This window comes from Pseudomonas sp. KH_046_1 (assembly GCF_057839025.1).
Window position 1 is genome coordinate 4694858 of record NZ_CM174481.1, and the last position, 57671, is coordinate 4752528.

Consider the following 57671-nt stretch of genomic DNA (forward strand, 5'->3'; position numbering starts at 1 on the left):
ACATCGCCGGTTTCCGGAATCCATTGGAATTCCAGGCCGCCGATGGTTTCGTTCGGCGCGTAGTGAACGTAGGCCGCGTCTTTCGACAGCTTCCATTCGTTCTGGCCGGGAATAGCGAAGTAGTCGTAAGGCTTGGCGGTGCCGGCAACATTGACGTGGCCGTAGCGCGAAGCTTCTTCGATGGCTTTCTGCGACCAGATACCGGTGTCGATATAGTCGGCAGAGCCGGTTTCCGGCAACAGGTTCAGAGGAATCTGAGCAAATTGCTGGCTGGCGCCACCTTGCAGAAACAGCACTTTATAGTTCGAGGGGATATTCAGCAGATCACGCAGATCCTGCTCGGCTTTGGTGGCGATGGACACGAACTCATCGCTGCGATGGCTCATTTCCATGACCGACAGACCCTTGCCGTGCCAGTCGAGGAGTTCACCCTGGGCGCGCTGCAGGACAGCTTCGGGAAGCGCCGCAGGACCGGCACAGAAGTTATAGGCTCTCTTGCTCACATCCAATCTCGCTCTGATTTGGTGGTATCACGCAATAAATCACATTATCAGCCGACACCGGGTCCCTGTTGAAACAGGGGTCTGTGGGAGCGAGCCTGCTCGCGATTGCATCACCGCGATACTTCAGACGTACCGCGGCGCCTGCATCGCGAGCAGGCTCGCTCCCACAAGGGATCTCCAGTGGTGTCGATATTTCATTACGGACAAACAACAAGGGGGCGAATTTTCATCCGCCCCCTGCTTACCCGCTTATTCCTGTGGTTCTTCGTCAGCGGCGGCGTCGAGTTGCTGGTCTTCGGCAACGTCGTCGATCACGACTTCACCGACAAACCCTTCACCCTCTTCACCTTCCAGCTCTTCACCCTCGACTTCCGACGGCTCCTGAACCCGCTCCAGCCCGACCAGTGTTTCGTCGTTGGCCAGTTTGATCAGGGTCACGCCCTGGGTGTTACGACCCAGGCTGGACACTTCGTCGACACGGGTGCGCACCAGGGTGCCCTGGTCGGAAATCAGCATGATCTCCTCGCCATCGAGTACCTGGACCGCACCGACCAGACGGCCGTTACGTTCGTTGCTGACCATGGCGATAACGCCCTGACCGCCACGCTTGTACTCAGGGAACTCGGTGATCGCCGTGCGCTTGCCGTAGCCACGCGCCGAAGCGGTGAGGATCTGGCTGCCTTCTTCCGGGATCAGCATGGAAATCAGCTTCTGCCCTTCCGGCAGACGCATGCCGCGCACACCGCGGGCGGTACGGCCCATGGCGCGAACGTCGGATTCCTTGAAGCGGGTGACCTTGCCGCCGTCGGAGAACAGCATCACTTCGCGCTCGCCATCGGTGATGGCCGCGCTGATCAATACGTCGCCTTCATCCAGCTCCAGCGCGATCAGGCCGACGCTGCGTTGACGGCTGAAGGATTCCAGCGGGGTCTTCTTCACGGTGCCGTTGGCGGTGGCCATGAAGATGTAGTGACCTTCGGTGTATTCCTCGACCGGCAGCATGGTGGTGATGTATTCACCATCATCCAGCGGCAACAGGTTGACCAGCGGACGACCACGGGCAGCGCGGGACGCTTCTGGGATTTCGTAGGTTTTCAGCCAGTACACCTTGCCCTTGCTGGAGAACAGCAGCAGCGTGGTGTGGCTGTTGGCAACCAGCAGGTGAGCGATGTAGTCCTCATCCTTGACGCCGGTCGCCGACTTGCCTTTACCGCCACGACGCTGGGCCTGGTACGCAGCCAGCGGCTGGGTCTTGGCGTAGCCACCGTGGGAAATGGTCACGACGCGCTCTTCTTCCGGGATCATGTCACCCAGGGTCAGGTCGAGACGGGCATCGAGGATTTCGGTGCGGCGCACGTCGCCGTACTCGGCGCGAATCACTTCCAGCTCTTCGCGGATCACTTCCATCAGGCGCGTGGCGCTGTTGAGGATGCGGATCAGCTCGCCGATCTGGTTGAGGATCTCTTGATACTCAGCCAGCAGCTTTTCGTGTTCCAGACCGGTCAGGCGGTGCAGACGCAGTTCCAGAATGGCTTGCGCCTGCTCTGGCGACAGGAAGTACTTACCGTCGCGCAGACCATATTGCGGATCGAGGTTTTCCGGACGGCACGAATCGGCGCCGGCACGCTCGACCATTGCCACCACGGCCGAGGATTCCCAAGGGGTGCTGATCAGCGCTTCCTTGGCTTCCGACGGCGTTGGCGACGCCTTGATCAGGGCGATGACCGGGTCGATGTTCGACAGGGCAACCGCTTGACCTTCAAGGATGTGACCACGCTCGCGCGCCTTGCGCAGTTCGAACACGGTACGACGGGTCACCACTTCACGGCGGTGACGAACGAAGGCTTCCAGCAGGTCCTTGAGGTTCAGGATCCGCGGACGGCCGTCGATCAGCGCGACGATGTTGATACCGAACACTGCTTGTAGCTGGGTCTGGGCGTAGAGGTTGTTGAGGATGACCTCAGGCACTTCGCCGCGACGCAACTCGATCACGACGCGCATACCGTCCTTGTCGGACTCGTCGCGCAGTTCGGTGATACCTTCAAGCTTCTTCTCTTTGACCAGCTCGGCGATCTTCTCGATCAGACGCGCCTTGTTCAACTGGTAAGGGAGCTCGGTGATGACGATCTGCTGACGGCCACCGACCTTGTCGATGTCTTCGATCATCGAGCGGGCGCGCATGTAAATGCGCCCGCGACCGGTGCGGTAGGCTTCGATGATGCCGGCGCGACCGTTGATGATCGCGGCGGTCGGGAAGTCCGGACCGGGGATGTATTGCATCAGTTCATCGACGGTCAGCTCGGGGTTGTCGATGAGCGCCAGGCAACCGTCGATGACTTCACCGAGGTTGTGCGGCGGAATGTTGGTCGCCATGCCCACGGCGATACCGCTGGAGCCGTTGACCAGCAGGTTGGGAATACGGGTCGGCATGACCGCCGGGATCATTTCGGTGCCGTCGTAGTTCGGCACCCAGTCCACGGTTTCTTTATGCAGGTCAGCCAGCAGCTCATGCGCCAGCTTGGTCATGCGCACTTCGGTGTATCGCATGGCCGCGGCGTTGTCGCCGTCCACCGAACCGAAGTTGCCCTGGCCGTCTACCAGCAGGTAGCGCAGGGAGAATGGCTGTGCCATCCGAACGATGGTGTCGTACACCGCGGTATCACCGTGCGGGTGATACTTACCGATCACGTCACCGACAACACGGGCAGATTTCTTGTACGGCTTGTTGAAGTCGTTGCCCAGCTCGCTCATCGCGAACAGCACGCGCCGGTGCACGGGCTTCAAGCCATCGCGCGCATCCGGCAGTGCCCGCCCGACAATTACGCTCATCGCGTAGTCGAGGTAGGACTGCTTCAGCTCGTCTTCGATATTGACCGGGAGGATTTCTTTGGCCAGTTCGCCCATGAGAAGCCTGATTCCTTTTTCTGGTGAAACTTCGTCAGGACCAACGAAGCTCGCCGCTGCAGGCTCAGTGCCATGCATTGGCTTACAACAAATCAACGAGTTATGCCATGGATCTGCGCAGTACGGGTCGCCACTTCGGGCAACCCTGGAAACCGCCGGATGTTATCACAAGAGCCGCCACGCACCTATCCCCCAGATGCGCATGGAGAGTAGTTAGTTGACCGGTGACAGGCTTGAAGGGGACGAGAGAGGCTTAGAGCTGTGTTGAATGGAGAATTTGTGGCTGATTCTGGTTGATTTGTTGGCTTTGAGGGCCTCTTCGCGGGCAAGCCCGCTCCCACAGGTTTTGTGAACACCATAAAACACTGTGGGAGCGGGCTTGCCCGCGAAAGCGATTGAATAGACGCCAGCGATGATCAATGCAGACGCTTACGGCACATCAACTGCGCCATTTTCGCCGTATCCGGGCGTTCGACGATGCCTTTTTCGGTGACGATCGCATCGATCAGATCCGCCGGCGTCACGTCGAACACCGGGTTAAAGGCATGGACATCAGCGCCGACTCGCTTGCCACCGACCTCCAGCAACTCGCGACCATCACGCTCTTCAATCGGAATGTCATCGCCACTGGCCAGATTCATATCGATGGTCGAACTCGGTGCCACCACCATGAAGCGCACACCATGGTGCATGGCGTTGACGGCCAGCTGATAGGTGCCGATCTTGTTGGCCACGTCGCCATTGGCGGTAATCCGGTCCGCGCCGACGATGACCCAGGTAGGGCCTTTGGTCTTCATGATATGCGCCGCGGCGGAATCGACATTGAGGGTCACGGGAATGCCTTCATTGGCCAGTTCCCACGCGGTCAGCCGCGATCCCTGCAGCCATGGGCGGGTTTCGTCGACATAGACCTGCTCGACCATACCCTCGATGAAAGCCCCACGAATCACCCCCAGCGCGGTACCAAAGCCGCCCGTGGCCAGCGCGCCGGTGTTGCAGTGGGTGAGGATCGCCTGAGCGTTGCCCTGATGCTTGCGGATCAGGTCCACACCCAGTTGCGCCATGGTCAGATTGGCTTCGCGATCACTTTCGTGAATGGCGATGGCCTCGGCCTCCAGCACCTCCAGCGGATCGGCATTGTCCTTCAGGCGATCAAGCCGGTCGTGCATGCGGCCCAGCGCCCAGAACAGGTTGACCGCAGTAGGACGGGAATCGGCCAACAGCATGAAATCCTCTTCCAGCGCAGCGTACCAGTCGCCACCTTCGGCAATCCGGGCGCGGGCCGCCAGTACGATGCCATAGGCTGCACTAATGCCGATGGCCGGCGCGCCACGCACCACCATCGAGCGAATGGCCTCGGCCACGCCAGCGGCGCTGGTGTAGGCAATCCAGGTTTCCTCGAACGGCAAAATACGCTGATCCAGCAGATGGAGAGCGCCATCACGCCAATCGATGGCCTTTACCTTTTCCGCAGCCAACAGTCGATCGCGCATCCCTCACCCCGCACTCATGAACAAAAGCCGCCGATTATAGCGATCCCCCGCGAAGACGCTCGGGTATACTTCGCCATCCTATACAAAAGCACTGGAACCGACCCTCGATGCCGAACACTGCCGCTGCGCTCGACCTGTTATTGCTGCCGACCTGGCTGGTACCCGTCGAACCCGCTGGTGTTGTCCTCAAGGAACATGGCGTGGGCATCCGTGATGGACGCATCGTGTTTATCGGCCCACGTTCCGCCGCGCTGAAGCTTAACGCAACCGAAACCCGCGAATTGCCCGACATGCTGCTCAGCCCCGGCCTGATCAATGCCCACGGGCACGCGGCGATGACGCTGTTCCGTGGCCTGGCCGATGACCTGCCATTGATGACCTGGCTGGAAAACCACATCTGGCCCGCCGAAGCCAAGTGGGTCGACGAGGACTTCGTGCGCGACGGCACGGATCTGGCCATTGCCGAGCAAATCAAAGGCGGCATCACCTGTTTCTCTGACATGTACTTCTTCCCGAAGGTTGCCAGCGAGCGCGTGCACAACAGCGGCATTCGTGCGCAGATCGCGATTCCGATCCTCGATTTCCCTATTCCGGGTGCAGCTACAGCGGACGAAGCCATTCGTCAGGGCGTTGAACTGTTTGGCGATCTCAAGCACCACGAGCGCATCAAAATCACCTTCGGCCCCCATGCACCCTACACCGTGGGCGATGATAACCTGGAAAAAATCCGGGTAATTGCCGAAGAACTGGACGCCTCGATCCACATGCACGTACATGAAACGGCGTTTGAAGTGCAGCAATCGGTCGAGCAGCGCGGTGAACGCCCGCTGGCCCGACTGGCGCGCCTGGGCTTGCTCGGGCCACGCTTCCAGGCGGTTCACATGACCCAGGTCAGCGAAGAAGACCTGGCGCTGCTGGTAGAAAGCAACAGCAATGTGATTCATTGCCCCGAGTCGAACCTCAAGCTGGCCAGCGGGTTCTGCCCGGTCGAGCGTTTGTGGCAGGCCGGGGTCAATGTTGCGGTCGGCACCGATGGCGCGGCCAGCAACAATGACCTGGACCTGCTCGGCGAAACCCGCACCGCGGCTCTGCTGGCCAAGGCTGTCGCCGGCTCGGCCACCGCACTGGATGCCCATCGTGCCTTGCGCATGGCCACCCTCAATGGCGCCCGGGCACTGGGTATCGAGGCCGAAGTCGGCTCGCTGGAAATCGGCAAAGCGGCGGACATGGTGGCTTTCGATCTCTCGGGCCTGGCTCAGCAGCCGGTCTACGACCCGGTTTCGCAGCTTATATACGCTACCGGCCGGGACTGCGTGAAACACCTTTGGGTTGCCGGCAAGCAGTTGCTCGACGACCGTCGCCTGACACGCCTGGATGAACAACAGCTTGGCACTGTCGCGAAGGCCTGGGGCCAGCGCATCAGTGGCCGCACCGAATCGTAAGCACCCTGGAGCACAATCCGGGGCAACAGGATTTTTCAAGTTTTAGAGGACTTAAACCATGAGCAACGTCGACTACGCCGAAATCGCCAAATTCGAGGCCCTGGCCCATCGCTGGTGGGACCGCGAAAGCGAATTCAAACCGCTGCACGACATCAACCCGCTGCGGGTCAACTGGATTGACGAACGCGTCAACTTGGCCGGCAAGAAGGTCCTCGACGTCGGTTGCGGCGGCGGCATCCTCAGCGAAGCCATGGCCCAGCGCGGCGCGACCGTGATGGGTATCGACATGGGCGAAGCGCCGTTGGCGGTTGCCCAGCTGCATCAGCTGGAGTCGGGCGTGAGCGTCGAGTACCGGCAGATCACCGCCGAAGCCCTGGCCGAGGAAATGCCCGAGCAGTTCGACGTGGTCACCTGCCTGGAAATGCTTGAGCACGTGCCGGACCCGTCGTCGGTCATCCGTGCCTGCTTCCGTATGGTCAAGCCCGGCGGCCAGGTGTTCTTCTCGACCATCAACCGCAATCCGAAGGCGTACCTGTTCGCCATCGTCGGCGCCGAATACATCATGAAGCTGCTGCCGCGCGGCACCCACGACTTCAAGAAATTCATCCGCCCTTCCGAACTCGGCGCCTGGAGCCGCATGGCCGGCCTGACCGTCAAGGACATCATCGGCCTGACCTACAACCCGCTGACCAAGCACTACAAACTGGCCTCCGACGTGGACGTCAACTACATGATCCAGACCCTGCGCGAGGAGTAAGCCGATGCCAATCAGAGCAGTTCTTTTCGACATGGACGGCACCCTGCTCGACACCGCGCCGGACTTCATTGCGATCTGTCAGGCGATGCGTGCCGACCGTGGCTTGCCACCGATGAACGACAAGCACATCCGCGACGAGATTTCCGGCGGCGCCAAGGCGATGGTCGCGGTGACCTTCGCCATGGACCCGGAATCGCCGGGGTTCGAGGAACTGCGCCTGGAATTCCTGGAGCGCTACCTCGTGGGTTGTGCAGTCCACAGCAAACTGTTCGACGGCATGGGCGAACTGCTGGCGGACATCGAGAAGGCCAACCTGGTCTGGGGCGTGGTCACCAACAAGCCGCTGCGCTTCGCCGAGCCGATCATGCAACAGCTGGGGCTGGCTGAACGCTCGGCGCTGCTGATCTGCCCGGATCATGTAAAAAACAGCAAACCGGACCCGGAACCGCTGATCCTCGCCTGCAAGATGCTCGACCTGGACCCGGCCAGCGTGCTGTTCGTCGGCGACGACCTGCGCGACATCGAGTCGGGCCGCGATGCCGGCACCAAGACTGCTGCGGTGACCTTCGGCTATATCCACCCGGATGATAATCCGCGGCATTGGGGTGCGGATGTGGTGGTCGATCATCCGCTGGAGTTGCGCAAGGTGCTTGATAGCGCGCTTTGCAGCTGCTGAGTCGAATCGCTTTTTTGTAGGAGCGAGCTTGCTCGCGAATAATCTGAGAACGCCGCTGGGTGTCAGGCTTTACGCGTAATCGTTGACGACCATCGCGAGCAAGCTCGCTCCTACAAGGGCAGCGCCTGTCTTCTGATTTGTTGAGGTTTTTTATGTTTGATTATTCCGCCCGCCCCGAACTGCTCAAGGATCGGGTCATTCTGGTCACCGGCGCAGGACGCGGCATCGGCGCCGCAGCGGCAAAAACCTACGCGGCCCACGGCGCAACCGTGCTGTTGCTGGGCAAGACCGAAGCCAACCTGACCCAGGTCTACGACGAAATCGAAGCCGCCGGCCATCCACAACCGGCGGTGATCCCGTTCAACCTCGAAACCGCACTGCCCCATCAATACGATGAGCTGGCGGCGATGATCGAAAGCGAATTCGGGCATCTCGACGGCCTGCTGCACAATGCTTCGATCATCGGCCCGCGCACGCCGATCGAGCAGCTTTCCGGCGAAAACTTCATGCGGGTCATGCAAGTCAACGTCAATGCCATGTTCATGCTCACCAGCACACTGCTGCCGCTGCTCAAGCTGTCGCAGGATGCCTCGGTGGTGTTCACCTCCAGCAGCGTCGGCCGCAAGGGACGTGCGTACTGGGGCGCTTACGGTGTCTCCAAATTCGCCACTGAAGGCCTGATGCAAACCCTGGCTGACGAAGTCGATACCGTGGCCCCGGTACGCTCCAACAGCATCAACCCGGGCGCTACCCGCACCAGCATGCGCGCCCAGGCTTACCCGGGCGAAAATCCGCTGAACAACCCGACGCCCGAGGAGATCATGCCGGTCTACCTCTATCTGATGGGCCCGGACAGCACTGGTATCAATGGCCAGGCGTTCAACGCCCAGTAACGACCGCACGTCGCTTTTTGGTGCCGCGCCAGCTTCCTGTCGCGGCACTCGAAGGCTCCCGGACTCGAGCCAGGCATCTGTCAAACAAACGTCACACTCTGCACTACACAGGTAGCGAACGAACATCAACCGCTTGATTTAAAACAGATTTTATTCGGATGAACCGAATGGCACGACTTTCGCTCTAAGTTTGCTCAGACACGCAACGTGAAAGCAGACGGGGGTGAAGCTTGAGTGCTGAGATTACTCATCTTCTACAAAGCGGATTAAACTTGTACGAAATGTCCTACGGGACTGACGGACCAGTACGACGCGCAGCCCTAAGCCGCTCTCACCCTGCTTGTAAGACAGCCTTACTGCTTAGGGGCGCACGCCTTATGAAACCACCTTCCCAGACCAACGCAATTGACTTCGATAGCGCCAAATTGCAGCGCCTGGGCTTTGGTCAGCAGCCGCCTCTTCTGGAAAGGCCTGTCAGTCTTGCGCAATTGCGCCAGCAACTGAGCCTGCAGTTGCAAACCAGTCTGGAGCCGCAACGCATTCTTGGGACTTTCTATCGCGAAATTCAGCGATTGGTGCCGTTGGACGCCTTGTGCTACCTGCACAAGAGCAGTGACCTGCGCCTGGAGTTCGGCCAACGCGGCCACCATTCCATCAGTTACAGCCTCAGCCACGAAGGCGAACACCTGGGTGAGCTGACTTTCCGTCGCAATCAGCGTTTCAGCGAACAGGAACAGGGCAATCTCGAATCACTGCTGGCCGCGCTGCTTTTCCCGATGCGCAACGCGCTGCTTTACCGTACCGCCACCCAAAGCGCACTGCGCGACCCGCTTACGGGCACCGGCAACCGCATCGCCATGGACCAGACGCTGCAAAGGGAAATCGAGCTGTCCCGGCGCCATCTGCAACCGTTGTCGGTGCTGATGCTGGACATCGATCATTTCAAGCAAGTCAATGACACCCATGGTCACAGCACTGGCGATGACGTACTCAAGGCGGTCGCCGCCACGATCAAAAACCAGCTGCGCAACGTGGACATGGTGTTTCGCTATGGCGGTGAAGAGTTCCTGATCCTGCTGTCCAATACCAGCCGCGAGGCCGCGGCCATGGTCGGTGAGCGGCTGCGGTTTGCAGCGCAGTCTGAAGAGTACCTGGCCGATGGTCATACGATCGTGCTGACGGTCAGCCTCGGCTGTTCGACCCTGTTGCCCGGCGAGTCTGCCGAAAGCCTGTTGCGACGGGCAGACAGCGCGTTGTATGTGGCCAAGCGCGAAGGTCGTAACCGGCTGGAGATGGCGGGCTGATTTTTCAGTCACCACACAAACCAATGTGGGAGCGAGCCTGCTCGCGCATGGGATCTGACCGTCAACAATGATGTTGACTGACAGTCCGCATTCGCGAGCAGGCTCGCTCCCACAGTTTTTTTCAAGCAGCGATTGAATCAGCCTTCAGCCAATGCCATCCGCTCACGCACGACCGGTGCCCGCTCTGCGTGCTCCAATTGCATGCAACGTTCGAGAAACAGGTGCATGTAGTCGTAACTCTTGCAAACGGCCTGACGCAACTCCACCTGCAGAGATTTGCTCGGGTTGGTGCCCGCCAATGTGCAGATGATCTCCAGGGCTTCCCATGGATGGGCATCGTCGTACTGGGCATGCATCTTCAGCCACTTCATCGCCCGCTTGCGATCTTCCTCGGGGAACGAGGCGGCGTAGATACCGTTGGAACAAACCACCGCCGACCATTCCCCGGTCGCCCCTTCAATGGCGTAGTTGGTGGCGGCAATCGCAACGATCAGCGAATCGGCGGAACTGGTGTGCCAGCACCAATGGCTCAGGGCGTGAAGCTCGGGGGGGACCTGCTGGGCCTGCAGCTCTTCGAGGCTGACACCGTGCGCGCGACTCCAGTGCACCCAGTAATCGGCGTGGTTCAATTCGACGCGGATGTTGCGCATCAGCCAGCGACGGGCCATGTCTTCGCCGGGATGACGGGCAAAGCGGGTCTTGGTCAGGTTTTGTGCCATATACAACGCGAACTGTTCGACCACCGGCCAGCCACCGATCAGGTACTGGCGCATGGTCTTCGCACTGAGCTTGTTGTCTCGCATGCGTTGGTACAGTTCGTGTTCGACAACCCGGCGCTTGCTCTCGCTGCAATCCTGGATCAGGCGCTGGGCCCATGCAGGGTAACTTGCAGCTTCCATGAGCGGTCCGGTTCGGATGAATGTGTCGATCACTGTCGAGCTCCTTTTGATTGTGATTGTGAGACCGGCAGGAATTTCAACGGAACGTGCCAGGCGCCTTGAATAACAGCGGCTGAGGTCTGGCAGGACGACTTAACAAGCTATCGCCGGTAAACAACTGCGGGCGTTCAATCACATACCCTTGAGCGTAATCCACCCCGATCTCCAGCAATGCCTGCTCGATCTGGGGCGTTTCGACAAACTCGGCAATCGTGCGCTTACCCATCACATGGCCAATGTGATTGATCACTTCGACCATGGCGCGGTTAATCGGGTCGTCCAGCATATCCTTTACGAAACTCCCGTCGATCTTCAGGAAGTCTACAGGCAAATGTTTCAGGTATGCGAATGAGGACATTCCGGCACAAAAATCATCCAGTGAAAAATGGCACCCTAAGCCTTTGAGTTCATTAATGAATCGAATGGCGCTGCCAAGATTTGAAATAGCGCTGGTTTCAGTAATTTCAAAACAAATCATTTCAGGCGGAATCGAATACGTCACAAACTGTTCGCGCAAGAAGCCCAGGAACGCCTCATCCCCGATCGTCGTGCCTGACAGATTGATCGCACACATGGCCAGCGGCCCGGGGCCTTGCTCGGCCCGGCATTGGGCAATGATCTTGAACACGTTCTGCACCACCCAACGATCCAGCGAGCTCATCAGGCCATAACGCTCGGCAGCTGGAATGAAGCTGTCAGGCAAGATCATCCGCCCGGCTTCATCATGCAATCGCAGCAGAATTTCAATGTGCCCGCCGCCCTGATCGACATGCCCCAAGGGGGCAATTTCCTGGGCGTACAGGCAGAAGCGGTCCTCCTCCAGCGCCATGTGCAAACGCTGCACCCAGGCCATTTCGCCGAAGCGCAGGGACAATTCCGAGTCATCCGGATGATAGACCTGGACCCGGTTCCGGCCCTTTTCCTTGGCCATGTAGCACGCCATGTCGGCAGCACGTAGCGAGGTTTCGAGCGTCGTCGGATTCTGTGCGACATGGACCAGCCCGATACTGACAGTGGTCACGAAAGGCCGGCCCTTCCAGACAAAATGCAGATTCTGCACAGTCTGTCGCAGGCTTTCGGCAATTTTCTCCGCCGCTTCCGGTGCGCAGTTTTCCAGCAGGATGCCGAACTCGTCGCCGCCAAGGCGCGCCAGGGTATCGCCTTCGCGCAACCCGGATTGCAACAAGGCACAGATATGCCGCAACAGTTCGTCGCCCGCCGCGTGGCCGCTGGTATCGTTGACCAGTTTGAACTGATCCAGATCGAGGAACATCAGGGCATGGCGACCCGCGTAGCGGGTCAGGTTATGCAGCGCCTGTTCCAGGCGATATTCGAACTCTCGGCGGTTGGCAAGCCCGGTCAAGGCGTCGTGGGTCGCCTGCCACGACAGATTGGCGATGTATTGCCGCTCCTGGGTCATGTCATGCAGCACCAGCACCGTCCCGCTGACTTTGCCGGCATTGCGGATCGGCGCGCCCACCAGCGTGACCGACACCGTGCTGCCGTCCAGGCGTTGAATCAGCTTGGAGTGTTCACTGCCGCCACTGAGCTGGCCGCTGAGAATATGCTCGATCAGGGTGAAACCGTCGGTCTGGGCATTTTCGTCCAGCAGGTTGAACAGCGCCGCCAGCGGCAACCCCGTCGCCTGCTCGGCCTTCCAGTGGGTCAACGCTTCGGCCGCCGGATTCATGTAGGCAATCGCACCGGAAACATCCGTGGTGATCACGCCGTCGCCAATCGATTGCAGGGTGATCTGCGCCCGGTCTTTCTCCAGCTGCAGCGCATCGGCGAAGGCATGGCGCTGCTTGAGCAGTTTATGGGTGCGCATCAAGGCCAATGCAATCAAGCCCAGGGCGGTGGCGAGGTTGGTCACCAGCAACAGTCGCAGGATCATCCGCGAGCCTTCGCCCAAGGCATCGCTGAAGGCCTTCGCCGCCGGCGTCACACTTTCGTTGATGACGAATATCTGATCCTTCCAGCGCTTGATATCGGCATCGGTGGCCTGCCTGGCGGTGATGCGCTGATGCATCTCCCGCGCAATGGTATCGAGTTGCACCAGATACGCGTCGCCCACCCTCCAAAGGTCGATGGCTTTCTGGTGGTAACTGAAGTGCCGGAAATTCAGGTACAGCCAGATCACACTGGTGATGTCATCCGGATGGTTGCCGCCCTTGAGGATCGCCACACGTGCCGCCTCGATGTTCGGCGGCCGCTGATCGAGCGCCACACGTAATTCATGCCCGCCCTGAGGCACGGAAATGGCGTTCTGGTATTTATGAAAAATCGCTTCGTCGCCGCTGTCGGCGTAGAGGTTGAGGTAATAGATGGCGTCTTTCTGGCCCTTGGACCACAGGCTTTCGCCAGCAACATAGCCACGAACCGCCGACAGCACGTAAAGGCTAACGCCGCCCAACAAGGCTTGAAACACTACAACGGCGATAAATGGCCAGACAATGCCCAACAACCGTGGCGTTCCGAGAGTCCGCGTTTGATTCATGAGGTCCCTTGCATTAGCACTGCTTGCTCGTCTTCCGGACGAAATCGCTGTAGCTAGACTAGGTTGCGATTCCAATCCCGGCAAGCGACACGCTATGCCCGGTGGGAGTATCGCGGCCGCTGAATCCGGTCGCGGCGATGTTTTTTTATAGTAATGAAGTAGCGTCCTGTAACCTTGATATCATCTCGCTACAACCGCTGCAAATGACCGTAGAGCTTGGCGTACAGACCACCCTCGGCAATCAGCTGCTGATGATCGCCATCCTCGGCAACTTGCCCGCCGTCGAACACCAGCACACGGTCAGCCTGTTTTACCGCCGAAAGTCGGTGGGCGATGATCAACGTGGTGCGGTTGCTCAGGAAACGCGCCAGTGCCTGGTGCAGGTTGTATTCGGTGGCGGCGTCCAGCGCGGAGGTGGCTTCGTCGAGGATCACCACCTTGGGTTCGGCCAGTACCATCCGGGCGATGGCCAGGCGTTGACGCTGCCCACCGGACAAACGCACCCCGGAGCGCCCGACGATGCTGTCCAGGCCATTGGGCAAATCCCGGACCGTGCCGTGCAATTGGGCGATTTCCAGTGCCTGCCAGCAGGCCTCGTCACTGCGTTCGCGGCCCATGGTCAGGTTGGCCCGGATGGTGTCGTTGAACAGCGCCGGATGCTGCAGGACCACCGCAACATTTTCCCGCACGGTTTCCAGGCCGATCTCCTGCTGGGTCGAACCGCCGAAGCGAATGGTGCCGGCCAACGGCGTATACAAGCCCAGCAGCAGTTGCACCAGCGTGCTCTTGCCGCCGCCACTCGCACCGACGATCGCGACCTTTTCGCCGGGGGCGATGGACAGGTTCATCTGGTTCAGGACCAGTTCATCGCCGTAACCGAAGCTCAGCCCTTGTACTTCCAGCCCGACCGTTTCACGACCGACAAATGGGTCGACGCCGCCCGGGTATTCCGGCTCATCGGCTCGGGACAGCAGTTCGTTGATCCGCGACAGCGCACCACCGGCAGCGTAGTAGGCATATTGCAGGTTCAGCAGTTGTTCCACCGGACCGATCATGAACCACAGGTAGCTGAACACCGCGAGCATCTGGCCGATTGAAAGGTCGGAAAACAGCACGGTGAGCATCGCCGCGGCCCGGAAAATATCGATGCCGAACTGGAACAGCAAACCGCTGGCCCGATTCGACGCATCGGTTTTCCATTGCGAATTCACTGCATAGTCACGCACGTCCCGGGCGCGTTGCCCCAAGCGACCGAGGAAAAATCCCTGGCGGTTGCCGGCGCGAACTTCCTGGATGGCATCCAGCGTTTCGGTCAGCGCCTGGGTAAAGCGCGAAGTGCTGTCGTTCTCGAGTTTCTTCAGGTGCTTGACCCGCTTGCCCAACTGCACCGTGGCGTAGATCACCAGCGGGTTGAACAGCAGAATCAGCAGTGCCAGTTTCCAGTGCATCCACATCAGAATGCCCGCCGTACCGACCAGGGTCAGCATGGCCACGAGGAAACGGCTGAGGGTTTCGCCGACGAATTTGTCCAGCGTGTCCAGGTCCGTCACAAGGTGCGTGGTCACCGTACCACTGCCCAGGCTTTCATATTCGCCAAGGGAAATACGCTTGAGACGCTCGATCAGGCGAATGCGAATGCGGTAGACGATGTCCTTGGCCAACCCGGCGAACAATTTCGCCTGCACCACGTTGAACAGCAACGCCATGCATCGCAGGGTCAAGGTTACCAGCAGCATCAGGCCGATGTAGCCCGCGGCTTTCTGCCAGCCTTCGGGCAGCGCGTGGTTCATGATCTTCAGCGCGGCATCACCGTGCCCCAGCAACACCTCGTCCACCAGCAACGGCAGGAGCAAGGGAATCGGCACGCTGCACAAGGTCGCCAGCACGGCCACGCCATTGGCGATCCACAGGGATTTTTTGTGATGCAGGGCCAGGCGGCGGATTTCCGCCCAGCTCAGACGGTCGACACGTTTAACGGTAGCAACATCATCGGGCAGGTCATGCACAGGCAGCACGCTCCAGCCAGCGGCCGAGCAGCGGGGACAACTCGCTCAACGGCTGATAGCCATTGGTCAATAACGCCAACTGCCCATTTCGCTCAGCCAGCAACGTAGGAAAACCGGCGATGCCCAGGTCCTGAACCCAAGTGAAATCGGCAGATGTCGCGGCGTGCGTATCGGCACGGTCAAACGCGGCAGCGAATTCAATTCGTGGTAGACCGGCCTGCTCTGCCAGCTCCACCAGGACACTGGCGCGCGTGACATCGCGACCTTCAGCGTAAAAGGCGTGCTGAATCAGCCCGAGCAGTTTCCACGCACAATCCGGCGCCAGGTTGCGTGCAGTCACCAGCGCCCGGCAGGCAGGTTCGGTGTCGTAGACAAAACCGTCAGGCAACGCGCCTTCGCGCTTGAACGGCTGACCGGTAGCCTCGGTGACCGCCTGCCAGTGTTCAAGAATGTAGCGCCGGGTGGTCGGTTCCAGCGCGGCGCCACTGCCGGTGCGCAAACCACCCACCACCAGATGCACGTCCACACCGGCGGCCGCCGCCTGCTCTACCAATGCGTTTGCAACCGGAGCAAAGCCCCAGCACCAGGAACACATCGGGTCCATCACATAGAGCAGGCGCGCAGACATGGTTCAGACCTCGGAGGATGCTTGCTTGTAGTTGAAGCCGATCGGGTGAGGCTGGTTACGAGCCTTGGCCAGTTCGATCTGCTTCTGCCGGTCGATCGCACTGCGACGGGTCTTCTCGCTCAGCTTATCCCAGCAATGCGGGCAACTGATGCCGGCCACGTAATGCTCGGACGCGCGGTCTTCCACGCTCACCGGCGTGCGGCAGGCATGACATTGATCGTAGTCGCCTTCGCTCAGGTCGTGACGAACGGTCACGCGGTTGTCGAACACGAAGCAGTCGCCCTGCCACTTGGTTTCTTCCTGCGGCACCTCTTCGAGGTACTTCAGGATGCCACCCTTGAGGTGAAAAACCTCACCGTAGCCCTCGCTGAGCATGTAGCTCGAGGCCTTCTCGCAGCGGATGCCGCCGGTGCAGAACATCGCGACCTTCTTGTGCACGGCCGGGTCGAAGTTGGCTTTGATGTAATCGGGAAATTCGCGAAAACTGGTGGTTTTCGGGTCGATGGCGCCTTCGAAGGTACCGATCGAGACTTCGTAATCGTTACGGGTGTCGATCAACAGCACTTCCGGATCGCTGATCAGGGCGTTCCAGTCTTGCGGATCGACGTAGGTGCCGACCTTTTTGTTCGGGTCCACGCCTTCCACGCCAAGGGTGACGATTTCTTTCTTGAGTTTGACTTTGGTGCGATAGAACGGCTGATCGTCGCAGTACGACTCTTTATGGTCGATGTCGTCCATGCGCGGGTCGTTCTTGAGCCAGGCCATCAGCCCGTCGATGCCTTCGCGGCTGCCGGACACGGTGCCGTTGATGCCTTCTTCGGCAATCAGCAGGGTGCCTTTGATGCCGTTATCGACCATCGCTTGCAGCAGGGGCTCGCGCAGGGCGACGTAATCTTCCAGGGTGACGAACTTATACAGTGCCGCCACGACAATCTGTTGTGTCATGGGTAAATCTCCAGGTGGCTACCCTCGTAAGGGGTGAACCGGATGCGAAAAAAAACGCGCCGGGTTAGCGGCGCGTTGGGCATTCTAACAAAAAACCGGGGTTTAGTGCTTGCTGCCGCCAGCACAGGTCGGCGAGGCCGGGGCCGCGTCGATCTGTGCCCATTCCTCTGGCGTGTACGTATGCAGCGCCAACGCATGGAACTCGCCCATCAGCTCGCCGAGCGTGCCGTAGACCTTCTGGTGGCGCTTGACCCGGTTCAGGCCTTCGAACTGCGCGCTGACCACCACAGCCTTGAAATGGGTTTGCAGCCCACGGCTGTGCATGTGGCTCTCATCCAGCACTTGCAGATGCTCGGGCTGAAGCAGGCCCAGCGTCGATTCGATGCGTTGTTGCATGGTCATACCGAACTCCGCTTAAGGCTTTTTCTTGGCTGGAGCGGCCGCGTCTTTCGGCGTCAGCTCGGCGGTCATGTCAGCCAGCAGTTTGTTGACCACCGGCACCGCGCTTTCCAGCTTGGCCTGGGTCATCTGGGCCGATTGCTGGGTCAGCTGAGGCATTTTTTCCAGGACTTTCTTGCCCAGTGGCGACTGGTAGAACGCAACCAGGTCCTTGAGCTCGGATTCGGTGAAGTTGGTGGTGTAGAGCTTGACCATGTCCGGTTTCAGCTTGTTCCAGCCAATGGCCTGGTCCAGAGCGGCGTTGGCCTTGGCCTGGTAGGTTTCCAGCACGGCTTTTTTCGACTCAGGAGCTTTGGTTTGTTCGAAACGCTGGGCAAACATCTGCTGTACTTGCATGTACACCGGGGTGCCCAGTTTGTCAGCGTGCGCCATGGTCAGGAAAGCCTCGGCACTGGCGTTATGGCTGGCGGTGTCGGCAAGAACCTGGCCGCTGGCGCAGACCAAAGCAACGGCGGTACAGATGGCACGAAGACGAGTCATCGAGTTTCCTTTTCTAGCTGGCGAGGTAAGACCCCAAGGGCGTCCATTCTGCGCCTAAAAAAGTGTGTCGCTCAACCCCAAGCCTTGTCGCACCTGATTTAGAGGGGTTGAATGGTCAAATTCAGACTGATGGAACCACGGCCGTCGATCACGGCCTAAACTGCGCAATCGGACCTACAGGAGTGAGCAAGATGAGCCGTATCGAAACCGACAGCCTCGGCCAGGTTGAAGTCCCGGATGAAGCCTATTGGGGCGCTCAGACGCAACGCTCGCTGATCAACTTCGCCATCGGCAACGAACGCATGCCGCTGGCTGTGTTGCATGCCCTGGCGCTGATCAAGAAAGCCGCGGCGCGGGTCAATGATCGCAACGGCGACGTGCCCGCCGATATCGCCCGCCTGATCGAGCAGGCGGCCGACGAAGTGCTCGCCGGCGACCATGACGACCAGTTTCCGCTGGTGGTCTGGCAAACCGGCAGCGGCACCCAGAGCAACATGAACGTCAACGAAGTGATCGCCGGTCGCGCCAACGAGTTGGCCGGCAACCCCCGTGGCGGCAAGTCCCCGGTGCACCCCAACGATCACGTCAATCGCTCCCAGAGTTCCAACGATTGCTTCCCCACCGCCATGCACATCGCGGCCGTCCAGGCGGTACAACAGCACTTGCTGCCGGCGATCAGCGAACTGTCCGGCGGACTGGCCGAGCTGGCCGCCCGCCACATTAAACTGGTCAAGACCGGCCGTACGCACATGATGGATGCGACACCGATCAGCTTCGGCCAGGAAATCTCGGCTTTCATCGCGCAACTCGATTACGCCGAGCGGGCGATCCGCAGCGCACTGCCCGCGGTCTGCGAGCTGGCCCAGGGCGGAACGGCCGTCGGCACCGGACTGAATTCACCCCACGGCTTTGGTGAGGCCATCGCCGCAGAATTGGCCGCCCTCTCCGGTTTGCCGTTTATCACCGCGCCGAACAAGTTCGCCGCACTGGCCGGTCATGAGCCGCTGACCACGCTGTCCGGCGGGCTGAAAACCCTTGCCGTGACGCTGATGAAAATCGCCAACGATCTGCGCCTGCTGGGTTCCGGCCCGCGCGCCGGCTTCGCCGAAGTCAGGCTACCGGCCAATGAGCCGGGAAGTTCGATCATGCCGGGCAAGGTCAACCCGACCCAGTGCGAAGCACTGTCGATGCTGGCCTGCCAGGTGCTGGGCAACGACGTCGCCATCGGCTTTGCTGCCAGTCAGGGCCACTTGCAGCTGAATGTGTTCAAACCGGTGATCATCCATAACCTGCTGCAATCTATCCGCTTGCTGGGGGATGGCTGCAGCAACTTCCAGCAGCACTGCGTGGCCGGTCTGGAACCGGATGCGGAAAAAATGGCTGAACACCTGGAGCGTGGCCTGATGCTGGTGACGGCGCTCAACCCGCACATCGGCTATGACAAATCGGCGGAAATCGCCAAGAAGGCCTACAGCGAAGGCCTGACCTTGCGCGAGGCGGCGTTGCAGCTCGGGTATCTGACTGACGAAGAGTTCGATGCGTGGGTGAGGCCGGAGAATATGCTGGAGGCTGGGGCCAAGGGCTGAATGCTGTAGCGCCTGATAGTCCGTCTTCGCGAGCAAGCCCGCTCCCACAGGGATCTGATGTGCGACGAAGATCCAATGTGGGAGCGGGCTTGCTCCGGGCGGCGATCCGACGAAGAACGATAACGCGGTCTAACTGGCTGCCAACCGCACCTTCCGCGCCTTCAGCCCCGCAATCAACGAAGGCCCCAACGCCACCAGCGCCGACCCCAGCACCACCAGCACCGCGCCGCCATATCCCAGACCATTGATCGTCTCGGCATGCACATAGTCGGGCCACATCCACGCAGCCATGGCAACCGCGGCAAAGGTCACCAACGGCGTGATGGCCAGCGTCGCGCTGACCCGGGAGGCTTCCCAATGGGCCAGGGCCTCGGCAAACGCGCCATAGGCTATCAGGGTGTTGAGGCAGCACGCCAGCAGCAACCATCCCTGCAACGGGTTCAATTGCAACGCTTCGAGCGGATGCACCCACGGAGTCAACAGCGCCGCGCAAAACAGGTAGATCACCATCATCACCTGCAGCGAATTCCACACCGTCAGCAATTGCTTTTGCCCCAGGGCATAGAAGGTCCAGACCGTGGACGCCAGCAGCACCAGCAGCACGCCGGCGGTGTAGTCGGTCAGCGACGTGAGCAACTCACTCAAGCGCTGATTGAAAAACAACGCAAAGCCGATCAGCAGCACCAGCAGGCCAATCCCCTGCCCCAGGCTGAAACGCTCCTTGAACACAAACAGACTGGCGATCAGCAGCATGATCGGGCCCATCTGCACCACCAGTTGCGCCGTGCCGGGGCTGAGCAGGTTCAGGCCCATCAGATACAACACATAGTTACCGACCAGGCCGAGCACCGCCATCAGCACCAGCCAGCCACCACGAGGACCGAGCACCTTACGGCTGGGCAGGCGCCTGGTGGCCGCCAGGTAAATGAACAGGCAGCCGCCGGATACCAGCAGGCGAAACCAGGTCACCGTCACCGGGTCCATTACCAGCAACACTTGTTTGAGCTTGATCGGCAGGATTCCCCACAACAACGCGGTCAACAAGGCCAGGAACAGACCGTAACCCCAGCGACCCGATGAAATGTGCATGTGAACCCCAACGCCAACTGACAGGAGCCGTCATTCTAGGCCCGCAGCCGTGACGTACACAGGCACAGTTTCGGTCTGGCCGCGAATGAAACTGTGCGGGTCGCAATCTTCAGGTGATGTTTTTTGACCGCGGCGCGCCCATCGCGAGCAGGCTCGCTCCTACAGGAATCTGTTGTGCGACACGGATCCCATGTGGGAGCGAGCCTGCTCGCGATGGCTATCTAACTGGCAACGAGAAATATCGAGGCTTAACGCACCGCCTCAAACAACCCCGTAGCCCCCATCCCGCCACCCACGCACATAGTGACGATGCCGTACCGCAGATTGCGTCGCTGCAATTCACGAACCAGATGCCCGACCTGGCGCGAGCCGGTCATGCCGAACGGGTGACCGATGGAAATCGAACCGCCGTTGACGTTGTACCGGGCATTGTCGATTTCCAGCCGGTTGCGGCTGTACAGGCACTGCGAGGCGAACGCTTCGTTGAGCTCCCACAGGTCGATGTCGTCAATCCGCAAGCCTTTGGCCTTGAGCAGTTTCGGTACCGAAAACACCGGCCCGATACCCATCTCGTCCGGCGCGCAACCGGCCACGGTAAAACCGCGGAAGAACGCTTTCGGCTTGAGTCCCAGCTCCAGCGCTTTTTCCAGGCTCATCACCAGGGTCATGGACGCGCCGTCGGACAGCTGCGAAGAGTTGCCCGCCGTGACCGAGCCATCTTCGGCGAACACCGGTTTCAATCCGGCCAGGCTTTCCAGGGTAGTGTCCGGGCGGTTGCAGTCATCGCGGTCGACGATGCCGTCGAGGATCTGTGCCTGACCTGTGGCCTTGTCCTCGACTCGGTACTTCACCGCCATCGGCACGATTTCATCGCTGAACAGCCCGGCGGCCTGAGCCTGTGCGGTACGCTGCTGGCTTTGCAGCGCGTACAGGTCCTGCTCTTCACGGCTGACACTGTACCGACGCGCGACGATTTCAGCAGTCTGGCCCATCGGGAAGTAGATGCCCGGCACCTGCTCCTTGAGCAACGGGTTGATCAGGTTGTCGGTATTGACGCTCTTCATGGTCAGGCTGATGGACTCGACGCCACCGGCGACGATGATGTCGCTGCAACCCGAAGCGATCTGGTTGGCGGCAATGGCAATCGCCTGCAGGCCCGAGGAACAGAACCGGTTGAGGGTCATGCCGGCCGTGCCGATACCCAGGCGCGAGAGCACCGCGACGTTGCGACCGATATTGAAACCCTGGGCGCCTTCGTTGGAGCCGGCGCCAACGATGCAGTCCTCGACGCTCGCCGGATCGATACCGGTGCGCGCCAACAGTGCATCGACACAGTGTGCCGCCATGTCGTCCGGGCGGGTCATGTTGAATTTACCGCGAAAGGATTTGGCCAGGCCGGTCCGCACGCTGTCGACGATCACCACTTCACGCATGGCATACCTCATTGTTGTTATCGGTTGAGAGTGGACCGAGCATAAGTCCAGCGCTTCGCCGACCGCGACAATCATTCACCTCGCGTATGCGTAACCATCGCCTCAATCCTTGTCCTTACGCTTCTTGTGCTCTTGCCGGTCGGATGTTTCGAAAGCCTCTTCCAGTGCCCGGTTGATGGTGCGCAAGACTTTGACCCGTGCCCAGCGCTTGTCGTTGGCTTCCACCAGGGTCCATAGCGCAATCTCGGTGCTGGTACGGTCGACCATGTCGCCGACCGCCGCGCGATAGTCATCCCATTTTTCACGGTTGCGCCAGTCATCTTCAGTGATCTTGAAGCGCTTGAAGGGAATCTTTTCGCGCTCCTCGAAGCGCTCCAGTTGCGTCTGTTTGTCGATGGACAGCCAGAACTTGACCACGATCACACCGGCGTCGGTGAGCTGTTCTTCGAAATCGTTGATTTCACCGTAGGCACGCAGCCAGTCTGCCGGGCTGCAAAAACCTTCAATGCGCTCCACCAACACCCGGCCATACCAGGAGCGGTCGAACACGGTGAACTTGCCCCGGGCCGGCAGGTGCCGCCAGAAGCGCCACAGATACGGTTGCGCCCTTTCTTCCTCGGTGGGCGCGGCAATCGGCACGATGCTGTACTGGCGTGGATCAAGCGCTGCCGCTACCCGGCGGATCGCCCCGCCCTTGCCAGCCGCGTCGTTGCCCTCGAACACCGCCACCAGCGCGTGGCGGCGCATGCGCTTGTCACGCATCAACCCGGAAAACCGCGCCTGCTCGGTGATCAGCTGTTCTTCGTAATCATCCTTGTCCAGGTGCAGGGTCAGGTCCAGGCTGTCGATCAGGTTCACTTGATCGACACTGGGAAACACTGGCGCGGCGCTGACCTTTTCCGGATGGATCGTCGGCCGCTTCAATGCGCCCTGCAGGCCCGCCAGCAGAATCCGTCCCACAGCCAGGCTGCGATAATGGGCATCCGCCCCGGCGATCACATGCCAGGGTGCATAGTCGCGGCTGGTGCGGCGCAGCGCCCGTTCACCAAACTTCACGAACCTGTCGTAGGTTTGCGACTGCTGCCAGTCCAGCGGGCTGATGCGCCAGCTGTGCAGCGGGTCGTCGGCCAATGCCTTGAGGCGTGCCTTCATTTGTTTCTTGGAGAGGTGAAACCAGAACTTGAAGATCAGCGCACCTTCATCGCAGAGCATCTTTTCCAGGCGCTCGGCGGCATTGATCGCCTGGTCAAGTCGCGGATCCTTGAACTCGCCATGGACCCGCCCCTGCAGCATCTGGCTGTACCAGTTGCCGAAGAAAATCCCCATGCGCCCCTTGGCCGGGAGCATCCGCCAGTAACGCCAGGCCGGTGGCCGCGCCAGTTCTTCGTCGGTTTGCTGATCGAACGTGCGGACCTCGATCAGGCGCGGGTCCATCCACTCGTTGAGCACCTTGATCGTCTCGCCCTTGCCGGCACCTTCGATGCCATTGATCAAAATGATCACCGGGAAGCGGCGTTGCTGCTGCAACTCGAATTGCGCTTCGAGCAACGCTTCGCGCAGGGCCGGGATTTCGGCGTCGTAGGTTTCTTTGTCGATGGCGTGATCGATTTCGGCGGATTCAAACATGAGCGGCTCCCTTCCAGATGTGAGCAAGACTAGCGGATTGAACTGAAGGCCAGCAGAGATTTTCCCGATGGCCCCCTCGCCACAAAGAGCTTGGCCACGCCGTCGATCGGCTAGAATGGCGGCCTTGCCGTTGCCGAGCCTGCCATGAAACCTGTATTGCCCCACGCCCAGCTCGACTGGGACGACCAAGGTCGCCCGTATTCACGAGTGTTCGACGATGTGTATTTCTCCGACCAGTCGGGGCTGGACGAAACCCGCTATGTCTTTATCGAACAGAACCGTTTGGCGGAGCGCTTTGCGGCCTTGCCCGGGGGCGGGCGGCTGGTCATCGGGGAAACGGGGTTCGGCACCGGGCTGAATTTCTTGTGCGCCTGGCAGGTGTTCGAGCAACACGCCGCGGCCGGTGCGCGGCTGCATTTTGTCAGCGTCGAGAAGTACCCGTTGAGCCCCGACGACTTGCAACGGGCCCTGGCGCTGTGGCCGGAACTCAAGGTGTTTGCCGATCAACTGCTTGAGCAATACGTGGCCATCCATCAGGGCTTTCAGCGCCTGACGCTGGACCACGGCCGCGTGACCCTGACGCTGCTGATCGGCGATGCACTGGAGCAACTGCCGCAACTCGATGCCCGAATCGACGCCTGGTTCCTCGACGGTTTCGCCCCGGCGAAAAACCCCGACATGTGGACCGCCGAACTGTTTGCCGAGCTGGCTCGCCTGGCCGCGCCCGGTGCTTCCATCAGCACCTTCACCAGCACCGGCTGGGTGCGGCGCCTGCTCAACGCCGCCGGTTTCAAGATGAAACGCACCCCCGGCATCGGCCATAAATGGGAAATCCTGCGCGGCGAGTTCCTCGGCTGGCCCCAGGAAACGCCGGCCCCGGCCCTGGATAAACCCTGGTTTGCCCGCCCGGCCCCGCTGACCGGCGAGCGCCAGGCACTGGTGATCGGTGCCGGCCTGGCCGGTTGTGCCAGCGCCGCCAGCCTCGCCGCGCGGGGCTGGCAAGTGACAGTGCTGGAGCGCCACGACGACATCGCCCGGGAAGCCTCGGGCAACCCGCAGGGCGTGCTCTACCTGAAGTTATCCGCCCATGGCACGGCGCTGTCGCAAATGATCGTCAGCGGTTTCGGCTACACCCGACGCCTGCTCGAACACTTGCAACGGGGTCGCGACTGGGACGATTGCGGCGTGTTGCAACTGGCTTTCAACGCCAAGGAAGCCGAACGCCAGGTGCAATTGGCCGCGGCGTTTCCAGCGGACTTGCTGCACCTGCTGGATCAACCCGAGGCCCAGGCCGTGGCCGGTATCGGGTTGGCACAGGGGGGCCTGTTCTATCCCGAAGGCGGCTGGGTTCACCCACCGGCGCTGTGTCAGTGGCAGGCTGCGCATCCACAGATTCAATTGCTCACCCATCACGATGCGCTGGAACTGCGCAAAGTTGAGGGCCGCTGGCAAGCGTGGGACGGCGAGCGTTTGCTTGCCAGCACACCCGTGGTGGTGCTCGCCGGTGCGGCTGAAATCCAGCGTTTCCCCGAGAGCGCCGGGTTGCCGCTCAAGCGCATTCGCGGGCAAATTACCCGCCTGGCGCAAACCCCGCAAAGCCAGGCCCTGAGTACCGTGGTGTGTGCCGAAGGCTATGTCGCCCCCGCGCGCTTGGGTGAACACACCCTGGGGGCCAGTTTCGATTTCAAGAGCGATGATCTGACACCGACCACGGCAGAACACCTGGGCAACCTGGCCATGCTCGAAGAGATTTCCCACGATCTGGTCGAACGGCTGGAGATCGAACACCTCGACCCCGAGCATCTCCAGGGTCGCGCTGCATTTCGCTGCACCAGCCCCGACTACTTGCCAATCGTCGGCCCATTGGCCGACACCCAGGCGTTCGCTGAGGCTTATGCAGCGCTGGGCAAAGACGCCCGGCAGGTGCCGGACGTCGAATGCCCATGGCTTGACGGTTTGTACGTCAACAGCGGTCACGGCTCGCGCGGCCTGATCACCGCGCCCCTGTCCGGAGAACTGCTGGCAGCCTGGCTGGACGACGAACCCCTGCCGCTGCCCAGGAGCGTGGCCGAAGCCTGCCATCCCAATCGGTTTGCCTTGCGGCGCCTGATCCGGGGCAAGTAGTCGATACAGCAGCCGAAGTCGCCCTCATGGGGCGATTCGGCCGTGGTCAGTCGCGCATATAACTCATCGATCTAAAACTCCCCTTACCGAGGAGGGTCACTTTCTGAGTACCCGCCGTTTTGGCGCGGTATCGATCGACCCTCCCCAACGGAAAAACCGGTAAGGAATTTATGTGCGGATTAGCTGGCGAGTTACGTTTTGATCATCAACCTGCAGACCTTGCAGCCATTGAACGAATCACCCATCACCTGGCCCCTCGCGGCCCCGACGCCTGGGGCTTTCATAGCCAGGGACCGATTGCACTGGGCCACCGGCGCCTGAAGATCATGGACCTGTCGGACGGCTCGGCGCAGCCGATGATCGACCCGCAACTGGGCTTGTCCCTGGCCTTCAACGGAGCGATCTACAACTTTCCGGAACTGCGCGCGGAACTTGAAAGCCTGGGTTACGCCTTCTATTCCGGTGGAGACACCGAAGTGCTGCTCAAGGGCTATCACGCCTGGGGCGAAGCCTTGCTACCAAAACTCAACGGCATGTTTGCCTTTGCCGTTTGGGAGCGCGATGCCCAACGCCTGTTCATCGCCCGCGACCGTCTCGGCGTGAAGCCGCTGTACCTGTCGCGCACCGGCCAGCGCCTGCGCTTCGCCTCGGCCCTGCCGGCATTGCTCAAGGGCGGCGACATCAATCCGATCCTCGACCCTGTGGCGCTCAATCACTATCTGAATTTCCACGCCGTGGTCCCGGCACCGCGCACCTTGCTGGCGGGCATTGAAAAACTGCCGCCGGCCACCTGGATGCGCGTCGAAGCCGATGGCCGCACCGAGCAGAAAACCTGGTGGACCCTGCCCTACGGCCCTCACGCCGATGAGACGGATCTAACCCTCGAAGACTGGCGCGACCGTGTGCTCGACAGCACCCGCGAAGCAGTAGCGATTCGTCAGCGTGCGGCGGTCGATGTCGGTGTTCTGCTGTCCGGTGGTGTCGATTCAAGCCTGCTGGTGGGCCTGTTGCGGGAAGTCGGCGTGGACAATCTGTCGACCTTCTCCATCGGCTTCCAGGATACCGGCGGCGAGCGTGGGGACGAGTTCCAGTATTCGGACCTGATCGCCCAACACTACGGCACTCAGCATCACCAACTGCGCATCGACGAAAAGGAAATCATCGAACAGCTGCCCGCCGCGTTCCGCGCCATGAGCGAACCGATGGTCAGCCACGACTGCATCGCCTTCTACCTGTTGTCTCGGGAGGTGGCCAAACACTGCAAAGTCGTCCAGAGCGGCCAGGGCGCCGATGAACTGTTCGCCGGTTACCACTGGTATCCGCAAGTGGACGGCGCGAGTGATCCGTATGCCGCGTATCGCGAAGCGTTTTTCGACCGCAGCTACGACGACTACGCCGCTACCGTCCAACCGAAATGGCTGACTGCGCATGACGCCGCCGGTGACTTCGTCAAAGCGCATTTCGCCCAGCCCGGTGCCGATGCGGCGGTGGACAAGGCTTTGCGTCTGGACAGCACGGTGATGCTGGTGGACGACCCGGTCAAACGCGTCGACAACATGACCATGGCCTGGGGCCTGGAAGCGCGCACGCCGTTTCTCGACTACCGCCTGGTGGAGCTGTCGGCACGGATTCCGGGGCGTTTCAAACTGCCGGACGGTGGCAAGCAAGTCTTGAAAGAAGCCGCGCGGCAAGTGATTCCCAGTGAAGTGATCGATCGCAAGAAAGGTTACTTCCCGGTGCCGGGCCTCAAGCATTTGCAGGGCGATACGCTGGAATGGGTGCGCGAGCTGCTGCTCGATCCCAGCCAGGATCGCGGCCTGTTCAACCCCGCGATGCTCGACCGTCTACTGACTGATCCACAGGGGCAATTGACACCGTTGCGCGGCTCGAAGCTGTGGCAACTGGCGGCCCTCAACCTGTGGCTCAGCGAACAAGGAATCTGACCGATGAAACCTCACGCCACGGCTTTCAGCCAACGCCTGTTGCGCGGCCAGTCGCCTTCCTACGAACGCTTGCAGGCACGTCTGGCCGAGGATCGCTGTGAACTCGGCGGGGCGCCGATTGCCGTGCATTGCGGCTGGGGCCGCTTGCTGATCGGCCATACCTTTGCCGATGCCGCGAGCCTCGCAGGTGAATTGCTCAACGAGCAGCCCGGCGAGCGGGACATTGCCCTGTACGTCGCCGCGCCCCAGCAAGTGCTGGGGCTGGAGCCGACGCAGTTGTTCCTCGACCCGTCCGATACCTTGCGCCTGTGGTTCAGCGACTACCGTCAGGCGACCCGGGTGTTTCGTGGTTTTCGCATTCGACGCGCGCAAAGCGATGCCGACTGGCAGGCGATCAATCAGCTGTACCAGGCCCGCGGCATGCTGCCGATCGATGCCACCCTGCTCACTCCGCGTCATCTGGGCGGCCCGGTGTATTGGCTGGCCGAAGACGAGGACAGCGGCGCGGTCATCGGCAGCGTCATGGGCCTCAACCACCACAAGGCCTTCAACGATCCGGAAAACGGCAGCAGCCTGTGGTGCCTGGCGGTCGACCCGCATTGTGCGCGGCCGGGTGTCGGTGAAGTGCTGGTACGGCATTTGATCGAGCATTTCATGAGTCGCGGGCTCGCCTGCCTTGACCTGTCGGTGCTGCACGACAATCGCCAGGCGAAAAGCCTTTACGCCAAGCTCGGTTTTCGCAACCTGACGACCTTCGCCATCAAGCGCAAGAACGGCATCAATCAGCCGCTGTTCCTCGGGCCCGGCCCGGAAGCCGCGTTCAATCCCTATGCGCGGATCATTGTCGAGGAAGCGCACCGTCGTGGCATCGATGTGCACGTCGATGACGCCGACGCCGGGATGTTCACCCTCAGCCATGGCGGGCGCCGGGTACGCTGCCGCGAATCCCTGAGCGACCTGACCAGCGCCATCAGCATGACCCTGTGCCAGGACAAAAGCCTGACCCACAAAGTGCTCAAGGCTGCCGGGTTGAACCTGCCGGCGCAGCAACTGGCGGGTAACGCCGATGACAATCTGGCGTTCCTCGATGAACACCAGCGCGTGGTGGCCAAGCCACTGGATGGTGAACAGGGCCAAGGGGTGGCGGTGGATCTGCGTACCATCGAGGAAGTACAGCAAGCCATAGAAGCCGCTCGCCACTTCGACAGCCGCGTGCTATTGGAAAGTTTCCACGAAGGCCTGGACCTGCGCATTGTGGTGATCGGTTTTGAAGTGGTCGCCGCCGCCATTCGCCGGCCGGCCGAAGTGGTGGGAGACGGCCAGCACTCCATCGGTGCATTGATCGAAGCCCAGAGCCGGCGACGACAAGCAGCCACGAGCGGCGAAAGCAAGATCCCGCAGGACCAGGAAACCCAGCGCACCCTGCGTGCCGCCGGATACGACTACAGCAGCATTCTGCCGGCCGGTGAGCACCTGTTCGTGCGACGCACGGCGAACCTTCATACCGGCGGCGTGCTTGAAGACGTCACGGCGATCCTGCACCCGACGCTGGTGGACGCAGCCATCCGCGCGGCCCGGGCACTGGACATTCCCATGGTCGGCCTCGACCTGATGGTGTCCGCCGCTGACCAGCCGGACTATGTGTTTATCGAAGCCAACGAACGGGCCGGGCTTGCCAACCACGAACCGCAGCCGACGGCGGAGCGGTTTGTGGACTTGTTGTTTCCGTACAGTCAGCCGGTGGTCTCTTAGCCATGTGTTGTCTGGACTGGCCCTTTCGCGAGCAGGCTCGCTCCCACATTTGATCGCGTTCCCCCTGTAGGAGCGAGCCTGCTCGCGAAGGCGGCCGTACAGGCGATAACCAATCAGGAGTCTCCATGACCAGCAAAATCCCCGAACCGGACCTCGGCTATCTGCAAAAAGTCCTGCTGGAAATGCTCGCCATTCCCAGCCCCACCGGGTTCACCGATACGATCGTGCGCTACGTCGCCGAACGCCTTGAAGAACTCGGCATTCCCTTCGAGCTGACCCGTCGCGGCACCATCCGCGCCACGCTCAAGGGCAAGAAGAACAGCCCCGACCGCGCCGTTTCCGCTCACCTGGACACCATCGGCGCGGCGGTGCGTGCAGTGAAGGACAACGGCCGCCTGACCCTCGCGCCCGTCGGCTGCTGGTCCAGCCGCTTCGCCGAAGGCAGCCGGGTCAGCCTGTTTACCGACAACGGCGTGATCCGTGGCAGCGTCTTGCCGCTGATGGCTTCCGGGCACGCATTCAATACCGCCGTTGACGAGATGCCGATCAGTTGGGATCACATCGAGTTGCGCCTGGACGCCTACTGCGCCACCCGTGCCGACTGCGAGTCGCTGGGCATCAGCGTCGGCGATTTCGTCGCCTTCGACCCGCTGCCTGAGTTCACCGAAAGCGGCCACATCAGCGCCCGCCACCTCGACGACAAGGCCGGGGTGGCCGCGCTGCTGGCGGCGCTCAAGGCCATTGTCGACAGTGGCGAAGAGCTGATGATCGACTGCCATCCGCTGTTCACCATCACCGAGGAAACCGGCAGCGGTGCCGCGGCGGCGTTGCCCTGGGACGTCAGTGAGTTCGTCGGCATCGACATCGCACCGGTCGCGCCTGGCCAACATTCCAGCGAGCACGCGGTAAGCATCGCGATGCAGGATTCCGGCGGGCCGTATGACTATCACCTGTCGCGCCACCTCCTGCGCCTGGCCAGCGACAACGAGTTGCCGGCACGCCGGGACCTGTTCCGCTACTACTTCAGCGACGCCCATTCAGCGGTGACCGCCGGCCACGACATTCGCACCGCCCTGCTCGCCTTCGGCTGCGACGCCACCCACGGTTACGAACGCACCCATATCGACAGCCTCGCCGCCCTGAGCCGCCTGCTCGGTGCCTACATCCTCAGCCCGCCCGTGTTTGCCAGCGATGCACAACCGGCCAAGGGCTCACTGGACCGCTTCAGTCATCAACTCGAACACGACACCCAGATGGAAAGCGATACGCGGGTGCCGTCGGTGGACAGTCTGGTGGGGCAGAGGTCGGAGAACTGATCAGGATCCTCATCGCCAGGTAAACCGCCATCGCGAGCAAGCTCGCTCCCACAGGGTTCAGCGGCGAACCGTATAATTGTGTTCACCACCGATCAACTGTGGGAGCGAGCTTGCTCGCGATGGCGTCAGTGCAGACAACATCAAACCCCAGGCTAGCCGATACCGGTCATTCGCCGTAGCATCGCGCCATTGATCCAACCGAGGTGCCTATGCTGATCCCCCACGACCAACTTCAAGTCGACACCCTCACCCGCCTGATCGAGGATTTCGTGACCCGCGACGGCACGGACAATGGAGACGACACTCCACTGGAAACCCGCGTACTGCGCGTGCGCCAAGCCTTGACCAAGGGCCAGGCACTGATTGTCTTCGACCCGCAAAGCGAGCAATGCCAGTTAATGCTCAAGCACGACGTGCCCAAGCACCTGTTTGACTGAGCCCTTCAGCGCTCCTTGGTTTTCGCCAGTTTGTTCTGGATGCGTTCGTAGATTTCGCAGCGATGCACATTGACGTCCTGAGGCGCTTCAACGCCAAAGCGCACGTTGCTTCCGTTGATCGCGAGAACACGCACGGAAATGTTGTCACCGATGGAAATGGTTTCGCCCACAATGCGAGTGAGTACGAGCATGAGGAGTGTCCTTCAGGGGTTACTGGCCCTTGAAGATGCCCGGCCCGCGGTACGCCTACAATGCTCCGACAGCAAACCAGACCGGACTGACAGCCCCTGACGCACGCCACTTACGGAAAGGTCTGACAGGTCGGTTGATTGTAGGGCCGATCTGTCAGGATGCGGAGAATCGCGGCCCGAACAGGATGATACTCGCGCCGATCACACACAGCGCCACACCAAGCCAGTCCGAACCCAGCGGACGAATCCGCTCGACCACGGCCAACCAGCCGATTGAGGCAATGATGTAGATGCCACCGTAAGCGGCGTAGGCGCGGCCAGCGTAGCTTGCCTCGATACGGGTCAGCAGCAGGGCGAACAGGGTCAGGCTGAGGAGCGCCGGCACCACCCACCACATGCTTTTGCCCTGGCGCAACCACATCCAGAAGGCAAAGCAACCGGCAATTTCGAACAGCGCGGCGAGGAAAAACCACAGGTAATTGAGCATGCAAGCGTCTCGCGAGGATGGCCGATGGCGGCCACCCTAACCACAGCGTTGCCTGCGGGCAAGATCAGCTTGCCGATTGCCTGGCCTTGGCGCGCATTTTGTCGGCCATGGCGGTCATTTCGTTGTAGAGCAATTGCGGGTTCTTCTGCTTCATCGCCCAGGCCATGCGGCCCTGTTCGTGGGGCAGGATCATGAACTCGCCAGCGGCGACCTGCTGATAGATGTAGTCGGCGATGTCGGCGGCACTGATCGGCGAGCTTTCCAGCAACTTTCCGACCTGGGCTTTCATGGCCGGAGTCGGGCCGCGGAAGGAGTCCAGCAGGTTGGTCTGGAAGAACGACGGACACACCACATGCACACCGACTTCCTGATGCGCCAGCTCGATCAGCAGGCTTTCGGACAACGCCACCACGCCCGCCTTGGCCACGTTGTAATTGCTCATCGCCGGGCCTTGCATCAACGCGGCCATGGACGCGATGTTGATGATCTTGCCTTGGCTTTTTTCCAGCAGTGGCAGGAAAGCCTTGCAGCCCTTGACCACGCCCATCAGGTTGATCGCGATCTGCCAGTCCCAGTCCTCCAGGGACAACTCACTGAAGAACCCGCCAGACGCCACGCCCGCGTTATTGACGATGACATCGATGCCGCCGAGCTTGACTTCGCAGGCCTGGGCGAACGCCGTCAACTGGCTGTAATCGCGTACATCACAGCGCTGGATAAAACCGTCACCGCCCGCTTCACGGACCAACTTGAGAGTTTCCTGCAACCCGGGCTCGCTGACGTCCGACAAGGCCAGTTGCCAGCCTTCACGCGCCCAGCGCAGCGCGATTTCGCGACCCAGGCCCGAGCCTGCACCAGTGATCATCATGCGATTTTGCATAGCAAACAGCCTTGTTGTTCTCGGAAGATGCACCGAGTGTAGCGAAGGAAATTGCCCGACCCACGCTCCATCAGATTGCTGAATGGCCCGAGCAAACTGCGGGAGCGTCTGACGCAATTAAGGCAACTACAAAAGAAATAAGAACCCGTCCGAAATACTTCAAAAAAACCTGGAATTTTCCTGCAAGCGCAAGAGTCGGATTTTTTAAGCAACTCGAATTTACTTCATTCCCGCTGACCTTGATTGGCATGGTCAATCCACTGCATTTTCGACAAGGAAATAGACATGGGTACAATACTGATCATCATTCTGATCCTGTTACTGATCGGTGGTTTACCGGTCTTCCCGCACTCCAGAAGTTGGGGTTACGGCCCGTCCGGAATCATCGGCGTCGTATTGGTGGTGCTGTTGATCCTGCTCTTGCTCGGCCGAATATAAAAACCGCCAGGCAAAAAAAGAGGCCCTTGAAGGGCCTCTTTTCTATTGCGTCACAACTTAGTCCGGCGTGCCGTCAACAACACCAGCGGTGTTGTCCAGCAGGCTCTTGGTCGCTGTTTGCAGGAACGCTTCGAGCTTGAGTTTCAACTCGGCGATACGCGGCGCATCAGCAATGACTTCGGCGCGAGGCTTGGCACCCAATTCATACTGATACAGCTTCGGCGCCATGTCCTTGTCCTTCGGCAGGACCAGAATCTGGTCTGCGGTGAGGATGGCCGTGGTCTGCTCGCTGCCCGATGGCTTGATCACCCCAATACCCATGTCGCCTTCCGGCAGGTTGAGCAGGTCGCGCCCCCAGCACTGATGACGCACTTCGCCACCGATGCGGCCCATGATGGTCGGTACGATGTCGATCTGAGTACCCACGGTGTGGTCACGCTGGCCGAACTTTTCCTGGATGCCCGGCGCGATCATCAGCATCGGCACGTTGAAGCGGCCCAGGTCCATTTCGGTGATTTGCTGTTCGTTACCAAAACCGTGGTCACCAACGATGACAAACAGGGTTTCCTTGAAGTACGGCTCCTTGCGGGCCTTTTCAAAGAACTGGCCCAGTGCCCAGTCCGAGTAACGCATGGCGGTCAGGTGTTCGTTCAGGTTGCCGCGATTGGTCACGGGCTCGACCGGCAATGGTGTCGGCAAGGCGTATGGCGTGTGGTTGGACAGGGTTTGCAGCAAGGCATAGAACGGCTTGCCGTTTTCTCGTGCCTTGAGCTCGACCAGGCCACGGTCGAACATGTCCTGGTCGGACACGCCCCAGGTCGGATCAGAGAACACCGGATTCACGAAATCGTTACGGCCGATGAAGTTGGTCATGCCCTGGTTGCTGAAGAAACCCGACTGGTTGTCCCAGGCGAAATCGCCGTTGTAGACATACACATCGTCGAAGTCACGGGCGCTGAGCAACTGCGGCAGACCGGACAGCTTGTGGCTGCCTTCCGGGGTCTGCATCAGGTATTCGAAGCCCGGCAGGTTCGGGAAGCAGGCCATGGTGGCGAACATGCCCTGGTGGGTATGGGTGCCGTTGGAGAAGAAGCGGTCGAACAGCAAGCCTTCCTTCGACAGTTTGTCGAGATACGGCGTGATGTTGCCCGGCCCACCCAGCGCACCCACCGAGTGACCGGCCATGCTTTCCATCAGGATCACGACGACGTTCTTGATCGGCAGGGTCTTGTCGGCTGGCGGGGTGTAATCGCGACGTACCGCTGCGGTCTCGCCATCCACCAGTTTGTCATCCGCCATCACCAGCATGTCGCGCACGACTTGTTGGGCTTGTGGCTGTGGCAGCGTGGCTTTCCAGATATTGTCGCGATCTTCGGACATCCGGCTCTTGGCGGCGGCGACCAGAGAAAGCGTACCGTTGAGACCCAACTGGTTGGCGAAGTTGGAGTCTGTGGTGTAGACATCACCCCAGCGCATCGGCGGGCCTTGACGCAAGGTGCCACGGGCCGCGACAACGCAGATCAGCAGGCAAACCACGAACACGCCAATGCGTGCATACCACGGCGCTACCTTGCGTGTGCCGATGCTGCCGCCACTGAACGGGCCACGAGGGCGGGTCGCACGGTCGGCGCCCTTGAATGCCATGCTCAGGATCACGGTACCCACGGCCCACGCCAGCAAATAGCGGACCACCGGAAAACCATACCAGAGCATGCTGGCCACGGTTTTCGGGTCTTCCTTGACGTACTGGAAGACCAGGCCGTTGAGGCGCTGGTGGAACTCACGATAGAAGTCCATCTCCATCAGGCCCAGGAACAGCGCAATGCTGGAGACGATCGTCAGCCAGAGACGGAACAGCCCGCGTGCGGCCATGGCCCGGGCGCTGAACAAGGCCAGCAGCAACGGAATACTGAGATAGACCACCAGGCGCAGGTCGAAACGCAGACCGTTGGCGAATGCCTCAAGGAAGGTCGAAGCCGGTGTGTCGAGGATCATCGAGCTGTTGTAAGCCAGCAGCGCGACGCGCAGCAGGCTGAACATGACCATCATGACCAGGGCACACAACAGCGTGTAGGCCAGATGCGATTTGACGGTCGGTTGCAGCAGGCGACTAGAAGCTCGCTGCTGATTCAGGGCGTCCGGGATTGCCATGTCGTTTTAGGACCCATTGGAAGTTGAAGTTTCAAAAATACAGCTGCGCCTTGCCCTCTTTTCGGCCCATACAAGGCCCGGGGGTTTGCGCGGTGCGCAAATGTTGCACGATCAACGGCAGCATTGCCATTGATAACTACCCTCATCCCGACTGTTTCATCCTGCATTCAGCAATACGCAGCGCGTTACGGGAGAGCCGGCGAATTGTCTTGGAGAGTGGGTGAAAATTTTGTGCAACGCATATCCGGAAACAAATTAAAGCCTGCGCACCGGTCAAAAACGCAAACGCCCCGATCGAATCGGGGCGTTACGAAGTCACCTCAAAAGAACGACACAGTTACTTCTCGGCGCGTTCCTTGAGGGCTTTCAAGGTATTGAACGGGGCATCCACCACGAACTTGTTGGCCACCATCGACGGCACGCTACCGCCCGGTTCGGTGTGCACCTGATAGGTCACTTCGATCTGGTCGCCCTTGGGTACGAACTTCCAGAAACCGTCGACCTTGGCGACCCGGACGAAGCCTTTTTCTTCAGGAACGTATTTCGGTACGCCTTCGAGCTTGCGGGTCAGGCTGCCATCAGCCCCTTCGATGGTGGTGATGTGCAACACCGAATCACGCGGAGTAACCGGCCATGGGGTGTTGAACTGAGTGTAGGTCCAGCTCTGGTCACCTTCGTGCTTGAGCAGCTTCTGGGTTTTGCATTCGTGAATCCAGGCGCAGGCTCCGGGCACGTCTTCCTGCAACGCACGCAGCTTGGCCATGGTGGTTTTCATCAGCGTGACGCCCTGGTAGGCCTTGTAGTCGGAGCCGGCCACTTCACTCAGGGAGATCTTGATGCCGTCTTCGTTTTTTTTGACTTTCCAGTCTTCGGCCTGGACCGTCGAGGTAACCAGCGCAACCGTCAAACCACACAACACAGCCATACGATGCAGCGAACCCATTGTCTTATTCCTTATTGTTGAAGTTCCGTTCGTTGGGCTTGCACCTCCGATCACCTTCAGGTTTTTCGGAGGTGATCGGAGGTGCAAGCCCACACATCACGCCGCCGTCATTTGCTCCCACCAGCCAATCAACCGGATGGCTTCTTCGCTACTGCTTCCGCACACCTCGGGGTCGGCCTCGAAGGCAGAACACACCGCCGGCCGTTCTGGCTGGCCGAAAATACTGCACAGGTTATCGGAGGAAAGTTGCAGGCAACGCTGCCCCGCGGCCTTGCCGTTGGGCATACCGGGAATCGGTGAACTGATGGAAGGGGCAATGCAACAAGCGCCACAGCCCTCACGGCATTTCATGACGACAAGCTCCTCGCGACGAGCAATGTGTTAAAGGACGGGGCACAGAGTACCCGCTAAAACAGTTGTTTTAAATTACCTGCGAGCGGGTTTTTCAGCTCAACCGAGCATGACCGAGCAGTCTCCGACAAAGCGTCTGGTCTGCGGCTCGCGGATCGGGATGAGGTTACTGCTTGAACTCGAAATCCAGTGCCGCGCCTTCGACCTCGTGGCGCTCTTCATTTCGCAGTTGCAGCTGCATTTCATTGCTGAGCAGGCGGCCGTTGAGCTGGAACGGACTGCTGCCGCTTTTGTCACCGAACATCTGGGGTAACAACGGTTCGCGCCTGGTCAACGGCACCGTTCCGACAGGCTTCAGCTCCTGAACCATGTCCCGGGGCAAACTCAAGTCCAGATTGGCAGATGGAAGCTCAGTCTTTGCCACTTCGCTGGCCGGTTTCGATTTGGAGGCAATGGGCGCACGCTTTTTCACGGGCGCAGCCTGCTTACTGGTCGCCGAGGCTTTTTTCGCAGGTGCGGTTTCTATCGGTGCGACTTGGAAACTGCCGGTAGTCTGATCCTGCTCGGTAGCCGCCATGACGGATGCCGGCTGAATACTCGCAATCAGGCAGAGCAAAAGCCAGGCGGCAGGAAAAGTCGGTTTCATGTATCCCACGGTGGGTGCAAACGGCAGAGATGCATATGCTCGCCTGTTGCAGCCCACATGACAAGCGCAGCAGCAGCCTGTTACAAACCGCTAGCCATCTCCTGGCAGAGTTGGGTGGCCAGCATGCCCAGGGTCATCAAAGCGCGCTCGGCTTCACGGTTCCACGGGATGCCGCAGTTGAGCCGGATGCAGTGATTGAATTGCTCGGTATTACTGAAGATCAGTCCCGGCGCAATACTGATGCCCTGCTGCAATGCCCGCACATGCAACTCTTGCGTGTTGACCCGCCCCGGCAGACTGACCCACAGAATGAAGCCACCGGTAGGCCGGGTCATCTGCGTGCCTTCCGGGAAATACTGCTGCACCGCCAGCTGGAAGGCACTGAGGTTTTTCCGGTATTCCTGACGGATGAAGCGCAAATGCCGGTCGTACCCGCCATTTTCCAGGTAAGCGGCAATGCCCATCTGGGTCACGCTGCACGCGGAATGCGTACTGAAGGTCTGCAAGCGCTGGATTTCCTGCTGATACTTGCCGGCAATCATCCAGCCGATCCGCACGCCAGGCGACAGGGTCTTGGAGAAGCTCGAGCAATAGATCACTCGGTCCAGCCGATCGTAAGCCTTGAGGGACTTGGTGCGCCCCTGCTCGAACATCAGTTCACCGTAGATATCGTCTTCGACAACCTGGATATCGAAGTCCGAGGCCAGGCGCAGCAATTGTTTTTGCCGCTCCTCCGGCATGGTGCCGCCCAATGGATTGCTCAGTCGGGTGGTCAGCACCAACGCCTTGATCGACCATTGGTTGGCCGCCAGTTGCAGGGCTTCCAGGCTCATGCCCGTGGCGGGATCGCTGGGGATCTCGATGACCTTGAGGCCCAACAGGTCGGCCAGTTGCAGCAACCCGTAATAGGTCGGCGACTCGGCCGCGATCAGATCGCCCGGACGGGTCAGCACACGCAAGGACATCTGCAACGCATCGACGCAGCCGTGGGTGATCACCACTTCCGACGGATCGACCACCACGCCGGCATCGCGCATGCGGATCGCCACCTGTCGGCGCAACGGCTCGAAACCGGGGCTGAACATGTAGCTGAAGGCCCGCGGGCTATGGAAACGGGTGACCTTGGCCAATTGCTGATGCAGTGCCCGCACCGGCAAATAGTCGACACTCGGCACCGCAGCGCCCAGCGGGAACACACCTTCACGACGGGATTCGACCAGGACTTGCTGAATGATGCTGCTGCGGGTGACCAGGCCGGGGCGCTCGACCCGGGCGATGTCCGGCGTCGGTGCGGTGAGTGCCGGCGTCTGGTGCACGTAGTAACCCGACTGCGGCCGGGCGCGGATCAGACCCTGATCCTCGAGATTGGCATACGCCTGCAACACCGTCGCATGGCTGACATTGAGCTGCGAGCTCATCTTGCGCACCGAAGGCACGCGCTCTCCCGGCTGATAGACCCCACGACGGATGTCTTCGGCCAGTTGTTGAGCAATACGTTGATAGAGCAAAAGGTTGGTCATGACGCAGCACTCGATTTCACGGGCATTTTATTCTTGTGTGAAACAATACCGGAACAGTTTAGAAGTGTACGGGGACAGTTGCCACAATAGTCGACCGTACAGTGCAGTGTCAGCAAAATCTGTACTGTTTTGTGCGGTAATCGGCAGGCGTAAAAAAACCCGGCGCTGCATGGCAGGCCGGGCTTTCCAGCGACGCAACCCTTAGCGGGCAGCGCCGAGCTGGCCCTTTTCGTCGGAAAACACAATTTCCACCCGACGATTCTGCGCCCGGCCCCGTTCCGACGCATTCGCGTCCACCGGGTACTCGTCGCCATAACCCTCGACCTGGATGCGCTTGTCGTCGATCCCCAGGTCCATCAGCACGTCAGCCACCGATTGTGCGCGGTCGCGGGACAGCTTGAGGTTTTCCTGCTTGCCCCCGGTACTGTCCGTATAACCCTCGATCCGTACCACACGCTTGGGGTTGAGTTGCAGGAACTGCACGATCTTCAATACCACACGGTTGGCCGACGGCTTCAATTCCGCTTCGCCCGTGTCGAACAGCATGTCGCCCAATGTCATCACCAGACCACGGTCGGTCTGGCTGGTGGTCAATGCGAGGATCTGCTCCTCGAGCCATTTGCCTTGCTGCTGCACGCTGAACAGTTTGGATTCACGCAGTGCCAGTTGCAGACGCTGCCGTTCCAGTTCGAGCTTCGCCGCCTGCTCTTCGTTGAGCACCTGATTGGTGTGTTCCCGGGCAATGGCGCTATAGCGCTGGCTCAGGTAGGCGTAATGCACCACGTCCGAACCGCTGCCCCAATAGCTGGACAGGCGATCGGCACGGGCCAGGGACTCACCGGCGCGAATCACGTCCTTGGGGGCGATTCGCAGCACATTGGAGTCTTCCTTGACCTTCTGAAAGTCGGCACCGGCTTGCTGCAATGCAGTCTCGCTGTGCTGGCTGGCGCAGCCAAAGAGGCTCGCGCAGCCGGCCAGGATCAAACCGCCGAGGGCTTTGCTCTTGAGGCTCATTCGGCATCTCCCAGTTGCTTGCGCAGGCGGGCGATGCGGGTGTTGAGCACGTTCAACTGCTCCTCGCTCTTGGCCGTCAACACCTTGGCTTCAGCCAGGCGCGCATCGAGTTCGGCCTGTTCGGCCCGCATGCGTGCGTTTTTGAAGGATTGATCGGTCATGTTGCCCTTGGCGCGGTTGAACTTGTCTTCGGCCAGTTTCATTTCCGGCACATCGTCGGCAGTGGCGCCCACGGCCTTGGCCTGTTCGAGTGCCTGTTCGGTCAGGCGAATCTGTTCATTCGGCGCAGGATCGGTTGCACAACCCGCCAGGGCGGCAAAGGCCACGGCAGCGAAAAGAGGTCGAATACTCACTGAAAATCCTTACTGTTTTGGGGTACTGACGGGTTGTTGCGAGGGTTGCTGCGGTTGTGAGCGTTGTGCCTTCCAGCGCTCGATATTGCGCATCAGCACGGCTTCCGTCAGTCCGGACGCGGGCAATTCTGTCATCTTTTTGGCCAACTGTCCGCGCAACCACGGATCGTTGCAGGCCGAGTCATGGGAAATCGCCAGGTACAGGCCAGGCTTGTCGACCGGTTGCGAGCGCGCGATCAGATCAGCGGCCATGCCCAGTGTCTGAGCAGTCGCCATGCCCGAGTAACGTCCTGCCAGTACAAACTCGACCTCGCCCAACAGCAGTTTCTGAAAGCCCTGGGTCAGGTTGGACGTGCGCGTGAGGGTTAGCTGCTGTCCGGCAAACGTGCTGAATTGCGCGGTCAATCGGGCCTTTTCCGACACTGCACCGGGATGGCCGTGCAGGTCTTGTGCTTCGTTGTAGACCAGCGTCGAGTCCTTGCGAGTCCAGACCAGATAGTCGTTTTCCAGCAAGGGTGGATGGATGTAGTCCAGGGTTTCCAGCTCGCTGACGGTCAACGTCGCGTCCGCCAGCATGTCCATGCGCCCGCTGCGCACTTCGTCCAGGGCCTGGGCGCGTTTGCCGGCATAAAGCAGTTCGACCTTGAGCCCCAACTCCCCCGCCACTTGCTGCAGCAAATCGGCGCTGGCACCGATCAGGTGCTTGGGGTTCTGCGGGTCTTGCCACAGGTACGGTGGCGCGTCCGGGCTGCCGGTGACCACCAGGCGTTCGCATTTGCCTGCGGCGACAGACAGCGCCGGCAATAACGCCAATCCCAGTAAGCTCCACACACAGCGCAGATCCATGGCAATACACTCCCGTTGAGTCCGTTTATATCTCTGTAGGAGCGAGCCTGCTCGCGATGGTCTCAAATGCACCGCGTCTATCCAGGATTCCCGCGTCATCGTTAACGTCCATCGCGAGCAGGCTCGCTCCTACAGGAGAAAAAGGATCGAGTAGGAGGCGGCTTCACAGCCGCCGTCCTCTCACACCACCGTACGTACGGGTCCGTATACGGCGGTTCAGGTTATGCGGTTAAGCCGTTTTATCGTATCCAGTATTGGGACCAGCCCCAGGCTGTCCCACAGCTTCTTCGGCAGCGCGTGATTCATATGTGACGCTCCCGAATTCCACCATGGCCCGCGCCCGTTGAACGCTGATTTGCAGGCGCGTGCTTCGCTGATCCCCAGACGTATCAGGTTGCGCGCCCTCGTTGGGCGCTGCTTCCATTGACGCCAAATGACACAGCGAAGTTTACGGCGCATCCAGCCATCCAACTCCTCAAGGGGGCGGTTGCTCTGGCTGAGCTTGAAGTAACCCGCCCAACCACGTAACACCGGGTTAATCCGTTCAATGACGCTTGCCATCTTGTGGCCCCGCGCTCCGCGCAGCAGTTCTCTGAGCCGATCGCGCAAGCGATTCAGGCTCATCGTAGCTACTTTCAGCCTCGGCTGTTTATGCAGGCTCATCCCGTAACCCAAGTAATCACACGCCCACGGCCGTGCTACTCGGCTCTTTTCTTGATTCAACGTCAGTTTCAGGCGTTGATTCAGGAAGCGCTCAACCCTGACCAGCACTCGCTCGCCAGCACGACGACTGCGCACATAAATGTTGGCGTCGTCGGCATAGCGTACAAAACGATGGCCCCGCCGTTCCAGTTCGCGGTCGAGTTCATTGAGCAGGATGTTCGACAACAACGGTGAGAGCGGGCCGCCTTGCGGCGTCCCTTCCTGCCGTCGGCTGGCGATCCCGCCCGACATCATTCCCGCTTCGAGATAACGACGGATCAGCATAAGCACACGTTTATCTTCGATTTGACGCTCGATGTAGGCCATCAATACATCGTGGTTGACCCGATCAAAGAACTTCTCCAGATCGAGTTCCACGCACCAGCGGTGGCCCGCCGCCACATGGGCGCGGGCGGTTTCGATGGCTTGATGAGCGCTTCTGCCCGGACGAAAGCCGTAGCTGTAGTCCGAAAACAGCGGATCGAAGATTGGCGTGAGCTGTTGCAGCAGCGCCTGCTGGATCAGGCGATCCACGACGCTGGGGATACCCAGCTGTCTTGTACCGCCTTTGGGTTTGGGGATATCGACGGCGCGTACACCTTGCGGGTGGTATTCGCCGGCCAACAGCCGAGTCTTGAGGATCGGCCAATACTGTTTCACGTAGCCCGCCAGCTGGTCGACCGTCATGCCATCGGCACCCGGTGCGCCCTTGTTGCTGACCACGCGTTGATACGCACGCTTGAGGTTGGCGGGTGCAAGCACCCGCACCATCAGCGTGTCCGGCTCCGCGTTCGTCCACGCCACAGACGCCGTCGATGTTTGCGCCCTGTCAGCCTTCATCCTCGGATACCGTCCAGGACCTGGGGTAACAGTTTTCTCTTGGAGAATATTCTGCGTTTCAACATTCGACGAGACTCTGACGCCTACTGGCGGCATAACCTGTTCGGCCCTTGGTGACGCGGTAATCCGCCACTTACTACGGCCTCAGCTGACTTCTATGGGCTCATCCCGTCGCCTCTCGACGCTCGGTAGCACAGTGGCAAACCCACAGATCTCCCAGGGTAATTCGCGCGACCTTCCTGCTTATGCCTGTCGGATCTACGTCACAGCGTTCCGTGCAAGTATTGGGCTTTGAAGATATTGGCCTTCTTACCCCGCTGCGCCGCCTCTATCCGCTTCCTGTTCGTCAGGCCAGCATTTTGCCTCGGGCTTCCTTCAGATTCGCAGTCGCCCGCGACACCCTTGCCTCTGGCTAACACTTCCCCTTGCCGGGTGTGTAGAGGACTTACACCTCCAAGTCACCAGCGAGGCCACCACAGCCAAGCTGGTTGCGCTTCGCGCAACGCGCCATGCCTGGCGCACCAAAAAAAAAAAGCCCGACCAAAAGGCCGGGCTCTTTATAAGTGAAGCAGCCGGATTAGACCAGCTTCTCGAACTCAGGGATGGCCTCGAACAAGTCCGCCACCAGGCCGTAATCGGCCACCTGGAAGATCGGCGCTTCTTCGTCCTTGTTGATCGCAACGATCACTTTGGAGTCTTTCATGCCGGCCAGGTGCTGGATCGCGCCGGAGATACCGACGGCGATGTATAGCTGTGGAGCAACGATCTTGCCGGTCTGACCGACCTGCATGTCGTTCGGAACAAAACCTGCGTCGACCGCGGCGCGCGATGCTCCGACGGCAGCGCCCAGCTTGTCGGCCAGGGCGTACAGGTGTTTGAAGTTGTCGCCGTTCTGCATGCCGCGCCCGCCGGAAACGACGATCTTGGCAGCGGTCAGTTCCGGACGATCGGATTTGGCCAGTTCTTCGCCAACGAAGCTGGAGATGCCAGCGTCGTGGGCAGCAGCTACAGCTTCAACAGCAGCAGAACCGCCTTCAGCGGCAACCGGGTCGAAACCGGTGGCACGCACGGTGATCACTTTCACTGCAGCGTTCGATTGAACGGTAGCGATGGCGTTACCGGCGTAGATCGGACGCTTGAAGGTGTCAGCGCTTTCTACCGAGATGATCTCGGAGATCTGGTCAACGTCCAGGGCTGCGGCAACGCGCGGCAGGATGTTTTTGCCGTTGGAAGTAGCGGCAGCCAGGATGTGGCTGTAGCCCTTGCCCAGCTCAGCTACCAGCGGAGCGACGTTTTCCGGCAGTTGGTGAGCGTAGGCAGCGTTATCGGCCACCAGCACTTTAGCCACGCCAGCGACTTTCGCAGCGGCTTCAGCCACGGCGCCAACGCCCTGACCTGCAACCAGTACGTGCACGTCGCCGCCGATTTTGACAGCAGCGGCCACGGTGTTCAGCGTGGCCGGGGCCACTGCTTTGCCGTCGTGTTCAGCGATTACCAAGATAGTCATGATTAGATTACCTTCGCTTCGTTTTTCAGTTTCTCGACCAGTTCAGCCACCGACTTGACCTTGATACCCGCGCTGCGTGCAGCCGGCGCTTCGACTTTCAGGGTTTTGTTGGTGGAGGCGGTGGAAACGCCCAAAGCGTCCGGAGTCAGCACTTCGAGAGGCTTCTTCTTGGCTTTCATGATGTTTGGCAGAGACGCGTAGCGCGGCTCGTTCAAACGCAGGTCGGTGGTGACGATAGCCGGCAGTTTCAGGGAAACCGTCTGCGCGCCGCCGTCGACTTCACGGGTGACAACAACGCTGTCGCCGTTGATTTCGACTTTGGACGCGAACGTGCCCTGACCGTAACCGCTCAATGCAGCGAGCATCTGGCCAGTCTGGTTGTTGTCGCTGTCGATGGCCTGTTTGCCAAGGATCACCAGCTGAGGCTGTTCCTTGTCGACAACAGCTTTCAACAGTTTGGCAACAGCCAGGGAAGTCAGGTCTTCGGCGGACTCGACGAGGATGGCGCGGTCGGCACCCAGAGCCAGCGCGGTGCGCAGTTGCTCTTGAGCGGTGGACGGGCCTACGGAGACGACGACGATTTCAGTCGCAACACCCTTCTCTTTCAGGCGTACGGCTTCTTCCACGGCGATTTCGCAGAACGGGTTCATCGACATCTTGACGTTGGCAAGATCGACGCCGGAATTGTCCGCCTTGACGCGAACCTTGACGTTGTAATCCACAACGCGTTTGACAGCTACAAGAACCTTCATGGATTCCTCGTTACAGTCCGGTGAAAAGAAAGTCGCCTAGGCGAACCTGGCGGTTGATGCTCATCGGGCGCAAGGGCACCTCCAAAAACGCCGGCAAAGGTGTCAAGTGACCATCGCTCATGATCTGGATGACCGTTCGTCAGTGGTGACTGACGAGTCATTCAACATCGCGGCGTGTAAACTGCGTATCAAACCCGCGCAGCGCATCACTCTCTACTGCCATCGCCCTGTCTTTAGAGGTGCTCTTGAAACCAACAGTCAGCCTACGGCGAGCGCAAAACCGCCCGTATCTTGACCGGAACGCCTATTCCGGTCAATACGCCAAAATGGCCGTTCATAAGGCGCGTGACTTTGATTTCTCTGGCTTTGAGCCAATTCAAACAAACGTTTGTATTGGACGCTGAGAGTGGTGTAGATATAATGCGCCACCCAAAGAGAAAGGTGGTCAATCGATTGTCCGCTCCCGGCGCTGTGCTGGGATTCATGGATGCGACACCCGACTTCCAAATTAGAAAAAAAACTGTTGAGCCTTGAGTAGGAGATAGCCTGTGGAACGCGAATACATGGAATTCGACGTGGTCATCGTCGGTGCCGGCCCCGCTGGTCTTTCCGCCGCCTGCCGCTTGAAGCAGAAGGCCGCCGAAGCTGGTAAGGAAATCAGCGTCTGCGTGGTCGAAAAAGGCTCCGAAGTCGGTGCTCACATCCTGTCCGGTGCCGTGTTCGAACCACGCGCCCTGAACGAACTGTTCCCGAACTGGAAAGAACTCGGCGCGCCGCTGAACACGCCGGTGACCCGCGACGACATCTTCGTGCTCAAGAACGCCGAAAGCGCGCAGAAAATTCCAGACTTCTTTGTGCCCAAGACCATGCACAACGAAGGCAACTACATCATTTCCCTGGGCAACCTGTGCCGCTGGCTGGCCCAGCAGGCCGAGAACCTGGGCGTGGAAATCTACCCGGGCTTCGCCGCTCAGGAAGCGCTGATCGACGAAAACGGCGTGGTTCGCGGGATCATCACCGGCGACCTCGGCGTCGACCGCGAAGGTAACCCGAAGGAAGGCCTGTACACCCCTGGCATGGAACTGCGTGGCAAGTACACGTTGTTCGCCGAAGGTTGCCGTGGCCACATTGGCAAGCAGCTGATCAAGCGCTTCAACCTGGACACTGACGCTGATGCCCAGCACTACGGCATCGGCCTGAAAGAAATCTGGGAAGTCGATCCGGCCAAGCACCAACCTGGCCTGGTGGTGCACACCGCCGGTTGGCCGATGGACATCATGGGCACCGAGAACACCGGTGGCTCGTTCCTCTATCACCTGGAAAACAACCAGGTCGTGGTTGGCCTGATCGTCGACCTGTCCTACAGCAACACCTACCTGTCGCCGTTCGACGAGTTCCAGCGCCTCAAGCATCACCCGGTGCTTGCTCAGTACCTGGAAGGCGGCAAGCGCATCAGCTACGGCGCACGTGCCATCTGCAAGGGCGGCCTGAACTCGCTGCCAAAAATGGTGTTCAAGGGCGGCGCGCTGATCGGTTGCGACCTCGGCACCCTGAACTTCGCCAAGATCAAAGGCAGCCACACTGCGATGAAGTCCGGCATGCTCGCCGCCGAATCCGTGGCCGAGGCGCTGTTCGCCGAGAAGGATGGCACCGAAGAGCTGACCACTTACGTCGACGCGTTCAAGAACAGCTGGCTCTACGAAGAACTGTTCGCCAGCCGCAACTTCGGCCCGGCGATCCACAAGTTCGGCGCCATCGTCGGTGGTGGTTTCAACTGGCTGGACCAGAACATCTTCGGCGGCAAACTGCCGTTCACCCTGCACGACACCAAGCCGGATTACGCTTGCCTCAAGCTCGCGGCCGACTGCAAGAAGATCGACTACCCGAAACCGGACGGCAAGATCAGCTTCGACAAACTCAGCTCGGTGTTCATCTCTGGTACCAACCACGAAGAAGAACAGCCGTGTCACCTGAAGCTGGCCGATGCAAGCATCCCGATCAGCAAGAACCTGCCGCTGTACGATGAGCCGGCACAGCGTTACTGCCCGGCCGGCGTGTATGAAGTGATCACCAAGGAAGACGGCGAGAAGCGCTTCCAGATCAACGCCCAGAACTGTGTTCACTGCAAGACCTGCGACATCAAGGATCCTGCTCAGAACATCACCTGGGTGGCACCGGAAGGCGCTGGCGGCCCGACTTACCCGAACATGTAAGCCGAACCGCGAACATCAAGGCTCCCGAAACGGGGGCCTTTTTGTTGCGTGCGATTCAAGCCCACGCCACAAGACCACTGTGGGAGCGAGCCTGCTCGCGAAGACGGCCTGAAATCCAACATCGATGTTGACTAACATACCGCATTCGCGAGCAGGCTCGCTCCCACAGGGTTTCCTTACGGGATCAGGCTGCGCGTTCGTCTCCCGGATTACGCTCAAAGTACCGCTTGTACTCGCGACTGAACTGCGAAGTACTCTGATACCCCACCCGATGCGCCACCTGCGCCACCCCCAGCCCCTCCCCCACCAACAACTGCTGCGCCCTGAGCAGACGCAATCGCTTCAGATACTGCACCGGCGACAACAAGGTGCTGCGCTTGAAATGCTCGTGAAAGGTCGACGCACTCATGTTCGCGCAACTGGCCAGGGTCTCGACGTTCAGCGGTTCGGCAAAATGCGCATGCAGATGGCTGAGGGATGCCGCGATCCGGGCGAACTGCCCCTGCTGCTCAACCAACGCCCGCAACACATCGGCTTGCGGACCGCGCAATGCGACAAACAGCAACTCGCGCAAACGCGCTTGCCCCATGATCTGGCATTCCAGCGGATCGTGCAGGCAACGCAACAGCCGCTCGACACAACCGCGCATCGCATCATCGAGCACTGCCGAGGTCATGGACTCAGGCGTTTGCGCCGGAATATGCCGCCCCGGTGTCAGGCCCATCGCCAACACCAACTCGCCCAGCATCACCCGGTCGATCGCAACCGACACCCCAAGCATCGGCCCGTCCGGCGCGGCAAAGGTTTCACACTCGAACGGCACCGGCAGCGCCTGAATCAGGTAGTGCCCTGCGCCATATTCCAGGGTGCGCGGCCCCAGGTACGCCAGTTTGCTGCCCTGGGCGATGATCACCAGGCTCGGCTCATAGATCTGCGGCCCTCGGGCCACGTCGCAACTGGCCCGCAAAACCTGCACACCCGGCAACGCGGTCGGGACGAACCCGTCGCGAGTGGACAACGGCTCGATCAGCGAAACCAGGTTGGCATTGGCATCAAGGTGACGGGTTAACAGCATCAGGGCACTTCACAAAAAAAGTCGCGGAAAAATGGACGAAAGCATCATCGCAGATCTGCTGGCCAATGCGACGGCTCGCACCCGCATGCCGGAGGAATAGGCATGACACCCGGAGGAATCGCCATGGCCGGTACAGGGTTCGGCGCCCAGAATGCGCCACCTCACCCGTCAGCGCTTTTGCGAGGTTCACCATGTACACCGCCATCGGATACGCCGCCCAGTCGGCCACCACTCCCCTCGCCCCCGTGAAATTCGAACGCCGCAGCCCAAGGCCCGACGACGTTGCCATCGAGATTCTCTACTGCGGCGTCTGCCATTCCGACATCCATCAGGCCCGCAACGAGTGGGGCATTGCCGTTTACCCGCTGATGCCTGGCCACGAAATCGTAGGCAAGGTGAGCGCCGTCGGTGCAAATGTCACCCAACACAAAGTCGGCGATCTGGTCGGTGTCGGCTGCATGGTCGACTCGTGCCGCAGCTGCGAAGCCTGCCAGGCCAACCAGGAGCAATACTGCCTCGAAGGCCCGACCCTGACCTACGCCACCCCGGACCGGGTCGATGGCAGCAACACCATGGGCGGTTACTCCGACAGCATCGTGGTCAGTGAGCACTTCGTGGTGCGCATTCCCAAGTCACTGGACCCGGCCAGCGCCGCGCCGATCCTGTGCGCCGGCATCACCACCTACTCGCCGCTCAAGCACTACGGCGTGAAGGCCGGTGACAAGGTCGGGATTCTCGGCATGGGCGGCCTGGGCCACATGGGCATCAAGTTCGCCAAGGCCATGGGCGCGGAAGTAACGCTGTTCACCCGTTCGGCAAGCAAGGCGGAAGAGGCTCGCAGCCAGGGTGCGGACCATGTGATCGTGTCCACCGATGACGCGCAGATGCAGGCCGCCGCCGGTCGCTTCGACTTCCTGCTCGACACCATTCCGGTGCAGCACGACCTCAACCCTTACCTCGATACGCTGCGTTTCGACGGCGTGCATATCCTGGTGGGCTTGATCGAACCGGTGGAGCCACCGGTGCATGCCGCCAAACTGGTGTTGGGGCGTCGCGTGCTCGCCGGCTCGCTGATCGGCGGCATCGCCGAAACCCAGGAAGTGCTGGATTTCTGCGCCGAACACAACATCACCTGCGACATCGAGATGCTCGACATCCGCCAGATCAACGAGGCTTACGCCCGCATGATCGCCGGTGACGTGAAGTACCGCTTCGTCATCGACATGGCGACCCTCAAGGTTTAAACCTTAAGACCCAGCTCCGCCGACAGCCGGGCCGTGACCCCTTTGATCAGGGGAATCAGCTCGGCCATTTTTTCCAGCGGCATGTACGGGACGGTGCTGGCGATGCTGATACCTGCGACGATGCGTTTGCTGGCATCGCGGATCGGCGCCGCCACGCAGCGGATCGATGGTTCGTTGTCTTCCAGGTCGAAGGCATAACCGCCGGCCACGTACTCGACCATGCGCTGCTCGAACTGCTCCCAGGATTGCTCCGGGTGCTGCGGCCAGAACTGGTTTTTCCCACCCACCGGCAGGCTGACTTCGTACAGGCGCTGCCACTCCTGCGGCGAATCATCGAGCATCAGCGCCTTGCCGATCCCGGTGCGCGCCAACGGCATGCGATGGCCGACCCGCGAACGCATTTCCGGGCCATTGCGCCCCGGATTCTTGTGCAGGTACAGCACTTCGTCGCCTTCACGGATCGCCAGGTGAATGGTGTCGCCGGTCAACGCCGACAACTCATCCAGATACGGCCCGGCCAAGGTCACCAACGGCAACTCTTCACGGGCCTGGAAGCCCAGCTCGATCAGTTTCGGCCCCAGCAGATAACCGACTTGCGGCACCACCCGCAGATAACGCTCGTCCACCAGGCAGCTGGCCAGGCGATGAGTGGTGCTGCGCGTGGTGCCGATCAGCCGGGCGATTTCCTTGAGATCGCGGGCGCCACTGGCTACGGCGTGAACCACACCCAACCCGCGAAGCAGGGTCTGGGTGCCGGTCGGCGCGGCGTCCTTGGCGATTTTTGGGGCGTCTTCCTGCATATCCAGCCTTTACCGTTGAGCGAGTGAACGGGCGGCATTATGGTCGCCCGCGTGCCACGACTACAACTTGATACGCTCGACCTTGCCCACCAGCAAGATGTAGGACAGTGCACCGATCAACGCCAGCACCGAGATGTAGGTGATCGCCGGGGCAAAGGAATCACCCGTTGCGAGAAAGCCGATCACAATAGGCGTGGCAATCGCCGACAGGTTGCCGATGAAGTTGAACACCCCGCCGGTCAGCCCGAGCAAGCGCGCCGGAGCCAAGGTCGACACCAGCGACCAGGTAATCGAAGCCAGGCCATTGCCGAAGAATGCCAGTGCGAGGAAGGCAATCACCAACGGCGTCGACTCGACGAAGTTGGCGCCGATGATCGAGGTGGAAATCAGCAGTCCGCTGATGATCGGCAACTTGCGGGCGAAACCTACCGTGTAGCCGCGACGGATCAAAAAGTCCGAGAAGAAACCGGAACACAGTACGCCGACAAAGGCCGCGAGAAACGGCAGCGACGCCAGCAGGCCGGACTTGATGAAGTCCATGCCGCGGTATTTCACCAAGTAGGTCGGAAACCAGGTGAGGAAGAACCACAGGGTCGAGTTGAGGCAGAACTGCCCGAGGTAGATGCCCCAGAGTTTGCGCTTGGTCAGGACAATGCCCAGGTCGGTCCAGCTGAATTTGGCTTTGACCTTGGCCTGTTCGGCCTGGATATCCACCAGCCCGCCGCCCTCGCGGATCAGATCAATCTCTGCGTCATTGGCGCCTTTGAAATCCCGCGGCTCGCGATACACCGCGTACCAGATCACCGCCCACACAATGCCCACCGCGCCGGTGGAGACGAACACCATGTGCCAGCCGAATTCGTGCTGCAGCCAGGCCAGCACCGGCGTCAGGAAGGCCAGGCCGACGAACTGCCCAGAGGTGTAGAAACCGATGGCCGTGGCGCGCTCGCGCTCGGGAAACCAGGTGGTGACCACGCGGCTGTTGATCGGGTACGCCGGCGCTTCCAGTGCACCGACCGCCATGCGCAACACGAACAGCGCGATGAAGCTGCCGGCGAAGCCGAGCATCACCGTGGCCACCGACCACAGCAGCAAGGCGACGCTGTACAGAATCCGTGGCGGCACGCGGTCCACCAGCCAGCCGCCGGGGATCTGCATGGCAGCGTAGGTCCAGCCGAATGCGGAGAAGATCAGGCCGACATGGATCGGGTCGATGCCCAGGTCACTGGTCAATGCCGGGGCGGCAATCGACAGGTTGCTGCGGTCCAGGTAGTTGATCACCACGGTGATGAACAACAGCACCATGATGAAAAAACGCTTGCGGCTGGGCGTCACCAACGACGCCTGCCCAGTGAGGGTTTGCGGTTGCATGGGGGGGTGCCTCTTCTTATGGTTATTGAGGTCGATGTGAAATGCAGATCTCCGGAGTCATGGAGATCAAACTGTGGGAGCCAGCCTGCTGGCGATAGCGGAGTGTCAGCCACCATAAATGCTGGATGTGCCGACCAAATCGCCAGCAGGCTGGCTCCCACAGGGGCTTGTGGTGAGTCAGGAAGAACTCACCACTCGGCAAAACTGCCATCGGCATGGCGCCAGATCGGGTTGCGCCAGCGGTGGCCGATGGCGGCGCGTTCGATCACGTACTCCTCGTTGATCTCGATACCCAGGCCCGGGCCGTTCGGGATCTTCACAAAGCCTTTGTCGTAGTCGAATACCCGTGGGTCTTTGACGTAGTCGAGCAGGTCGTTGCTCTCGTTGTAATGGATGCCCAGGCTCTGTTCCTGGATGAATGCGTTGTAGCAGGCGGCGTCCAGTTGCAGGCAGGCCGCCAGGGCAATCGGGCCCAGCGGGCAATGCAGCGCCAGCGCGACGTCGTAGGCTTCGGCCATGTTGGCGATCTTGCGGGTTTCGGTGATGCCGCCGGCGTGGGACGCATCCGGCTGGATGATGTCGACATAACCTTCGCTGAGCACGCGCTTGAAATCCCAGCGCGAGAACAGCCGCTCACCCAGGGCAATCGGCGTGCTGGTCAGCGGCGCCAGTTCTTTCAGCGCTTCGTAGTTTTCACTGAGCACCGGCTCTTCGATGAACATCAGCTTGTACGGATCAAGCTCCTTCATCAGCACCTTGGCCATGGGCTTGTGCACCCGGCCATGGAAGTCCACGCCTATGCCGACGTTCGGGCCGACGGCATCGCGCACGGCAGCGACGTTGGCCAGGGCCTGGTCGACCTTGTCGAAAGTGTCGAGGAATTGCAGCTCTTCGGTGCCATTCATTTTCACCGCGGTGAAGCCACGCTCGACCGCTTCTTTCGCCGCCCGCGCGGTGTCCGCCGGACGGTCGCCGCCGATCCACGAATACACACGAATCTTGTCCCGCACCTGCCCACCCAGCAGATCGCTGACCGATACGCCCAGCGCCTTGCCCTTGATGTCCCACAGGGCCTGGTCGATACCGGCCAGGGCGCTCATGTGGATCGCGCCGCCACGGTAGAAGCCGCCGCGATAGAGCACGGTCCAGATGTCTTCGATGTTGCGTGGGTCCTTGCCGATCAGGTAGTCGGACAATTCTTCAACGGCCGCGGCAACGGTGTGGGCGCGGCCTTCGACCACGGGCTCGCCCCAACCGGTCACGCCCTCGTCGGTTTCGACCTTGAGGAAGCACCAGCGCGGCGGAACGATGAAGGTGGTCAGTTTGGTGATTTTCATCTTTTGGCTCTCTTATTAGATGCAGCGCGCTCGGCGCTCAAAGAAGTCTTAGCGAAGGGCTTTCCAGGCAGCGACGTAGGCCTTGGCATTGGCCGCCACTTGCGCAGGCGTCATGCCCGGTTTGAACAGGCCGGAACCGAGGCCGAAACCTTTGACGCCGGCGTCGATGAACGACTGCATGTTGTCCGGCGTGATCCCGCCGACCGGCGCCAGAAGGGTTCCGGCCGGCAATACGGCGAGCCAGGCTTTGACGACTGCCGGGCCCATCTGCTCGGCCGGGAACAGCTTCAGCACGTCCGCGCCTTCAGCCAGTGCCGCGAAGGCTTCGGTCGGCGTGGCGACACCCGGCGACAGGTACAGCCCCGCCGCTTTCGCCGCGCGCAAGACCTTCGGATCGCTATGGGGCATGACGATCACCTGGCCACCCGCGGCTTTCACTTGCTCGACCTGCTCCGGCGTCAACACCGTGCCGGCACCGATCAGGCAATCGGCGGGCAAGGTACTGCGCAGGATGCGGATACTTTCGTACGGCTCAGGGGAATTGAGCGGCACTTCGATGACGCGAAATCCGGCGGCGTACAGGACTTCGCCGATGGCCGCCGCTTCCTGCGGGCACAGACCACGCAGGATCGCGATCAGGCCGTTTTGCGCCAGGGCTTGTTTGAGCATGTCAGGACTCCAGTCAGGTTTAACGGGATGCGGTGCACGTGACCAGGCCGGCAGCCAGTGCCAGTTGCCACAATCCGCGTTCGGTGGCCTGTTCGGCCAGGGTCACCCGGGCAAAACCGCAGGCGCCGAGCGCGCGGCTGTAGCGGGCACAGAGTTGGGTGTTGCCGATGAGGATGATCGAAGGCAGATGCACGCTGTTGCGCCGGCGCCGCTGAACGCTGGCCAGGGCCGACAGTTCATGGCCAATCAGCAGGCCTGACAGATAATCCGCTTGCGCCGCAGTGCTCAGTTCACCGGTCAGCCCGAGACTGCGGGCGCTGAACATCGTCGACAGCGGACCGATTTCACCGTCCGCCGACAACGCGACCTTCACGCCGCGATCAAACGCATCGCCATCGAAAGACCCGCCACATTGTTGGGTGCGTCCGAGAATGCTGTGTTGACTGAGCACAGCGAAGACTTCGCCGGTCATGAAAGTATCGAAATGCATGATGCAGCCGTCGGCCACTTCCACCCATTTCGAATGGCTACCCGGCAGGCCGATCAGCAGATCAGCGCCCGCCTCGCTCGCCAGGTTTTGCAGCACGCCGAGCACCTGGGTTTCTTCACCGCGCATCACGTTCGGCAAAGGCGAACGCTCGATGACGCCGGGCACGATATGCACATCAACGCCGCGCAGGCTGCGCACGGTTTGCAAGGAAGTACCGAGCTTGGCGACGTTCGCCGGCGTGTCGCGGTAGGCCGCTTCGCTCCAGCCCTGGGCGCTGCCGACCATGCCGCAGGCAATCACCGGCAAGTCCGGCTGGGCGTCGAGCCAGTCGCCGCAAGCCTCGTCGAACGCCAGTTCAAAGCCGTCGGCGCATTCCCGACCGTTGATGATTCGCGGCGCCTTGGGCAACTGCATGATCCCCGACGACAGCGAACGCTGTTCGAGCACTTGGCCGCCTTCAGCCAGTTTGTAAGCACGTAATGAGGTTGTCCCCCAGTCGAGCGCGATCAATTGCGCCTGCATCGCTTCACCTGTTTTGGTTTTTGGCAGTGAGTGAGCGCGACTATAAACCCGGACACCTGATAATCTCAATATATAAATATCAATCCCATATTGTGAGACGAAACAAAAAAAGATCGCAGCCTTCGGCAGCTCCTACAGGAAACGCGAATTCCTGCGTAGGAGCTGCCGAAGGCTGCGATCTTTTAAAAGCGATTAGTTACCCGAAGCAAAATCCCGCAACACCGCCCCATCCATCCGATAGCGCACCCACTCCTCCTGCGGCTGCGCCCCCAGGGATTTGTAGAAGTCGATGGCCGGCGTATTCCACTCCAGCACGCTCCACTCAAACCGCCCGCAATCATTGGCGCAAGCGATTTTCGCCAGATGCCGCAACAGGGTCTTGCCCGCACCACCGCCGCGCTGTTCCGGGGTGATGTAGAGGTCTTCGAGGTACAGGCAATTGCTGCCAAGCCAGGTGGAATAGCTGAAAAAGAACACCGCGAAACCGATGGGTGCCCCGTCGCGCAGGCAGATCAGGCCATGGGCGGTGGCGCCTTCGCTGAACAGGCTGCGCTCGATATCGGCAACGCTGGCGATGACTTCATGGCGGGCACGTTCGTAGTCGGCCAGTTCAGTGATGAACGCGAGGATTTGCGGTGCGTCACTGGGGGTCGCCGGGCGGATTTCGATCGTCATGGACGTGCCTTGTCAAAAGTGGAAAACGCCATACTAAGTCGGCGCGTGACGCGTGGCGAGTGAGCTTGCTCACGGGCCACAAATGCGCTCATTACTCCGGCCACAACTAACCCTGGAATCGATAACCTCGGACCTAACATTCGGTCACTGCGTGGTTAGATAGCCGCGCAGCTCATTTAGCCGGTCAAGGAACCGCGTCATGTCTACCGCAACACCTCCAGTTTCAAGCAAGCTGTTCGGCCTGTTCTGCCTCGCCAGTTACCTGTTGTCGTTGTCCTACGGTTCGACGTTTTTGCTCTCATTGCTGATTGGTTCTCGCGGCGGTAACGAACACGACGCCGGGAATGTGATTTCGGCGGCGATGCTCAGCACCTTTGCGGCGGTGATTGTTTCCGGTCATTTGTCCGACCTGCTCGGTGCCGCCCGATCGGTGGCGCTGTTCGGTGTGTTGCTGGTAGTCGCCAGCCTGGGCTTCGCCCTGACCCCTGGATTCGGTCACCTGCTGTTGTTTTTCGGGCTGCTGCTGGGCCTGGGCTGGGGCGTGTTCTACACCCTGGGGCCGATCATCGTGGCAAGTCTTGTGACACCCACGCAGCGCGCCAAATACTTCGCCCTGCTGTCAGGCAGCATGATGACCGGGATCGGCAGTGGCCCGTTGCTCGGCCGCGCGGCGAGTGCGCTCGGTTATCCGCTGACGGCGGCGTTTTACCTGGCGGCGCTGGCCAGCCTGATCGGCGTATTGCTGTTCTGGCGCCTGGATCGACAACTGAAACAAGCGCCCGCGCAATCTGGCAGTGTGTCGCGGATTTCCTGGCGTGCAGCGGGTCAGGTGCTGTCGTCCAGGGCGGTGTTCCCGATCATCATGGTCGGTCTCGGCGGCTGCGTGTTCGGTGGTCTGTCGAGTTTTCAAACCAGTTACGCGGCGGCGCACTCACTCGACTATTCGCTTTTCTTCCTCGGTTTCATGAGCGCGGCGATCAGCGGCCGCATGCTGGTTGCCGGGTTCGTGGTCAAGCGCGATCCATTCCGTGCGTCGTGCGTGCTTTCGGGGTTGATGCTGGCCTCGATCGTGATGTTCGGTTTTGTCGTTGACAGCAGCTTCAGCTACGTGCTCGCGGCGGTGATGCTCGGGATCGGTTATGGCCTGACCTACTCGGTGATCAACGGCCTGGCCGCCAATGAAGCGCCGAACGGCACCACCGCGCAATCCTTGCTGCTGTTCAGCCTGTCGTACTTCATTGGCGTGTTCGGCTTTCCATTGCTGGCCGGGAAAATCATCGTCGAGCAAGGCATGCCCACGTTGTTGCTCACGGTGTTGGCAGTTGCCTCGCTCAACTGGCTGATCACCCTGGGCCGGTTGATCTGGCGTAGGGCCACAGCGGTCAGGGCACTGGAGCAGGCCTGAGCCGTTCGTCGCTGATAATGCACCCATCCGGATCGAGGGCGGACTAATCAGGTAAGGACTCTACTCGTTGGAGACACCGCCATGACCCTGTCCAGGTTGACCACCCTCGTTCTCACTGGGCTTTTGTCCGCAGCCTCCTTCGCCGGGACCATCGGTTCGAGCACCGGCCCGACCAATCCGGTGGAAAAACCCAGGGCCCCCGCCATCCAGAGTGCTCCCGGCATGAACACCGATGGAACGACAATCGACCATAACCTGCCGCCCGCCACCGGCACCGACCCTCGGATTAAAGGCAATGACGCGGGACGTCAGGGCGGAACGAACCTGCCGGACAAAAAAACACCCGGCAGTGGTGGCCTCGGCTCAAGCACCACCGAGGACGAGGAAAGCAATTTGAGCCAATAATGAAGCCAGGAGAAATCCCATGCCTCGTGGAAGCAAAACCAAGTACACCGCCGAGCAAAAGCGCAAGGCGCAACACATCGAAGACAGTTACGAAAGCAAAGGCGTCTCAAAGGACGAAGCCGAGGCCCGCGCCTGGGCGACAGTCAACAAACAGTCCGGCGGCGGCGAGCGGGCCGGCGGTTCGGGACGCAAGAAACCGGCCAGTGCAAAATCGGCAGATCGCAAGGAATCGGCACGTCGGGCGGTGGCCACTCGTGAGGGGCACTCACGTGGCAGCACGGCCTCCAGAGAAACCCAGACGGTCGATAGCTTGAGGAAGGAAGCCCGGGCCAAGGGCATTCCGGGAAGATCGGGGATGCGCAAGCAGGAGTTGATCGAGGCGTTGCGCAAGGCGGGTTAAAGCCAACTTTTTTGTGCTGAAGCTGATGGCCTCATCGTCGGATCGCCGCCCGGAGCAAGCCCGCTCCCACAGGGTGATGCGTCAGGGCTCAAGGCCAATGGGGAAGAACTCGCCGCCACTCCATACACCGAGCCAGCGCTGGCCGTCGATCTCGCGACTCACCGCCAGCTCCACCAACTGATAGAACACGTTGCGATGGATCAACGCTTCAAG

At 60.5% G+C, this 57671-nt stretch carries 52 protein-coding genes (2 of these 52 running past the window's edge); 17 read left to right on the forward strand and 35 right to left on the reverse strand.

The annotated features are described in order from the left end of the window. The 3 genes from serC to mtnA form a co-directional block, all read right to left on the reverse strand. Positions 1-503, reverse strand: the 5' portion of a protein-coding gene (gene serC / locus AC3IT9_RS21450; RefSeq protein ID WP_150726237.1) for a 3-phosphoserine/phosphohydroxythreonine transaminase. Its footprint begins 583 nt before the window's first position; the window shows 503 of its 1086 coding nt (coding positions 1-503); the start codon lies at positions 501-503; its stop codon lies off the left edge, out of view. Positions 504-752: 249 nt separating this feature from the next. Then, complete coding sequence (gyrA, locus tag AC3IT9_RS21455) at positions 753-3407, reverse strand: DNA gyrase subunit A (protein ID WP_056727165.1); 2655 nt, start codon at positions 3405-3407, stop codon at positions 753-755. 416 nt (positions 3408-3823) lie between these two features. Beyond that, entirely contained in the window at positions 3824-4900 is a 1077-nt protein-coding gene (gene mtnA / locus AC3IT9_RS21460; protein ID WP_056727166.1) for an S-methyl-5-thioribose-1-phosphate isomerase, read from the reverse strand. A 107-nt stretch (positions 4901-5007) separates the two neighbouring features. Here mtnA and AC3IT9_RS21465 point away from each other — a divergent pair, with 107 nt between their 5' ends. The 5 genes from AC3IT9_RS21465 to AC3IT9_RS21485 all read left to right on the forward strand — a co-directional run bounded on the left by AC3IT9_RS21465 (position 5008) and on the right by AC3IT9_RS21485 (position 9972). Continuing rightward, positions 5008-6342 carry a TRZ/ATZ family hydrolase gene (locus AC3IT9_RS21465; protein ID WP_150758251.1) on the forward strand — a complete coding sequence of 445 codons (1335 nt, stop codon included), beginning with the start codon at positions 5008-5010 and terminating at the stop codon, positions 6340-6342. A 58-nt stretch (positions 6343-6400) separates the two neighbouring features. Next, positions 6401-7099, forward strand: coding sequence for a bifunctional 2-polyprenyl-6-hydroxyphenol methylase/3-demethylubiquinol 3-O-methyltransferase UbiG (gene ubiG, locus AC3IT9_RS21470; RefSeq protein ID WP_033055822.1), 699 nt, complete (start codon positions 6401-6403; stop codon positions 7097-7099). A gap of 4 nt (positions 7100-7103) precedes the next feature. Then, positions 7104-7775: an N-acetylmuramic acid 6-phosphate phosphatase MupP gene (gene mupP / locus AC3IT9_RS21475; RefSeq protein WP_150758252.1), complete on the forward strand. Its 672-nt coding sequence runs from the start codon at positions 7104-7106 to the stop codon at positions 7773-7775. Positions 7776-7927: 152 nt separating this feature from the next. Then, complete coding sequence (locus AC3IT9_RS21480; RefSeq protein WP_007999919.1) at positions 7928-8668, forward strand: YciK family oxidoreductase; 741 nt, start codon at positions 7928-7930, stop codon at positions 8666-8668. 377 nt (positions 8669-9045) lie between these two features. Further along, positions 9046-9972 carry a GGDEF domain-containing protein gene (locus AC3IT9_RS21485; RefSeq protein ID WP_150726233.1) on the forward strand — a complete coding sequence of 309 codons (927 nt, stop codon included), beginning with the start codon at positions 9046-9048 and terminating at the stop codon, positions 9970-9972. 137 nt (positions 9973-10109) lie between these two features. On the opposite strand, the gene AC3IT9_RS21490 is transcribed toward AC3IT9_RS21485, so the two are convergent. From AC3IT9_RS21490 to AC3IT9_RS21520, 7 genes are all read right to left on the reverse strand, one after another. Beyond that, entirely contained in the window at positions 10110-10871 is a 762-nt protein-coding gene (locus tag AC3IT9_RS21490; protein WP_412070964.1) for an iron-containing redox enzyme family protein, read from the reverse strand. Between the two features lie 76 nt (positions 10872-10947). After that, positions 10948-13407, reverse strand: a complete 2460-nt coding sequence (locus tag AC3IT9_RS21495; RefSeq protein ID WP_150726231.1) for an EAL domain-containing protein — start codon at positions 13405-13407, stop codon at positions 10948-10950. A gap of 188 nt (positions 13408-13595) precedes the next feature. Next, positions 13596-15413 (reverse strand): ABC transporter ATP-binding protein, encoded by a 1818-nt coding sequence (locus AC3IT9_RS21500; protein WP_150758253.1) that lies wholly within the window; start codon positions 15411-15413, stop codon positions 13596-13598. Next, positions 15406-16008, reverse strand: coding sequence for a DsbA family protein (locus AC3IT9_RS21505; RefSeq protein ID WP_185754836.1), 603 nt, complete (start codon positions 16006-16008; stop codon positions 15406-15408). The genes AC3IT9_RS21500 and AC3IT9_RS21505 overlap by 8 nt, the downstream gene beginning before the upstream one ends. 36 nt (positions 16009-16044) lie before the next feature. Beyond that, positions 16045-16986 (reverse strand): oxygen-dependent tRNA uridine(34) hydroxylase TrhO, encoded by a 942-nt coding sequence (trhO, locus tag AC3IT9_RS21510; protein ID WP_151214605.1) that lies wholly within the window; start codon positions 16984-16986, stop codon positions 16045-16047. Between the two features lie 102 nt (positions 16987-17088). Further along, positions 17089-17388, reverse strand: coding sequence for a BolA family protein (locus tag AC3IT9_RS21515; protein WP_057713758.1), 300 nt, complete (start codon positions 17386-17388; stop codon positions 17089-17091). A gap of 12 nt (positions 17389-17400) precedes the next feature. Further along, positions 17401-17925, reverse strand: a complete 525-nt coding sequence (locus tag AC3IT9_RS21520; protein WP_007997268.1) for a DUF2059 domain-containing protein — start codon at positions 17923-17925, stop codon at positions 17401-17403. Between the two features lie 191 nt (positions 17926-18116). Between AC3IT9_RS21520 and AC3IT9_RS21525 the strand changes: the two genes are divergently transcribed. Next, positions 18117-19511 carry a class II fumarate hydratase gene (locus AC3IT9_RS21525; protein WP_151214604.1) on the forward strand — a complete coding sequence of 465 codons (1395 nt, stop codon included), beginning with the start codon at positions 18117-18119 and terminating at the stop codon, positions 19509-19511. A gap of 129 nt (positions 19512-19640) precedes the next feature. Here the strand turns inward: AC3IT9_RS21525 and AC3IT9_RS21530 are convergent, their stop codons facing one another. From AC3IT9_RS21530 to pap, 3 genes are all read right to left on the reverse strand, one after another. After that, the gene (locus AC3IT9_RS21530; RefSeq protein ID WP_151214603.1) at positions 19641-20600 is read right to left on the reverse strand and encodes a DMT family transporter; all 960 of its coding nucleotides are present in this window, start codon (positions 20598-20600) and stop codon (positions 19641-19643) included. 248 nt (positions 20601-20848) lie between these two features. Then, a complete protein-coding gene (locus tag AC3IT9_RS21535; RefSeq protein WP_489270977.1) occupies positions 20849-22033 on the reverse strand; it encodes a thiolase family protein in 1185 nt (394 codons plus the stop codon). A 102-nt stretch (positions 22034-22135) separates the two neighbouring features. After that, positions 22136-23659, reverse strand: a complete 1524-nt coding sequence (pap, locus tag AC3IT9_RS21540; RefSeq protein WP_150758257.1) for a polyphosphate:AMP phosphotransferase — start codon at positions 23657-23659, stop codon at positions 22136-22138. Positions 23660-23803: 144 nt separating this feature from the next. Between pap and mnmC the strand changes: the two genes are divergently transcribed. The 5 genes from mnmC (at position 23804) to AC3IT9_RS21565 (ending at position 31231) form a co-directional block, all read left to right on the forward strand. Next, positions 23804-25783 (forward strand): bifunctional tRNA (5-methylaminomethyl-2-thiouridine)(34)-methyltransferase MnmC2/FAD-dependent 5-carboxymethylaminomethyl-2-thiouridine(34) oxidoreductase MnmC1, encoded by a 1980-nt coding sequence (gene mnmC / locus AC3IT9_RS21545; protein ID WP_489270978.1) that lies wholly within the window; start codon positions 23804-23806, stop codon positions 25781-25783. A gap of 170 nt (positions 25784-25953) precedes the next feature. Then, entirely contained in the window at positions 25954-27726 is a 1773-nt protein-coding gene (locus AC3IT9_RS21550; RefSeq protein ID WP_150726224.1) for an N-acetylglutaminylglutamine amidotransferase, read from the forward strand. A gap of 3 nt (positions 27727-27729) precedes the next feature. After that, entirely contained in the window at positions 27730-29478 is a 1749-nt protein-coding gene (gene ngg / locus AC3IT9_RS21555) for an N-acetylglutaminylglutamine synthetase (RefSeq protein WP_489270979.1), read from the forward strand. Positions 29479-29603: 125 nt separating this feature from the next. Continuing rightward, positions 29604-30794: an osmoprotectant NAGGN system M42 family peptidase gene (locus AC3IT9_RS21560; protein ID WP_150726222.1), complete on the forward strand. Its 1191-nt coding sequence runs from the start codon at positions 29604-29606 to the stop codon at positions 30792-30794. A 209-nt stretch (positions 30795-31003) separates the two neighbouring features. Then, positions 31004-31231: a YheU family protein gene (locus AC3IT9_RS21565; RefSeq protein ID WP_150726221.1), complete on the forward strand. Its 228-nt coding sequence runs from the start codon at positions 31004-31006 to the stop codon at positions 31229-31231. A gap of 5 nt (positions 31232-31236) precedes the next feature. Here AC3IT9_RS21565 and csrA read toward each other — a convergent pair whose 3' ends face one another. From csrA to AC3IT9_RS21580, 3 genes are all read right to left on the reverse strand, one after another. Further along, positions 31237-31422, reverse strand: a complete 186-nt coding sequence (csrA, locus tag AC3IT9_RS21570) for a carbon storage regulator CsrA (protein WP_150726220.1) — start codon at positions 31420-31422, stop codon at positions 31237-31239. Between the two features lie 154 nt (positions 31423-31576). Continuing rightward, positions 31577-31909, reverse strand: coding sequence for a YnfA family protein (locus AC3IT9_RS21575; protein WP_150726219.1), 333 nt, complete (start codon positions 31907-31909; stop codon positions 31577-31579). 64 nt (positions 31910-31973) lie between these two features. Beyond that, the gene (locus AC3IT9_RS21580; RefSeq protein WP_489270982.1) at positions 31974-32789 is read right to left on the reverse strand and encodes an SDR family oxidoreductase; all 816 of its coding nucleotides are present in this window, start codon (positions 32787-32789) and stop codon (positions 31974-31976) included. A 279-nt stretch (positions 32790-33068) separates the two neighbouring features. On the opposite strand from AC3IT9_RS21580, the gene AC3IT9_RS21585 reads away from it, so the two are divergent. Beyond that, a complete protein-coding gene (locus AC3IT9_RS21585) occupies positions 33069-33227 on the forward strand; it encodes a DUF3309 family protein (RefSeq protein WP_172435350.1) in 159 nt (52 codons plus the stop codon). Positions 33228-33284: 57 nt separating this feature from the next. On the opposite strand, the gene AC3IT9_RS21590 is transcribed toward AC3IT9_RS21585, so the two are convergent. The 11 genes from AC3IT9_RS21590 to AC3IT9_RS21640 form a co-directional block, all read right to left on the reverse strand. Then, entirely contained in the window at positions 33285-35378 is a 2094-nt protein-coding gene (locus AC3IT9_RS21590) for an LTA synthase family protein (protein WP_489270983.1), read from the reverse strand. A 337-nt stretch (positions 35379-35715) separates the two neighbouring features. Continuing rightward, positions 35716-36321: an START domain-containing protein gene (locus AC3IT9_RS21595; RefSeq protein WP_489270984.1), complete on the reverse strand. Its 606-nt coding sequence runs from the start codon at positions 36319-36321 to the stop codon at positions 35716-35718. A 96-nt stretch (positions 36322-36417) separates the two neighbouring features. Further along, on the reverse strand, positions 36418-36672 hold the full coding sequence (locus tag AC3IT9_RS21600) for a YkgJ family cysteine cluster protein (RefSeq protein WP_046037440.1): 255 nt from the start codon (positions 36670-36672) through the stop codon (positions 36418-36420). 166 nt (positions 36673-36838) lie between these two features. Further along, the gene (locus AC3IT9_RS21605; protein WP_489270985.1) at positions 36839-37318 is read right to left on the reverse strand and encodes a translation initiation factor 2; all 480 of its coding nucleotides are present in this window, start codon (positions 37316-37318) and stop codon (positions 36839-36841) included. Positions 37319-37398: 80 nt separating this feature from the next. After that, entirely contained in the window at positions 37399-38838 is a 1440-nt protein-coding gene (locus AC3IT9_RS21610) for an aminotransferase-like domain-containing protein (protein ID WP_150726214.1), read from the reverse strand. Between the two features lie 201 nt (positions 38839-39039). Further along, positions 39040-39852, reverse strand: a complete 813-nt coding sequence (locus AC3IT9_RS21615) for an OmpA family protein (RefSeq protein WP_489270986.1) — start codon at positions 39850-39852, stop codon at positions 39040-39042. Continuing rightward, positions 39849-40205 (reverse strand): DUF4398 domain-containing protein, encoded by a 357-nt coding sequence (locus tag AC3IT9_RS21620; protein WP_150726212.1) that lies wholly within the window; start codon positions 40203-40205, stop codon positions 39849-39851. Before AC3IT9_RS21620 ends, AC3IT9_RS21615 begins: the two co-directional genes overlap by 4 nt. Before the next feature lie 9 nt (positions 40206-40214). Further along, positions 40215-41051, reverse strand: a complete 837-nt coding sequence (locus AC3IT9_RS21625; protein ID WP_489270987.1) for a substrate-binding periplasmic protein — start codon at positions 41049-41051, stop codon at positions 40215-40217. A gap of 216 nt (positions 41052-41267) precedes the next feature. Further along, a complete protein-coding gene (gene ltrA / locus AC3IT9_RS21630) occupies positions 41268-42689 on the reverse strand; it encodes a group II intron reverse transcriptase/maturase (protein ID WP_151213490.1) in 1422 nt (473 codons plus the stop codon). 481 nt (positions 42690-43170) lie between these two features. Beyond that, on the reverse strand, positions 43171-44100 hold the full coding sequence (locus AC3IT9_RS21635) for an electron transfer flavoprotein subunit alpha/FixB family protein (protein ID WP_347908212.1): 930 nt from the start codon (positions 44098-44100) through the stop codon (positions 43171-43173). Between the two features lie 2 nt (positions 44101-44102). After that, positions 44103-44852, reverse strand: coding sequence for an electron transfer flavoprotein subunit beta/FixA family protein (locus AC3IT9_RS21640; RefSeq protein ID WP_489270989.1), 750 nt, complete (start codon positions 44850-44852; stop codon positions 44103-44105). A 548-nt stretch (positions 44853-45400) separates the two neighbouring features. Between AC3IT9_RS21640 and AC3IT9_RS21645 the strand changes: the two genes are divergently transcribed. Then, the gene (locus AC3IT9_RS21645; protein WP_150758268.1) at positions 45401-47065 is read left to right on the forward strand and encodes an electron transfer flavoprotein-ubiquinone oxidoreductase; all 1665 of its coding nucleotides are present in this window, start codon (positions 45401-45403) and stop codon (positions 47063-47065) included. A gap of 184 nt (positions 47066-47249) precedes the next feature. Here AC3IT9_RS21645 and AC3IT9_RS21650 read toward each other — a convergent pair whose 3' ends face one another. Next, on the reverse strand, positions 47250-48140 hold the full coding sequence (locus AC3IT9_RS21650; protein ID WP_489270990.1) for an AraC family transcriptional regulator: 891 nt from the start codon (positions 48138-48140) through the stop codon (positions 47250-47252). 191 nt (positions 48141-48331) lie between these two features. Here AC3IT9_RS21650 and AC3IT9_RS21655 point away from each other — a divergent pair, with 191 nt between their 5' ends. Continuing rightward, complete coding sequence (locus AC3IT9_RS21655; protein ID WP_489270991.1) at positions 48332-49384, forward strand: NAD(P)-dependent alcohol dehydrogenase; 1053 nt, start codon at positions 48332-48334, stop codon at positions 49382-49384. On the opposite strand, the gene AC3IT9_RS21660 is transcribed toward AC3IT9_RS21655, so the two are convergent. The 6 genes from AC3IT9_RS21660 to AC3IT9_RS21685 all read right to left on the reverse strand — a co-directional run bounded on the left by AC3IT9_RS21660 (position 49381) and on the right by AC3IT9_RS21685 (position 55248). Then, the gene (locus tag AC3IT9_RS21660; RefSeq protein WP_056727198.1) at positions 49381-50184 is read right to left on the reverse strand and encodes an IclR family transcriptional regulator; all 804 of its coding nucleotides are present in this window, start codon (positions 50182-50184) and stop codon (positions 49381-49383) included. The genes AC3IT9_RS21655 and AC3IT9_RS21660 overlap by 4 nt on opposite strands. 60 nt (positions 50185-50244) lie before the next feature. Beyond that, the gene (locus AC3IT9_RS21665; protein WP_150758270.1) at positions 50245-51555 is read right to left on the reverse strand and encodes an MFS transporter; all 1311 of its coding nucleotides are present in this window, start codon (positions 51553-51555) and stop codon (positions 50245-50247) included. Positions 51556-51743: 188 nt separating this feature from the next. Then, on the reverse strand, positions 51744-52892 hold the full coding sequence (gene dgoD / locus AC3IT9_RS21670; RefSeq protein ID WP_008047041.1) for a galactonate dehydratase: 1149 nt from the start codon (positions 52890-52892) through the stop codon (positions 51744-51746). A gap of 48 nt (positions 52893-52940) precedes the next feature. Further along, a complete protein-coding gene (locus tag AC3IT9_RS21675) occupies positions 52941-53561 on the reverse strand; it encodes a 2-dehydro-3-deoxy-6-phosphogalactonate aldolase (RefSeq protein WP_489270992.1) in 621 nt (206 codons plus the stop codon). Positions 53562-53580: 19 nt separating this feature from the next. After that, a complete protein-coding gene (locus tag AC3IT9_RS21680; RefSeq protein WP_489270993.1) occupies positions 53581-54573 on the reverse strand; it encodes a 2-dehydro-3-deoxygalactonokinase in 993 nt (330 codons plus the stop codon). Between the two features lie 192 nt (positions 54574-54765). Continuing rightward, positions 54766-55248 carry a GNAT family N-acetyltransferase gene (locus AC3IT9_RS21685; RefSeq protein WP_150726203.1) on the reverse strand — a complete coding sequence of 161 codons (483 nt, stop codon included), beginning with the start codon at positions 55246-55248 and terminating at the stop codon, positions 54766-54768. A gap of 199 nt (positions 55249-55447) precedes the next feature. Here AC3IT9_RS21685 and AC3IT9_RS21690 point away from each other — a divergent pair, with 199 nt between their 5' ends. The 3 genes from AC3IT9_RS21690 (at position 55448) to AC3IT9_RS21700 (ending at position 57458) form a co-directional block, all read left to right on the forward strand. After that, positions 55448-56653, forward strand: coding sequence for an MFS transporter (locus AC3IT9_RS21690; protein ID WP_489270994.1), 1206 nt, complete (start codon positions 55448-55450; stop codon positions 56651-56653). An 81-nt stretch (positions 56654-56734) separates the two neighbouring features. Next, complete coding sequence (locus AC3IT9_RS21695; protein ID WP_150726201.1) at positions 56735-57058, forward strand: hypothetical protein; 324 nt, start codon at positions 56735-56737, stop codon at positions 57056-57058. 19 nt (positions 57059-57077) lie between these two features. Then, the gene (locus AC3IT9_RS21700) at positions 57078-57458 is read left to right on the forward strand and encodes a Rho termination factor N-terminal domain-containing protein (protein ID WP_150726200.1); all 381 of its coding nucleotides are present in this window, start codon (positions 57078-57080) and stop codon (positions 57456-57458) included. A gap of 81 nt (positions 57459-57539) precedes the next feature. On the opposite strand, the gene AC3IT9_RS21705 is transcribed toward AC3IT9_RS21700, so the two are convergent. Next, positions 57540-57671 carry the 3' end of a DUF1285 domain-containing protein gene (locus AC3IT9_RS21705; protein ID WP_353741407.1) on the reverse strand. Its footprint extends 429 nt past the window's final position, so only the last 132 of its 561 coding nucleotides appear in the window; its start codon lies beyond the right edge, outside the window; the stop codon is at positions 57540-57542.

Bases quoted from the DNA above. Each gene is read 5' to 3' on its own strand.
- AC3IT9_RS21660 (WP_056727198.1), bottom strand. From the start codon at position 50,184: ATGCAGGAAGACGCCCCAAAAATCGCCAAGGACGCCGCGCCGACCGGC.
- AC3IT9_RS21550 (WP_150726224.1), top strand. From the start codon at position 25,954: ATGTGCGGATTAGCTGGCGAGTTACGTTTTGATCATCAACCTGCAGAC.
- AC3IT9_RS21565 (WP_150726221.1), top strand. From the start codon at position 31,004: ATGCTGATCCCCCACGACCAACTTCAAGTCGACACCCTCACCCGCCTG.
- AC3IT9_RS21665 (WP_150758270.1), bottom strand. From the start codon at position 51,555: ATGCAACCGCAAACCCTCACTGGGCAGGCGTCGTTGGTGACGCCCAGC.
- AC3IT9_RS21535 (WP_489270977.1), bottom strand. From the start codon at position 22,033: ATGCGTGAAGTGGTGATCGTCGACAGCGTGCGGACCGGCCTGGCCAAA.
- AC3IT9_RS21530 (WP_151214603.1), bottom strand. From the start codon at position 20,600: ATGCACATTTCATCGGGTCGCTGGGGTTACGGTCTGTTCCTGGCCTTG.
- AC3IT9_RS21675 (WP_489270992.1), bottom strand. From the start codon at position 53,561: ATGCTCAAACAAGCCCTGGCGCAAAACGGCCTGATCGCGATCCTGCGT.
- AC3IT9_RS21495 (WP_150726231.1), bottom strand. From the start codon at position 13,407: ATGAATCAAACGCGGACTCTCGGAACGCCACGGTTGTTGGGCATTGTC.
- AC3IT9_RS21525 (WP_151214604.1), top strand. From the start codon at position 18,117: ATGAGCCGTATCGAAACCGACAGCCTCGGCCAGGTTGAAGTCCCGGAT.
- mnmC (WP_489270978.1), top strand. From the start codon at position 23,804: ATGAAACCTGTATTGCCCCACGCCCAGCTCGACTGGGACGACCAAGGT.
- csrA (WP_150726220.1), bottom strand. From the start codon at position 31,422: ATGCTCGTACTCACTCGCATTGTGGGCGAAACCATTTCCATCGGTGAC.
- AC3IT9_RS21575 (WP_150726219.1), bottom strand. From the start codon at position 31,909: ATGCTCAATTACCTGTGGTTTTTCCTCGCCGCGCTGTTCGAAATTGCC.
- mupP (WP_150758252.1), top strand. From the start codon at position 7,104: ATGCCAATCAGAGCAGTTCTTTTCGACATGGACGGCACCCTGCTCGAC.
- AC3IT9_RS21605 (WP_489270985.1), bottom strand. From the start codon at position 37,318: ATGAAACCGACTTTTCCTGCCGCCTGGCTTTTGCTCTGCCTGATTGCG.
- AC3IT9_RS21655 (WP_489270991.1), top strand. From the start codon at position 48,332: ATGTACACCGCCATCGGATACGCCGCCCAGTCGGCCACCACTCCCCTC.
- AC3IT9_RS21625 (WP_489270987.1), bottom strand. From the start codon at position 41,051: ATGGATCTGCGCTGTGTGTGGAGCTTACTGGGATTGGCGTTATTGCCG.
- AC3IT9_RS21635 (WP_347908212.1), bottom strand. From the start codon at position 44,100: ATGACTATCTTGGTAATCGCTGAACACGACGGCAAAGCAGTGGCCCCG.
- ngg (WP_489270979.1), top strand. From the start codon at position 27,730: ATGAAACCTCACGCCACGGCTTTCAGCCAACGCCTGTTGCGCGGCCAG.
- AC3IT9_RS21650 (WP_489270990.1), bottom strand. From the start codon at position 48,140: ATGCTGTTAACCCGTCACCTTGATGCCAATGCCAACCTGGTTTCGCTG.
- AC3IT9_RS21520 (WP_007997268.1), bottom strand. From the start codon at position 17,925: ATGACTCGTCTTCGTGCCATCTGTACCGCCGTTGCTTTGGTCTGCGCC.
- AC3IT9_RS21580 (WP_489270982.1), bottom strand. From the start codon at position 32,789: ATGCAAAATCGCATGATGATCACTGGTGCAGGCTCGGGCCTGGGTCGC.
- gyrA (WP_056727165.1), bottom strand. From the start codon at position 3,407: ATGGGCGAACTGGCCAAAGAAATCCTCCCGGTCAATATCGAAGACGAG.
- AC3IT9_RS21680 (WP_489270993.1), bottom strand. From the start codon at position 54,573: ATGCAGGCGCAATTGATCGCGCTCGACTGGGGGACAACCTCATTACGT.
- AC3IT9_RS21640 (WP_489270989.1), bottom strand. From the start codon at position 44,852: ATGAAGGTTCTTGTAGCTGTCAAACGCGTTGTGGATTACAACGTCAAG.
- AC3IT9_RS21700 (WP_150726200.1), top strand. From the start codon at position 57,078: ATGCCTCGTGGAAGCAAAACCAAGTACACCGCCGAGCAAAAGCGCAAG.
- AC3IT9_RS21465 (WP_150758251.1), top strand. From the start codon at position 5,008: ATGCCGAACACTGCCGCTGCGCTCGACCTGTTATTGCTGCCGACCTGG.
- AC3IT9_RS21590 (WP_489270983.1), bottom strand. From the start codon at position 35,378: ATGGCAATCCCGGACGCCCTGAATCAGCAGCGAGCTTCTAGTCGCCTG.
- AC3IT9_RS21610 (WP_150726214.1), bottom strand. From the start codon at position 38,838: ATGACCAACCTTTTGCTCTATCAACGTATTGCTCAACAACTGGCCGAA.
- mtnA (WP_056727166.1), bottom strand. From the start codon at position 4,900: ATGCGCGATCGACTGTTGGCTGCGGAAAAGGTAAAGGCCATCGATTGG.
- pap (WP_150758257.1), bottom strand. From the start codon at position 23,659: ATGTTTGAATCCGCCGAAATCGATCACGCCATCGACAAAGAAACCTAC.
- AC3IT9_RS21595 (WP_489270984.1), bottom strand. From the start codon at position 36,321: ATGGGTTCGCTGCATCGTATGGCTGTGTTGTGTGGTTTGACGGTTGCG.
- trhO (WP_151214605.1), bottom strand. From the start codon at position 16,986: ATGACACAACAGATTGTCGTGGCGGCACTGTATAAGTTCGTCACCCTG.
- AC3IT9_RS21615 (WP_489270986.1), bottom strand. From the start codon at position 39,852: ATGAGCCTCAAGAGCAAAGCCCTCGGCGGTTTGATCCTGGCCGGCTGC.
- ubiG (WP_033055822.1), top strand. From the start codon at position 6,401: ATGAGCAACGTCGACTACGCCGAAATCGCCAAATTCGAGGCCCTGGCC.
- AC3IT9_RS21695 (WP_150726201.1), top strand. From the start codon at position 56,735: ATGACCCTGTCCAGGTTGACCACCCTCGTTCTCACTGGGCTTTTGTCC.
- AC3IT9_RS21600 (WP_046037440.1), bottom strand. From the start codon at position 36,672: ATGAAATGCCGTGAGGGCTGTGGCGCTTGTTGCATTGCCCCTTCCATC.
- AC3IT9_RS21515 (WP_057713758.1), bottom strand. From the start codon at position 17,388: ATGACCATGCAACAACGCATCGAATCGACGCTGGGCCTGCTTCAGCCC.
- AC3IT9_RS21485 (WP_150726233.1), top strand. From the start codon at position 9,046: ATGAAACCACCTTCCCAGACCAACGCAATTGACTTCGATAGCGCCAAA.
- AC3IT9_RS21480 (WP_007999919.1), top strand. From the start codon at position 7,928: ATGTTTGATTATTCCGCCCGCCCCGAACTGCTCAAGGATCGGGTCATT.
- AC3IT9_RS21490 (WP_412070964.1), bottom strand. From the start codon at position 10,871: ATGGAAGCTGCAAGTTACCCTGCATGGGCCCAGCGCCTGATCCAGGAT.
- AC3IT9_RS21690 (WP_489270994.1), top strand. From the start codon at position 55,448: ATGTCTACCGCAACACCTCCAGTTTCAAGCAAGCTGTTCGGCCTGTTC.
- AC3IT9_RS21685 (WP_150726203.1), bottom strand. From the start codon at position 55,248: ATGACGATCGAAATCCGCCCGGCGACCCCCAGTGACGCACCGCAAATC.
- AC3IT9_RS21505 (WP_185754836.1), bottom strand. From the start codon at position 16,008: ATGTGTTCCTGGTGCTGGGGCTTTGCTCCGGTTGCAAACGCATTGGTA.
- dgoD (WP_008047041.1), bottom strand. From the start codon at position 52,892: ATGAAAATCACCAAACTGACCACCTTCATCGTTCCGCCGCGCTGGTGC.
- AC3IT9_RS21560 (WP_150726222.1), top strand. From the start codon at position 29,604: ATGACCAGCAAAATCCCCGAACCGGACCTCGGCTATCTGCAAAAAGTC.
- ltrA (WP_151213490.1), bottom strand. From the start codon at position 42,689: ATGCCGCCAGTAGGCGTCAGAGTCTCGTCGAATGTTGAAACGCAGAAT.